This window comes from Chitinophaga sp. (assembly GCF_039596135.1).
GTDB lineage: Bacteria > Bacteroidota > Bacteroidia > Chitinophagales > Chitinophagaceae > Chitinophaga.
In genome coordinates this window covers 1-57,671 of sequence record NZ_JBCNKH010000034.1, presented here as the reverse complement: position 1 = coordinate 57,671, position 57,671 = coordinate 1, and the positions used below count along the sequence as shown (strand labels likewise).

The following is a 57,671-nucleotide window of genomic DNA, read 5'->3' as shown; positions in this document are numbered from 1 at the left end:
ATCAACTCCGGCCGCTACGGATTGATGGATGGCAGTGTACAATCCCAATGGTTCAACAATGTATTTTATATAGGCAACTCTGCCGAGAGCATTTTCGAATTCCAGTTTGATCAGCAGCAACTGAATCCTTTCTATTCCATGTTCATTGTGTCTACCAACCGTTTCATCGGCTCCTCAAGGGTAATGGACGAAGTGTATGGCATAGACCTCACAGATGCTACTAAAAAAGACATCCGTGGGGATGGTGGCAGCATCAGGGCTACAGACCAGATGATCTGGAAGTTTGCCGGTGCCACAGGTGGTACTACCCTCACTGCCAGAACATCCGCAGATTCCTGGGCTCACTGGTTTGTATATCGCTATTCCGACATCCTCCTGCTCAAAGCAGAGGCCCTGGCATGGGTACAAAGAGGGCAGGAGGCACTGGACCTGGTTACCACCATCCGTACCCGGGCAGGTGCGATAGAAGGTACTTCAGAATCACCTGATCCCGGTTCCGCAATAGATGTATCCAATTATATACTGAACGAAAGAGCCCGCGAATTTGCCTTCGAAGGCAAGCGCTGGTTCGATATACTGCGCCATGCAAAACGCAATAACTATGCACATCCCGAAATCATTTTGGATATGGTTGCCATGACAGCTCCCGGCAATATGCAACAGTCGATTATCAATAAATACAAAGATGTACGTAGCCATTATTTACCCATCAACCAGTATGAGTTACAAGCTGACAAAAAACTGGTACAAAATCCGTACTATCAATGAAAGCATTCTATCTTCTCTTAATACTGTTTTTGGCTGGTTGTAAGAAAGCGCCCATTGTATCACAAACCTCCGATGAAGTAACCATCGTCGGTTACCTGGAAGAATTTCCTGACCAGTATTCGGAGTTCCTGAAGATCCTCCACATCACCGGTGATGCAGGGTTCCTGAACGTGTATGGGGCTTACACCATTTTTGTTCCTGACAACGAAGCCGTAGCACTGTTCCTGAAGAGTTCCGGGCATGCTACCTTGGAATCAATGGATGTGCAAAAGCTAAAAGACATTGTGAAGTTTTGTATCATACAGGATACCATCAACACTACCAGCTTTTCTGACGGCAAGTTGTCAAAGCTGACCATGTATGGGCAATACCTGATCACAGGCGCAGCCAATACTGACGGAGAAACTAAAATCACCGTCAACAGGCAGGCGAATATTCTAAAAGCCAATATCCGCGTAAGCAATGGAATCATTCATGCGGTAGACAATGTGTTGACTCCGGCCACAGAAACACTGGCAGGCATGCTGGCCAATAATCCGAAGTACAGCATCTTCACCCAGGCACTCAGGGAAACAGGTTTATATGATACCCTGAATATTCCAGCCGGTAGCAATACAGATAGCGCCCGAACCTGGCTGACGGTGCTCGCAGAATCTGACTCTGCCATCAATGCTGCGGGCTTTAGTACCTATGCAGCTCTCAAAGCCCGTTATTCACATACCGGCGATCCTACCCAGCTGGAAGACAGCCTGCACTTATATGTTGACTACCACATTCTGTACGGCGTAAAATACCTTGCAGACATTGTTACTGCTACCTCGCATACCACGCTGGCTCCCCTGGAGGTAGTCACCTCTAAACTCTCCGGACAGCATGTACTGATCAATGACGACGATTTCAATGGGGTGCACGAAACCGGTGTAGAACTGGAAAGAAGCACATCTGACAACTCTGCGACCAATGGTGTATTGCACAATGCATTGGGCCACTTTGCTGTCAAGATCAGGAACCCGGTACCCGTTTACTGGGATGTAGCCGACTTCCCTGAAATACGTAACCTGCCAGCTTATTTCCGCAAGCAGAACTATGTGTATTCCCTCACGAATATGCCGGCAGATTTCATTGTTCCCGGTCCTTCAGCCATGACTTACACAGTGGGCAGCACCTATGTAAATGGTGATTACCTGATGATACCATTAGGGGGACCCGGTCGTAGTGCTTATATAGATATGAAGACACCATTGTTAGTAAAAGGAAAATATAAGGTATGGATCTGTTATCGCGTGCAAAAACAATCCAATAGCTCCAATAACCTGAACCAGGTTTCCATAGACGGCGAAGTGATGCAGCGTACTATGAACTTCACCACTGCCATGCCGGCTTCTACTGAAGGCGAAATGGAAGCACAGGGCTGGAAGTGGTATACAGATCCTGTATCGAACAACTGGGGCTCACGGCTGGTAGGCACCATCGAAATCAAAACTACAGAACGCCATACCCTCCGGTTCACGACCCTGCAGGGAACACAGAATAACAACAACCTGGACATGATCCACTTTATCCCGCAGGATATGGATCAGCTCTATCCACGTTTCAAAGCTGATGGTACACAGGTACCAAGGCCATGACTTTCAAATTTTGAATGATGATACGATACCTGATCATAATAGGTTTATTGCTGGGCATATCCTGCCGGAAGGAGAAGTGGAATGACCGGAATAAACTCACTACATCACAAAATCTGTTGCAGACAATACAGGCCAGTAATGACCTGAGCCAGTTCTATACCTACCTGGTCAGAACGGGCTATGATAAAGTACTGGCATCTTCCAAAACCTTTACGGTATGGGCGCCTGTCAATAGTGCATGGGCAGCAGTAGATCCTGCTTTACTAAATGATACGGCACAATTACGCTTACTCATCGCAAATCATATCAGTACCCTGTCTTATACAGGTACTGCCGATGAGCAGCGGATAGCTACCCTGAATGGAAAAAAGATCGCATTTACAGCTTCCGCAGTAGAAGGTATCAAAGTAAATGACGGGGGGCAATTTACATCCAATGGTGTACTGCAGGTAATTGATGGGGCCATCATTCCTAAGCAGAATGCCTGGGAATACCTGAATAGTACCAGCTATCAGCAAAAGACCTTTTTGCAGTCACTCGCATACATTGGTATCGACACGGCTACTGCGGAACAGATTGGTGTAAACCCTACTACAGGTGCACCTATCTATAAGCCCGGCACCGGCGAAGTAGAGTTGAATCACTTCCTGGAAAGAGTGAATATCAACAGCGAAGATTCCCTGCTAACATATGTGATCTTAGCAGACGATGTCTACGCCGGCGAGCAGCAAAGGTTAACCAAATACTTTACTGATAGTACAGCAGAGCTCACGGATACCACTACCCAATGGAATGTGGTCAAAGATCTTGTATTCAACGGTGTATACGACAAAGATCATTTGCCCGATACGCTTTACAGCATTCGCGACAGCGTACACTTCCACATCAATGCCAGTGACATTATCAGCTCACAAAAAGTGAGCAATGGCATTGTGTATATAGTCAATCATATCGACTATGATCTGTCTACCAAAATCAAACCTGTTATCATACAAGGAGAATACTACAGTGGGGTAAAAGATGCCACGAAGACCATTGCCATCCGTACCCGTGTCAATTCCGTTACCGGCCTTATATTCAGAGACGTGTACATGTACAATTACGGATTGGCTTCCTACTGGTTGAATTACAAGGCACGGCTCAATTCAGTAGCATACCACGTGTATTGGGTTGCTGTCAACGATGTGCAAACCGGTACATTTCCTATGCGGGTTGCTTTTGACGATCCTGCTGTCACTACCATTCCATATACGACAGTGCCGCTCCTCAATTACAATGAGCAATACGTGGGGGATTATACCAATATCCGCTATGGTGTGCATAATGTATACCTCGTGGGCAATTCGGTCACATCCAATGGTAACAATACGATTCTGCTGGATTATATCAAACTGGTACCTATTCTGAACTGATCATCTCAATCTATTATGAAGGCATTTATTTACATAGCGCTGGCGGTTCTATTGGGGGTGCATGCAAGAGCGCAGGATACTGTAATGGTAACGGGGCTGATCAGAGAAGCGGCTACCGGTGCGGCATTATCTGGTATCAATATCAGCGTGCCCCGATTCTCTGCCGCCATCACCAACGAGAAAGGAGAGTTCCGCATCAAAGCGCCTGACTATCGCACTTCCATCACGGTATCCGGCCCCGGTTATCAAACAAAGATCATTACCCTGAATGGAAGACATACAGTCATCGCAAGTCTGCACGAAGAAACATTCAATTCTATTTGCGACCGCAAGCAAACTACCGATCCCATTACCACTTTAAATACCACCGATAGCTGGCAGCAGATCACCACTTCTCCTGAAAACTATTTACAGGGCAAAGTGCCCGGCTTACAGGTTCTCAGGCGTAGTGGTACACCCGGTATGGGCGCTGATTTGTTCATGCGGGGATATACTTCTCTATATGCCACCAACAGGCCGCTGGTAGTTGTAGATGGCATGATCTACGATACCAACGAATATGGTGGATCATTGATTAACGGGTATGTGAATAACCCACTGGCAGATATCGATATTAAAGATATAGACAACATCACTGTTATGAGAGATGGTACCAGTACTTACGGTACCAAGGGTGCCAATGGGGTTGTCCTTATCACCACCTCACATGCAAAGGAAGTAGCTACCCGTATCGATTTTGGCGTGATGGGAGGATTTAATACACCACCTGCACAGCTGCCTGTAATGGAGGCTGACGATTACCGTTTATACCTCTCTGACCTGTTACAAAGTAGTGGTAAAACCCCTGCTGAAATAGCCGCATTACCCTACATGAATGATAATCCTAACGCTGACTATTATCGCTATCACAACAATACCAACTGGCAGAAAGAAGTTTCCAACCAAAGCTTCAATCAGCAGTATTTTCTGAAGGTAGCCGGTGGTGATGATATTGCAACTTATGGCTTGTCTCTGGGATATCTTAAACAAAGTGGTACCATTCGCCGTACAGATCTTAGCCGCTATCAAACCCGTTTTAATGCAGACCTGAACCTGTCTGCAAGACTGAAGGCAGCTATCAATCTCGCTTTCACCAGCAATACCCAGAAAGATAAAGATCAGGGTATTTCGCCTAAGACAAACCCATTATACCTGGGTCTCATCAAAGCGCCCTTTCTGGCCCGCCAGGCCATCAGTGATGAAGGCATAGCTTCGCCCAGCCTGGCTGATTATGATATTTTTGGTGTCTCCAATCCTGTAGCCATCATCGACAAGATGCAGGATATTAACAAAAGCTACCGCTTCTTTGGTAGTATCCGTTTTAATTACCTTGTTACAAAAAATATCAGCATCAATACCCTCACAGGTGTCACTTTTGATAAAGTGAGAGAAAATTTCTTCATCCCCGAAGCGGGTGTAAAACCTGATACCCTATCCAATGCGGTTGCTTACAACCGCTCAGGGAGCAATGTAGAAAGGTATTACAGCCTGTACAATGATACCCGTATCACTTACGATAAACAATTCACCAGAGACCATCATCTCAATACAAGTATAGGTCTGCGCTATAGTAGTAATAACAGTGAATCTGATTACGGTTTAGGCTACAATTCCGCCACAGATGAATTTGTCAGCGTAGGCATGGGGCAAAACCAACTGAGAAAGGTAAGTGGTACCATTGGTAAATGGAACTGGCTGAATACCTGGTTCAATGCAGATTACAGCTTCAGAGATAAATATTTCCTGACCTTCAACCTGGCTGTAGACGGTTCTTCCCGGTACACCTATACCCGCAATCAATATGCAGTGATGCCCGGGCTATCAGCTGCCTGGCTCATTGTCTCAGACCAGCATAATATCGATGCGCTTAAACTCAGGGCAGGTATCAGCAGAACAGGCAATGATGATATCGGCAATTATACTTCCCGGCAATATTACATTTCTCAAAACCTCTTAGGCTTACAGGGAATAGTGCGTGCAAACATTGCCAACCCTTACCTGAAATGGGAAACGGTGACAAAGTACAATGCTGGCCTGGATGGTGCTTTTTACAATGAAAGACTGAGCTTTAGCCTGGATGTGTTCCGGCACCGTACTACAGATATGCTGACCATAGAACCTGTAGCTGCCGCTACTGGATTTGATCACGTAATTACCAACAATAGCGCAATGGAAACACATGGAGTGGAATTATCATTGTTTGGCCGTGTGGTAGATCATATGCTCAAATGGGATGTAGGGCTGACTTTGTCCACCTATAAAAATAAAATTACCAAAATACCCGGCAATCAATTGCTCACTACCTATGCAGATGCGACCATACTTACAGCCGTAGGGCATGCCGCCAATCTCTTTTACGGCTATAAAACCAACGGCATCTACAAAACCAATGAAGAAGCGAATAAAGCAGGCATGGGTGCACAGGGGGGAGATATCCGCTTTGTAGATACCAACGGCGATCACAAGATCGATGAGAATGACAGGCAGATTATCGGTGACCCTAATCCCGACTTCACCGGTGCCTTCACAAACCATATTAACTGGCGGCGATGGACATTGGATGCCATCTTCACATTCAGCCATGGCAACGATATTTACAACTACACCCGTGCAAACCTGGAATCTATGAGTAATTACAACAACCAGACCTTAGCAGTGCGCAACCGCTGGAAACAGGATGGACAGGAAACTAACATTCCCCGTGCTGCATGGGGTGATCCAAATGGCAATGCACGATTCTCTGATCGCTGGATTGAAAAAGGAGATTACCTCCGCCTGCAACAACTGAGCCTCTGTTATGAACTGACATTCAGGCGTTGCGCCATGAAATATGTACGCATCTCTGCTACCGCCAATAACCTGTTTACCCTGACGAACTACCTGGGCTTTGATCCTGAGTTCAGCAATGGCAATAGTGTCTTTACCCGGGGAATTGACGAAGGTCTCTTTCCTCAATACAGAACTGTACAATTAGGTATCAGGATGGGCTTATAAAACTAACAAGAACATGAAACGATTACTATATACCGGACTGCTTTGCTGTAGCATACTATGCGGGTGCAAAAAGCTGTTTGACATCAAACCTGAAGAAGCATTGGACCATTCACAGGTATACCAGAATGTGAATGATGCAGATGCTGCCGTGATCGGTATTTATGGAAAAGTGATGGGGCTTGCGGGCAGGTACATGATCCTCAATGAACTGAGAGGCGATCTTGTAGATGTTACCACCTCCACAACAGATAAGTACCTGCAGGAGCTCAATATCCATGAAGTCAGTGCAGATAATACCTACGCCGATCCCCGTCCATTCTACGAAGTGATCATGAACTGCAACGATGCGCTGAAAAACTTCGATGCCATGCTGCGGGACAAGCGGATGAACAATGACGATTATATACTGCGCTACTCTGCTGTAGGTGCAATACGTACCTGGTTGTATTTGCAATTGGGTATTCACTATGGCGAAATTCCATACATCACTGATCCGTTGGAAACCATCGATGCTATTAAAGACGTTTCCAAATTTCCCCGTGTCACATTCAATGAATTGCTGGGTAAACTCATCACCTTTACCGAAGGCTTGCCTTACAAGTATCCCTTTCCGGCCGGTACCTCATTGCTCATCACCACAGATGGTTATTCCACAGAAAAGTTCTTTATCAACATCAAATGTCTGCTGGGTGAGTTGTATCTCTGGAATGGTAATTATACACAGGCAGCCACTAACTACCGGGTCATGATGAACTATGCAGATATTTTGTATCCGGCTATGAACAGTGAACAATGGTATGAGGTGTATAGAGTAGGTTACACAGCTAACCTGAGTGGTGCCTTATGGAGCAACATTTTCGGCCAACCCTACGGCGAGCGTTATTCCAATTATGAAATCATCTGGAACCTGCCATTCGATAAGAACTTCGCACCTGCCAATCCTTTTATAGAACTCTGTGACAATATCAGTGGTAGTTACCAGGTACGTCCTTCCGACCTGGCTATCGCCAACTGGAATAAGCAATTCAGGAGTGACAATACACCTATAGACCTGCGCGGTCCGAACATCTCTTATAAGTATTCGGGTACACAACCGGTCATCAAAAAATACACTTATAACTATACTTCTTCGTTACCTTTCGAAACTTCCAGCAAATGGATACTGTTCCGTGCCGCAGCCCTGCACCTGCATTACGCAGAAGCCGCCAACCGCGACAATCGTGATAAGATTGCCTATGCACTGCTGAATACCGGTATCAAAAACACCTACGATCCTGTGTACATGGCTACAGGTGTATCAGGAGGAGAGGGTCGCAATGTGACCGATATAGAACAAACAAAAGATGTACCTCCTTACGACTTTGATGCCCGCGATGGTAACTACCCGCAGTTTCGCAATACCTGGTACCGGAATATAGGCGTACGGGGCAGGGTAGGATTGAAGTCGGTAAAAGTAGACTCCACCGGTGTATTTGACATGAGTGATCCGCTGCTCACTGATAAACCGGTGATAGACAGGCCGACATTGATGAACAGGATGGAAGATTTGTTAATAGACGAAGATGGATTGGAACTGGCCTTTGAAGGCTATCGCTGGCCAGACCTGTTGCGTGTAGCACTTCGCCGGCAAACCACTGATCCTGCCTGGCTGGCCAATAAAATCGCAGCTAAATTTGTAGCTGCCAACGATAGCCGGGCAGAGGCTGTGAGATCAAGATTAATGAACAAAGCAAACTGGTACTTACCTTTTAAATGGTAGATGATGATGCACCTTTTATTTCTTTTATTATTCCCACCTGCAGAAAAACTGGATCGTGGCCTCATTGCTATTCCGCAGTCACCTACCCAGACCTTCCTTAGCTGGCGCCTGTTGAATACAGATCCATCTGCAGTCACTTTCAATATCTACAGGCAAACTGATGGTAAGCTGCAAAAACTATCTTCCCAGTCTGTCACCAACTATGTGGATAACCACGCCGATATTCATCATGCCCAGACATACCAGGTCAGGTCTGTCATTGATGGAAAGGAAACCAGTACGGCTACTTACACCATTCCTGCAGATGCACCCATTCAACAATACCTGACTATTCCACTCAAAACACCACCCGGTTACACACCCAACGATGCCTCGGCTGCGGACCTGGATGGTGATGGTCAATACGAAATCATCCTCCATCAAACCGGCCGGGCCAAAGACAATTCCCAATCCGGCATTACCGATCCACCCATCTTTCAGGCGTATAAACTGGATGGTACCTTCCTCTGGCAAATCAACCTGGGCCGTAATATCCGCGAGGGCGCCCATTATACCCAGTTCATGGTCTATGACCTGGATGGCGATGGTATCGCGGAATTTGCCTGCAAAACCGCCGATGGCACCATCGATGGCAAAGGCAAAGTAATAGGCGACAGCACCAAAGACTACAGGGACCTGGACCCAACATCCAAATCCTTTGGTAGAATTCTGACTGGTCCTGAATACTTCACCATCTTCAGTGGCAAAACCGGCGAAGCGCTTGCCACAACTAATTATATTCCTCCTCGTGGCGATATCGGTGGCTGGGGTGGTTATGGTGGCAATGGGGGTACAGATCACTATGGCAACCGGGCAGACCGCTTCCTTGCCTGTGTAGCTTACCTCGATGGCAGGCACCCCAGCGTAGTTATGTGCAGGGGCTACTATGGCCGTATTGTACTCGCTGCCTGGGATTTCCAGAATGGCAAACTCACTTCCCGCTGGGTATTCGATACCAAAGATGGGCGTAGTCCTTACTCAGGCATGGGCAATCACAACCTGAGCGTAGCTGATGTGGATAACGATGGCAAAGACGAAATTATCTATGGTTCCATGTGCGTAGACGATGATGGCAAAGGGCTCTATACCACCGGTCTGCGTCATGGCGATGCCCTGCATGTGGGCGACCTGGATCCCGATCGTCCGGGTTTGGAGGTCTTCGGCATTCACGAACTGGAAAATGGCGCCAAAGGCACTGGGGCTGCTATGTACGATGCCCGCACCGGCGAAATCCTGTTCAGGGGTTCCATCGATCAGGATGTAGGGCGTGGTGTGGCTGAAAATATTGATAGCAGCCGCAAAGGCGCCCAGTTATGGTGGTCTGGCTCCAAAGGGCTTTATGATACTAAAGGAAACCGCATAGGCGATGCACCCCGCTCTGCAAACTTCCTCATCTGGTGGGATGGAGACCTGAGCCGTGAGCTCCTCGATGGCAACCATATCGATAAGTATGGCAGGGGCACCATTTTTACCGCAGAAGGTTGTGTAGCTAACAACGGAACAAAGGCAACACCTACCTTAACCGCCGATCTTTTTGGCGATTGGAGAGAGGAATTAGTCATGAGAACGTCAGATAATCAATCGCTGCGAATTTATACCACGACCATTCCTACCACCCACAGAATCATTACTTTAATGCAGGATCACCAGTACAGGATGAGCATCATCTGGCAGAATGTAGGCTATAACCAGCCACCTCATACAGGGTTTTATCTTGGAAAGTTTTAATTTTGCACTGCAATAGAATGTGCAATGAATTTTTATACTAGAAAATGGGTAAAACCGGAGGATTTAAATGCTCACGGTTCCTTGTTCGGCGGTAGTTTATTAGCCTGGATCGATGAAGAGGCCGCCATTTATGCCATCATCCAGTTAGGTACCAATCGTTGTGTGACTAAGTACATGTCCGAGATTAATTTCATCAGCTCCGCCAAGCAGGGGGATATCCTGGAATTAGGTATCAAGGCTACTCACTTTGGTCATACCTCTCTGACCCTTACCTGCGAAGCCCGCAATAAAATTACCAAGAAGAGCATCCTCACCATCGACAAGATGGTATTTGTAAGTGTGGATGAAAATGGTAAACCATGGCCACATGGTAAGACAGAGATTACCTATACCGACGAGCGCCTGCGCGAATAATTTACAATTGGTAGCATCATCCTACTCTAAAGCAGCGCATACTAAACGCTGAAAATACTTCTTCATAAGTATACTTAATCTCCTCATGCTTATCTGCCATTGCAATTGCATACAGCATGGGAATATAATGATCTGTGGTAGGTACTGCTTTCAGGGCAATCCTGCCCAGGTTATTGTAATAAAACAAACTACCGAAATCCCGCTCATCAATGCGCGCCTTCACCCATTCATCGAACTCAATCGCCCATGAATAGGGTTTCCCGTTAGAAAATGCACCTTTGAAAAATCCCTTTTCCAGGTTATGCACAATATTGCCACTGCCAATGATCAGCACCCCTTTTTCCCGTAGTGGTTTCAGGTACTGCGCCAGTTTCCAGTGGTAATCCAGTCGCTGTGCCATAGGGATACTCAGTTCCATGACCGGCACATCCATCTCCGGTGCCATGTGCCGTAACACTGCAAATGCACCGTGATCCATATCTGTACTTTCATCCACCGTCACCTGCGGCACTTTGTCTTTAAAGGCAGTAGCGCCATACACGTTGTAATAAGGGCAATTGAAATGTCCGGGTACTTTCAGGTAAGATTCTTCGGCGGTGAGGTAGTGGGCAGATATCACCATGATAGCTGTGGGCTTGCGGGGCAGATCCCTCCCCATTTTAGCGAGGGCCTGCGTAAAAGGGTTATCCCGGAAAGCATTTTCCGGGTCGCCATGTCCTACAAAAAACACAGGCATTTTCTCCGTTGGCTGGAAGATGCCTGGCAGGTTCAGCGCCTTTTCTATCTGTGAAGAGTAAGGCAAAAATGGCAGCAGTGCTGCCATTTTGATAAATGATTTCCGATGCACTGTTCTATTATACTTTCGTCTGTTTGAGTTTTACCGGATGCTCGCTCTTTGCACGCATTTTCAGATTTAATATTTCGATAAATACGGAGAACGCCATCGCAAAGTAAATATACCCCTTTGGAATGTGCTGATCAAATGCTTCTGCCAATAAAGACACCCCGATGAGTAACAGGAATGACAGCGCCAGCATTTTTACAGTAGGATGTTTGTTCACAAATTTGCTGATCCCTTCTGATGCCAGTAGCATAATGCCCACTGCAATGACTACGGCCGCAATCATGATTTCAATATGATCTGCCATGCCCACAGCGGTAATCACAGAATCCAGGGAAAAGACAATATCCAGCAGTAAAATCTGGATGAGCACCTGGGTAAAGCCGGCTAGTTTTGGCGTGGCGGTGGCATGCTCGCCGCCTTCCAGTTTCTCATGAATTTCGGAGGTGCTTTTGTAAATCAAAAAGAGACCACCAATCAGCAGAATCAGGTCCCTGCCGGAGATCTCTGCCATCTCCAGCCATTTGGGATTTTGAATGCCAATCCAGGTACCCGGGTTGAAGAGCGGGGCTGTCAGTGACATGATCCAGCTGATAGACATCAATAAGCCAATCCTGATAAACATGGCCAGGGTCATACCCAGCCTCCGGGCTTTTTTTTGCTGGGCTTCCGGTAGTTTGCCGGCAAGGATAGAAACAAATACAATGTTGTCTATACCCAAAACAATTTCGAGTACACTCAGGGTTAACAGGCTGATAAGAGAATCAACTGTAAATAGATTTTCCATGACAAAGGTTTAATTTAGTTCGCAGGGGCAAGATAGGCCAGATTTCTCAATTGGCCGTCCGCAGGATATCCCCCCTCACAAAAAATCACTTCACTGCACCCGGAGCTCCGGCAAAAAGAATTATTTTAGTATTGTAACCCGCTGTTAACATATGAGTATAAAAGTAATCGCGTTCGATGCAGATGATACGCTCTGGATCAATGAGCCCTATTTCCGTGAAACAGAGAACGAGTTCTGCCAACTAATGGAAGCCTACCTACCCCAGCATACCGTTGCAAGGGAACTGCTGCACACAGAAATTAAAAACCTCACCCTGTATGGCTATGGTATTAAAGGATTCATGCTTTCTATGATTGAGACAGCCCTCGCTGTCAGCAATAATACTATCGACATCACGGCTGTTGACAAGATTATTGCTTATGGCAAGGCGTTATTAGCCCGCCCTATTGTAGTACTGGCAGGGGTGGAAGAGGTATTGCAATCACTGAAGGGGGATTATAAACTGGTAGTAGCTACCAAGGGTGACCTGCTGGACCAGGAGCGGAAACTTAAAAATTCCGGCCTGGATCATTACTTCCATCATGTGGAAGTAATGTCCGAAAAGCAGCCGAAGGATTATAAGAAGTTATTGAAACACCTGGACATCCAGCCGGAACAATTCCTGATGATAGGCAATAGCCTGAAGTCGGATGTGCTGCCGGTGCTGGATTTGGGAGGTCATGCTATTCATATTCCTTTTCACACTACCTGGGCGCATGAACATGTAGATGTGCACATCGATAGTCCGAACTTCAGGCAGGTAGAGCAGATTCTGGATGTATTGCCGTTGTTTATTGCACCGCCGAGCGAGATTTCCTGATAGCAGCTACAGTGCCCCCACCCCCCTCCGAAAAAGTCACTTTCGCCGAAGGCGAAAGTGACTTTTTCGGTTATTTTTTCTACCTTACCCCCTCACGTTATTATTGTACTCAAGTCTCAACAAATGAAAATCAATTTGCTTGCAGGTTGTGGCCTTGCCGTATTATCATTGCTACCGGCAGCAGGTCACTCCGCTCCACCACAGGCTTCCTATCAGTCCCCCGTCTACACTACCTTACCATTAGGTAGCATCAAACCTGCCGGTTGGCTCCGGCACCAGCTCCTCATCATGCGGGACGGCTCCACAGGTCACCTGGACGAATACTATGCTAAACTAAAAAACGACAACGGCTGGCTCGGCGGCAAAGGCGACGGCTGGGAAGAAACACCTTACTGGCTGGACGGCGCACTGCCGCTCGCTTACCTGCTCGACGACAAAGCCCTGAAAGAAAAGGTACTCCGCTACGTGAACTGGACTTTAGACCACCAGCGCCCCAGCGGCTACTTCGGCCCCCTCACCGGTGCTGAAAGAGAAAAGCACACCAGTGTGGCGGTTGCCAACGCCACTGATGGCGATGACTGGTGGCCCAAAATGATCATGCTCAAAGTATTGCAGCAATACTACTCCGCCACCGGCGATCAGCGTGTCATCACCTTCATGACCAAATACTTTCAGTACCAGCTCAAAGCCCTCGACATTGCCCCCATTGGCAAATGGACAGACTGGGCAGCTTCCAGGGGGGCAGACAATGTAATGATGGCTCAATGGCTCTACAGCATCACCAAAGATCCCTCCCTCTTACAGCTGGCAGACAAAATCGAACAGCAGTCCTTTCCCTGGACCCGCTGGATGGGTGGCCATGAATGGGTGATCAGCACTACCACTTACGCACATATGGGCAACTGGATGAACCGCCATGGGGTGAACGTTGCCATGGCCCTGAAATCGCCCGCTGTCAACTACCAGCGTACCGGCGATCCAAAAGACTTGCAGGCATTACATACCGGCTGGCATGACCTCATGACCGTTCATGGTCTGCCCATGGGCATCTTCAGCGGCGATGAAGACCTGAATGGCAATGAACCCACCCAGGGCATTGAACTCTGCGCCATCGTGGAAGCGATGTACTCCCTGGAAAATATCATCTCCATCACCGGCGATGTGCATTACATGGATGCACTGGAAAAAATGGCCTTCAATGCCCTGCCCACACAAACAACCGATGACTATAACAATAGGCAATACTTCCAGGTAGCCAACCAGGTACAGATCAGCAAAGGCGTTTTCGATTTCTCCCTACCCTTCAGCAGGGAAATGTGTAACGTGCTGGGGGCCAGAAGCGGCTACCCCTGCTGCCTCGCGAATATGCACCAGGGCTGGACAAAATTCACCTCTCAACTCTGGTACAGCACACCCGGCAATGGCATAGCTGCCCTGTCTTATGCTCCCAATGACCTGACCACCAAAGTTGGCAAAGAGCAAACAGCAGTAACTATTCACGAAGCCACTACCTATCCTTTCAATGATGAAATCAGCTTCACAATATCATTGAAAAAAGCAGCCAGCTTCCCCTTACAGTTACGTATACCTGCCTGGTGCAAAGAGGCCACCATTCTCCTGAATGGACAGCCGCTGCGCAAAGACACCGGCAACCAGGTCATCACCATCAACCGTACCTGGCAAAACAACGACAAGCTGGTATTGCAACTGCCGATGGATATCACCACTACTGTATGGGGCAGGCATTCCCGTGCCATAGAAAGAGGGCCACTGGTATATGCGCTGAAGCTGAATGAAAGATGGGAGAAAGCTACTGACGAAGTAGAAGGTGAATATTTCAGCGTCTATCCTACAGATAAGTGGAACTATGCGCTGATCAGGGATAATGTGGAAAAGCCTTCCGCTCACTTTAAGGCCGCTGTGGTAAAACAGGTAGATGACCAGTTTGTATGGAACCTGGCACATGCCCCTGTCACCATCACGGTACCGGCTAAATCAATCCCCTCCTGGAAAGAACTGAATGGTGTGGCTTATCAGCCGCCTACGGACAGGGAAGGAATTTATAAAGGAAAAGTAGACAACACAATACAGGAAATCACCCTCGTGCCCTATGGTTGTACCAAAGTGCGCATCGTAGCTTTCCCTGTAGTACCATAAATCACCTAAAAGCCAGAAACTTTGCAACGTATTTTATTTTGCCTGCTCTGCTGCCTGCCCGGTTTCCTGTATGCACAGGTTAACTGGTCCGGTAGCTGGATCACCAATACCACAGATACCACGATCACAAAAGCACCTTTTTTCAGGAAGGTATTTCACACCGCTAAGCCATTGCAAAGTGCAGTGGCTTATGTATCCGGTGTAGGTTATCATGTACTGTATGTAAACGGGAAACCTGTCACCGATGCGGTGCTGGAACAGGGATATACCCGTTATGACAAAAGATTACTGTACAACACTTATGACATTACTTCGCTGCTTGCTAACGGGGATAACGTCGTGGCGGCAGAATTAGGAAATGGCTGGTATAATGTACAATCCCACGCAGTATGGGAATTTCACAAAGCGCCCTGGCGCAATACGCCCCGCATGCTGATCAACATCCTGCTTACTTACAAAGACGGCAGCAGGGAAACCATCGTCACTGATCGCAGCTGGAAGTGTACTACCGGACCTAGTCAATACAACAACCTGTACACCGGCGAAATCTACGATGCCAGGGCAGAACTACCCGGCTGGAACAAGCTGGCGTACAATGATGCCAGCTGGCAGACGGCGATTGAAACCAATTCTCCCGGTGGGGTACTGGTACCACAGGAAATGCCGTCTATTAAGATCATCAGGCACATCAAACCTGTGAGTGTAAAACAGGTGGATAAGGATGAATATCTCTTCGATATGGGCCAGAACTTTGCCGGCGTAGTGACCTTAAAAGTAAAAGGTGCAGCGGGTACAAAAGTGACCCTTTCCTACAGGGAAGTATTGAAAAATGGTAAAATCGACCTCGCGCATAATACAGAACACATGCGTAGCTGGCCGGGTGAACTGCCATTCCAGACGGATATTTATATCCTGAAAGGGAACGGTGTCGAGACCTTCACCCCACAGTTTACCTATCATGGTTTCCAGTATGTATCTGTGAAAACATCTGCCGAAGTAAAGCTGGATAAGAGCTCTCTGGAAGGTTTATTCTACAGCACAGACTTTGAAGAAGCCGGTCATTTTACCAGCTCAGATCCTATGATCAATAAGCTGTACGAAGCAGCCCGGCAATCTTACAGGAGCAATTTCCTGAGCATTCCAACTGACTGCCCGCAGCGTGAAAAAAACGGCTGGACAGCAGATGCACATATCTCCGCCGAAATCGGCCTGTGGAATTACAAATCAGCACCGGGTTACCGCAAGTGGCTGAATGACATCAGGGATGCGCAAACACCGGATGGTTCCATTCCGGGTATTGTTCCTTCCAATGGCTGGGGCTATGATCGCAAGGACTTTACCTTTGGGCCTGCATGGGGGAGTGCGCTCCCTATCATAACCTGGTATTTGTACCTCTATGAAGGCGATACGGCTGCGGTAAGAGAAAATTATGATGCCATCAAAAAGTACACAGACCTGCTCACCAGCGAAGCCCAAAACTATATCTTCAAAATGGGGTTGGGTGACTGGATGTCATTGGTAGAGACACCGGTGCCATTTACATCTACAGCCTGTTATTATACAGATGCAGTTTTAGTATCCAAAATGGCGCGTATCTTAGGCAAAGATGCAGATGCTGCTGCTTATGCTGCACTGGCCGAAAAGATCAGCGCTGCTTTCAACAGGGAGTATTATGATGCACAGGCAATGCAGTACAATGTCACAACGGCTACTGCACTTAGTACGACAGTATACCATCAGTTAGTACCTGCGCCTGCGCTGACGAAGACAGTAGATCAGTTGGCAAAGAAGATTACAGACAATCATTATCATGCTGATTTCGGTGTGTTAGGCACCAAATATGTACTGCCTTCATTGAGTGATAACGGGCATGTAGAGGTGGCCATGAAAATGCTGACAGATACAGGGTACGCAGGTTGGGCGCATTGGATAGCAAATGGTGCCACATCCTTGTTTGAAGACTGGCCGGGAGAATTATCTCACAATCATATCTTCTTTGGAGATTACTGTGCCTGGTTCTACAAAACACTGGCTGGTATTCGTCCGGATGAAGCGGCGCCGGGTTTTAAGCATTTCTTTATACAGCCTTCATTTGTGTCTCAGCTCACTTTTGCAAAGGCTGATTATCAATGCCGGTATGGTAAGATCGTCTCTTCGTGGAAGCGGAATGGGAAACAGGTGATACTGGAAGTGGAAGTTCCTGCGAATACGACTGCGACGTTGCGATTACAAGGCAGGGCGGATCAGGTTTTACAGCCCGGAAAGCATAAGTTAACAATATAATAGCCGTTGTTGATTACTGATGCCTGCGGCATCAGTAATCAACAATCGAAAATGAGTCAATGACTTCTATCTGAATAAATGCGGATAGTAAAACAAATCAGGTTTCTTCCCCTCACTGATAGTCAGGTACCCCTTATTATCCACACTAATCGTTAGCCCTTCTCCCTGTTTTTCCGGCACATATGGCAGTAAAGTCGCCGGTCTTGCCATCGTCTCTTCAATTGGCTCCTTCCCTTTACGACGCCAGTAGTAAATATGCGATTTGTCTTTAATCACAATATGTTCCCCGTTTTGTGAAATATCACCAGCCGTAATCCAGGTATAAGGAAGAGTGAGCACTTTTTCCAGCGTTGCCTGTTGCTGGTCTTTGAAGTTGAAATATTGCGCAGGCACCTTATACAGGCTTACCTGTTTTTCTCTCTTGCTTACGATATAGATGCATTTCCCAATAGGATCTATCATCAGCGACTCTGCATCCCTGAAGCCATCAGGGTACCTGATAAAGAGCACATCTGCATGCACAGTAGTTTTATCCCCAGGTAGGGTTGTTGGTGCCGGAAACCGGTAGATCTGCATATCTATTTTCAGCTGCAGGTTATTGCCAATATCGCCTACATACACATAGTGTTTGCCGCCGGGTCCGATATTTTCTGCAATATCCTCCCAATCCCTGTTTACGGAGCCTTTCAGTTTCACGATGCTGACCAGTTTACCCTCGCTATCCAGCAGGTATACTTCATTCTTTCCACCACTGTCATTGTGTGTCCAGTAGTACCCTGGTAGTGCTGCACTGGCAGCCAGACCTGAGGCTTCCGCTATTTTATCTGACTTTACCTTTCCTAACACCTCTGGTGTCTGCGCCATAAGTGGCAGATTGATAAGCAGTAGTATCGCTAGCATTCTCATGCTACGATACTACGATTATTTTCTGAGGATCAGGTCGGCCCGGCTATCCTCATTTAACGAGGGTGACCGGATTTTTTTTATATTTTTAGTCCTCTCAAAAAAAAAGTTATGAAACTAAACAGGCTGCTATTGGGCATGGCATTATTTGCCACCCCTTTTGCACGAGGGCAAAGTATGAATAGCAATGTCAACTATGTAGATCCCACTATCGGTGGTGTGGGCATCATACTGGAACCCACCCGCCCTACAGTACACCTGCCTAATAGTATGGTGCGGGTATTTCCCATCCGCAAAGATCAGCTGGATGACCGCATTCATGATTTCCCGCTCACCATTGCTTCGCACAGGCAGGAAAGCCTTTTTGGTATGATGCCAATATCAGGCGACGATTATTTTACACCCAGGGTATGGGACAGGGAGCGTACTACTCCTTACTATTACAGCACCTTCCTGGACGATGCGGACCAGGTAGAATTTACACCTGCAGCACGTAGCGGGTATTTTCGATTTCATTTTCAGGGCAGGGAGAAGCATTATCTCCGCTTTCAGCCTTTGAACGGTAAAGGCACTATTGAAGCAACCGGCAAACAGGTGATCACCGGTACAGAACAATTCCACGGCATGGCAGCTTACTTTTATGCAGAGCTGAGCGCACCCATCACAGGTGTACAAACTTTAGATAAAGAAGGTCAAAAGATATTGCTGGCAGAGGTGCCGGCAGAAACAGCCGTGAAATACGGTGTTTCTTTTGTGAGCGTTGAGCAGGCCAGAATAAACCTGCAAAAGGAGATCCCTGACTGGAACTTTGATGCAGTAAAAGACAAGGCATTCAAAGCATGGGATAAAGTATTGGGGCAGATCAATGTAAAAGGAGGTACACCCGCACAAAAGCGGGTATTCTATACCTCATTGTACCGTACATATGAGCGCATGATCAACATGAACGAGTATGGTAAGTATTACAGTGCATACGATCACCAGGTACACAACTCAGATAAGCCCTTTTACGCGGATAACTGGCTCTGGGATACCTATATCGCATTAGAGCCATTACAAACGCTTTTACACCCTTCTACAGAAGCAGATAAGATCAATTCTTATATCCAGATGTATGAGCAGGGGGGCTGGATGCCTTCCTTTGCGGTAGTCACCGGCGATATGCCTTGTATGACGGGCAATCATGCTGCCGCCTGGATGACAGATGCCTGGTTCAAAGGTGTGCGTAATTTTGATGTAGCCAAAGCCTATGAGGGGCTGAAAAAGAATGCCCTGCAGGCAACCCTGTTACCCTGGAGGAATGGTCCGGGTACAGAACTGGATGCTTTTTACAATGCACATGGGTATATGCCGGCCCTGCGACCCGGAGAAAAAGAGTGGGTGAGTGAGGTGCATGGTTTTGAGCGTAGACAGTCTGTGGCAGTGACATTGGAAAATAGCTTTGATGACTGGTGCATTGCACAACTGGCAGTACCTGCCGGTAAAAAGGAAGATGTGCCGCTGTTTTTAAAGCGTGCGGCCAACTATAAAAACGTGTTCCGGGCAGAGAAAGGCTTTATGTGGCCCAAAGATTCTGCTGGTAGCTGGATAGAGCCATTTGATCCTAAATTCTCAGGTGGTCAGGGTGGTCGTGATTATTTCACTGAAAACAATGCTTATACCTACAACTGGGATGTAAAGCATGACCTGGCAGGGTTGTTTAGCCTGATGGGTGGCCGTAAGGCAGCAGAGGCGAACCTGGATCAGCTGTTTCGTGAAGGGTTGGGCAGGAGCAAATATCAATTGTGGTATACCTTCCCGGATGCCACGGGGTTGGTAGGGCAATTTGTGATGGGAAATGAGCCCAGTTTCCACATTCCTTACCTGTACAACTACCTGGGAGCACCCTGGAAGACGCAAAAGCGTATCCGCATGCTGCTGGATACCTGGTATACTGACAACCTGTTTGGTATTCCGGGCGATGAAGATGGGGGCGGTATGACGGCCTTTGTGGTATTTTCCATGATGGGGTTCTGCCCGGTTACCCCGGGTATTCCCCAGTATAATATTGGTAGTCCGGTATTTACGCAGGTAACGATACAGCTGGAGAATGGAAAGGTATTTACGGTCAATGCACCTAAGAGCTCAGGAGAGAATAAGTATATCCAAAGTGCGAAACTGGATGGAAAAGCGCTGAATAAGCCCTGGTTTACACACCAGGAGGTGTTGAAAGGCGGGGTATTGGAGCTGGATATGGGCGCGGCGCCAAATAAGCAGTGGGGAAGTGGGGAACAGGCATTGCCTCCTTCTTCAATTGATTATAAATCAGGAGAATAGATTGCGGAAGGCCGTCCATTATGGATGGCCTTCTTTTTTATGGCTTTATAGATCTTCCAGGATCAGTTTCCCTAATTCTTTGATAGCATTTTCATTTCTTTTGTAATATGTCCACTGTCCCTGCCTGGTCACGATCAGCAGCCCTGTTCGCTGTAAAAGCGACAAATACTCAGAGGCAGTAGATTGGGTAACCCCCATTTTAAGCTGGATTTGTCCTACACATACGCCATTTTCACAGCAGCCCTCTGCCGGAAAATTTTTAGTCGGGTCTTTCAGCCATTGTAATATCTGAAGCCGTGCCTTGTTGGATAATGCTTTGAATACTTCCACGTGTTCCATACTGCAAAGGTATCGGAAATAACCGATTTTATCATACTGTCGTATCAATTCAGCAAATTAGGAGAACTTTACTATAGATCAGTTAAACCTTACCCCATGTACTTCAGAATAGCTGTAAACCCCGTAGAAAATTTCAGGATCAAAGACGTTTTATCGCTACCATATTTCAGGCATGTTAACCGGTTTGCCAAACCCTATTTACACAAGTCCAGTTATGTAAATATACTCTTGCAGGAGCGGAACATAGATGGATTCGGCATGGTGCACCTGGTGTTCTTTATTAAGCAGCCAGTATTGGTTGTAGTTTCGGAAGAATCGCCCCGGAGTGTGGTCCAGCAGGTGGTGAGTGGACAGATGGAGCTGCTTTTCAAAGGTCAGAAACCACTGGTGTTGCAACCTGGCGGTTATGATATATTACAATTAAATACTGACGAGTATGCTCTCTTGTTGCAGCCGGGCATTTGTGAAGTGCTACGCTTCGATTTTGAGGAATCGGTTATGAAAACGGTCAGTAAAACAGCCACTGTTAAGCAGTGGCTGGATAAACTGAAATCTGGTAAATCTGCTTTTTACAGTCACCGCCCTGTTGATGAAAAACTCCGGTCCCTGCAGGGTGAAATGCAGTATTGTCGTGCATTTACAGATGAAGAGCAGGAATGGTTCAACGATAAGTTGGACGAAGTATTCGAAATGGTGACCGAACAGGGAGTGCTGAGATAACCTTCTTAGAATTTTACATCTCTTCCTTTAATATCTGTAATTTTTCTGTGTGCGTAAGTATGACCTTTGTTTCATCAAACAAAAAACAAAGGAAATATGAAAACGCTCACAGGAAAAATTATTTTAGTAACAGGTGCATCCAGGGGTATTGGCGCGGCAATAGCGCTTAAACTGGCATCAGAAGGCGCGACAGTAATCATTAACTACGCTGGCAATAAAGAGGCAGCTGACCAGACAGTAGCGGCTATACAGGCGCAGGGGGGTACATCCATGGCTATACAGGCAGATGTAAGTAAGTCTGACGAAGTAAAAAGAATGTTCGACACCGTGATTGCACAATATGGTAGAATGGATGTGCTGGTGAACAATGCAGGGATACTGCTGTATAAGTTAATCAAAGACACGACAGACGAAGATTTTGACAGACAGTTTGCCATTAATGTAAAAGGCACTTTCAATACCATGCGCGAAGCTGCTACAAGGCTCGCAGATAATGGTACTATAATCAACTTCTCTTCATCTACTACACGTTTATTATTGCCTACTTATGGGCCTTATGTAGCTACCAAAGGAGCGGTAGAGCAGATGACCCGTGTATTTGCGAAAGAGGTAGGGCCAAGGGGGATCAATGTGAATGTGGTATCGCCTGGTCCTACCAATACAGAGTTGTTCCTGAATGGTAAGACGCCGGAAGCTTTGGCGAGATTAGCTGCATTGTCAGCGTTTAACAGGATAGGGGAGCCGGAGGATATTGCGAAGGTGGTGGCTTTCCTGGTGAGTGATGATGCGAAGTGGATCAGTGGGCAGAATATAGGTGCAAATGGTGGTATGGCATAATTAAAATCAATCATTATGAACATGTTGAAAAATAAAGTAGCCCTCATTACCGGATCGGCGAGGGGGCTGGGGAAGGCGATTGCTGAGCGGTATGCGGCGTTAGGGGCGGATATTGTGTTGAATTATTCAAGAGATCAGGTGGCGGTGGAGGAAACGGAGAGTAATATACGGGCGATGGGTGTGAGGGTGATTTCGGTGAAGGCGGATGTGAGTTCGGTTCGGGATATAGAACGGTTATTTAGTGAGGCATTGAAGGAGTTTGGGAAGATTGATATTGTGGTGGCGAATGCGGGGATTGAGATGGTGGAGACGCCGGTGGTAGGGTTTACAGAGGAGCAGTTTGACCGGGTGTTTAGTATTAATACCAAGGGGGCGTACTTTACCTTGCAGCAGGCGGCGAAGCATGTAGTGGATGGTGGAAGGATAATTTACATTGCTTCGTCTACGACGTCGTATCCTGTGCCTGGGATGGCGGTGTATGGGGGGAGTAAGATGACGCCGAGGTATATGGTGGAGATCTTAGCGAAGGAGATTGGGTATAGAGGGGTGACGGTGAATTCGATTATACCTTTTGCGGTGGATCATGCGGGGATATTTGTAGATCAGGATGCGTACCCGGGATTGAGGAAGCAGTTGTTGGATAGTTGTCCGATGGGGCGATTAGCGGAGGTGGAGGATGTGGCGAATGTGGCGGAGTTTTTTGCGAGTGGGTTGTCGTCGTTTGTGAATGGGCAGCATTTGTTGGTGAATGGTGGGGCGACGAATTAGTCAGGGGAATTAATTAGGGGTTAAATGTCACGCATAAGTGATTATTTATGCTGCTTTAGACCATTCGGGATCTTCATTTCTTGGGAGGAAGAAACCTTTGATACAGTTCGGGTTGCGAACGCAGACCTGGATGTGGGTTTGGTCGTAGAAGCCAGAGTCTTCGTAAATGGGATTGCCTTCTATGAAGACGCAACGGACTGTGTCGAAGGGGATGTCTCCCTTCTTTATCAAATTCAGATGTAATGCCTCAATGACGCTGCAATCTAATCCCCTTAATATTTTATCATTTGGATTGGGTGATCCAGGAACAGGCCTGTTTTTAGGCAAGGGAGTATTTGTCTCACTAAATGTTGCTTTTAAAGAGAAATAGGATTTTCTAACCCGATCAATATAGGATTTGTCAGTGAGATCAAGACAATTTCCAAGACTAAAAACGGCTCCTAATACTGAAGGAGATTCGATCTTACTTTTACCTGGAGGGTTTTTAGCAAAATCCATAGCTCTTGCATGGTTGTTTTGCCAAAAATACATTCCCGATCCAAGCCAGTCATAATTATTATGGCTGGCTTTCATCATAATCTGACCATTGATTATTTTGTCCCTGATAGACTGATCACATCCATGGAAGCCTAATAACAGTCCCTGGTCAGATGAATAAATAATACTTGAATTGTTCATATGTTTTTGAATTTTAAGTTTTAAGTTAATCTGCCTTATAACCATATTTAGCATCTGCTATTTTCCAGTGTTCTTCAGTCATTTGACTAAAAAGTTCTTCCAATCCTAAGTCTTCTATAAATTGTCTACGGTACTCCGGATCGTTCTTAACTCGTTCTATATGCTCGTCCAATATTTGCATATGCCTTTTGTATTCTGCGTAACCACCATACATAATTTTAAATTTTTAAACGTGAAAAAATAGAATGATTTGATACACTAAAGGTAAGTGATTTTAAAATCAAAAAACAAATAAAACTAGCCACAGTATTGAGTTTTATCGTTTCGATAACCCTATTTTCAAAATAAAAAAAGCCCATCCAAAGACGAGCTTTTAGCAAGCAAAGAGTAAAAAGAATAAGGGTGTTTTTTCAATTTCTAAAGTAAAGAAGTAACCCATTATAACGACACCTTCACTTCACTATTTTTTGAGGTCTGATTATAAATGAATACAAGACTGGAAATTCAAAGCCTTGATATGCGCTACTGCATCCTGTCCCTTCTCTATAGCCGCCAATATCTCAAACACCTTATCACTCCACCCGCTTATCAGGTACACATCATTCCCCTCTACACTCACCGGTGTCTTACCATATCCAGCCAGATCAAACAAATACAGCTTTGCATGTGGCACCATTTCTCTATACAGCTTCCACTGCGCTGCCAGCGTATTCTTATCACTCTGATTACCTGTAGTACTATCCCACATCTGACAATCTGTAAACATCATCACCTTATCAGCTACATGTCGATTCTTGATCAGATCAGCCAGTACTTTATAACCATTCGTGCTATAACCCACTTCACCTTCTCTCGCATAAAATGCATCTACATTTGCCAGTATATTCTTCTTAGGAAAATCAACGACCTTCCACTTATCACCGAACATCCCCGTCATTACGTTTTCGCACTTATACTGCAGCAACATACCCAGCAGCAAACCTATATCATAGTATTTCACAACACTACGTGCAGACACTGCTTTCTGCATAGAACCAGATACATCACAGGCAATTACCACCCGTGTATCATTATCAAATCCCTGCAGGTGCTGTACAGAAGTCTGTATCGCTGTTTCCAGCGCTTCCAGCACCTCTTTTGTTCTTCCGTGCTTTACCTGTTTTAATTCACGGTAGGCAGACAGAAACCGGAAAGGCAATTGTTTTGAATGCAGCACTGCTTTTTCATCAGTCAGCTGTGCGCAAACCTTGTTGATCATCCAGTTACTCACATCGGCCTGCAATATATTACGCAGATTACGCATCAGCGCCATATATCCCAGTGCATTGGATTCGATCAGTTGTTCCCACGCATAGCGAAAGGCCTTTTGCCTTTCGCCGGCGTCGGAATACTTTACCTGACCGGTAGCAGTCAGGGTTGTTTCCCAGGTATAGGGTACCTGCAGTTCATCCTGCGCAATTTTATCGAACAGTATCTGCTGATCGTCATCCTTTGGTTTTGGGTGAACAATAAACAGGGCATCTTTTAATGTCACTGCCGCTGCGCGGTTATATTTTGCAAACTGGTATTCATCGAATTTATTAAATGCCAATGACAGTCCTTTTTGTATCTGCTTGCTCAGGCGATGCAACTTTTTAGTGTCCTGTCGGTTGTTTGACAGGGCATAGAATGCCAGCAACTCAGTAATTTCATCTGCGCGCTGTACCACCCTGTTTACCATATTGCTCACCAGACTATTGCCTGTATGCACTTTCGCCAGCTCTACGGTCAGCGCCAGTGGAATACTCCGCAGGTACATTTTTTCACGGGCATACACTGCCAGGCGAGCCACAAATTGTGGATCATTTTTCCTGATCAGCGCACGTATACGCTCCAGCCGTTCCGCACTTCCTTCATAAAACTGGTCATGAAAAGAGGCTGTAACAACAGCACTATACAGTTCCAGCTCCGGTGTCAGAACATATGCTTTTGCACCTTCGTAGTTTACAGTGGCGGATACGTCCTTCTTTGATGTATTGAATCTCATAACCGTTTTGTTTTCGTTTTGTGATAACAATACAAAGGTTGGACGCAAGTGCGCAGCTTTTTTGCGCATTTAAATCTTTCTAAAAAAAGTTTATTTCAGTCTATAGGCAACAATGGTATTTTTAAAAAAGGTAGGTACATACAATGTTTGTGCAACCGCATTATACCCTATATCAGCAGTATTGCTTTTTTGATCACGGGTATCCAGCAATACCTGTTTGGTGCCATCAGCTTTCACATAATAGATAATACCCTGCCAGCCACTTACTATGAATTCATTTTCCCTTACCTGTACAAGACCATCCGTTCTGCCTTCCAGTCCTTCTGCTATGATGGTAGGATTTTTCTGCGCATCGATCTTCAGCAATTTACCATTGGTCAATGCGTACAATGCCGGTCCGACTGCCAGTAAGCCATTCGCATTATCCATGTTTTCCAGGTAAAGGGATGGCCGGCCATTCTCAATTTTGTGAATTTTGTTAGCTTTTGAATCACTGACATACACAACACCTTTGGCATCTATTGTGATATCGTTCAGCATTTGAGCGCCCTCAATGGGAATTCTGCGTACGATGGTGCCGGTTTTAACATCAATCACCGCTACCGCTGTCAGCTCTGCTGCATATAAAAGCCCCTTATACAATCCCAGGCCTTTGGGGGCATTCAACCCGGTCACCCATTCCCTGGTAATGATTTTGCCACCCGGCGCAACCTTGCTGATATAGCCGCTTCGTTCTTTTTGGGCACTGCCTATGTTGGAAACGTATAAGAACTGTCCATTGGCTGCCAGCAGGGCAGATTCGGGAGTTGTAAGCACCGTATCTGTTTGCCATAACTTTTCTAATGAATGCTGGGCAAATAATGATACGTGGGTAAAAATAATGGCGATCGCGATAAAGATTGTTTTCATAATTGAGTTTTTTTATCAACGTGGCGTAATAAGAAGAATATTATGCATAAATCTATTACTTTGTATGGACAATATTTATGAAGAAAGGAATACTCATCTTTACCCTGTTAGGGTTGACCCTGCTTACTGGAGTGAATGCCAGAAAACGACTTGTAAATTTCCCTGTTATTCACAATGGAGACCTGATTTTCCAGACCTCGCAGTCTGCACAAAGTAAGGCTATTCAGTTAGCCACAAAATCCAGCTACTCTCATTGCGGTATCATCTACCAGGAAGGAGATAAATTTTATGTTTTCGAAGCGGTACAACCGGTAAAGCGAACCCCGCTGGATAAATGGATTGCGAGAGGAAAGGGCGGGCATTACGTGATTAAACGCCTCAAAGATGCAGATAAAGTGCTGACTGCCGATGCATTGAAGAAAATGAAACAGGTAGGGGAGACTTTTACCGGTAAGAATTACGACCTGACCTTTGAATGGAGTGACGATCAGATTTATTGCTCAGAGCTCATCTGGAAAGTGTACCAGCGGGCTACCGGGATTGAAATAGGCAAGCTGGAAAAATTAAGTGATTTTGACCTGACGGGCGATGTGGTAAAAGCTAAGTTGAAGGAAAGATATGGGAATCATATTCCAAAGGATGAAGTAGTGATTTCTCCTAAAGCAATATTTGAAAGTGAACTGTTAGAAACTATCATTGATAAATAATGTCTGGTAATTTTCAACCTGATCATGCGCAAAAGATCCTACTCAAAAGCAACAAGAGCTATTATAAATGAATTAAAAACCGATCAGCGGGCTTACCGCTATGAAGAAGACGGAATTAAATATGGGTTACTGATCCTCTATCGGGGAGAAACCCTGTTTTACCAGGAAAATAACCGGGCCTTGCTGTGTGAAATCGCCGCAAGGTTTTCTTTTATCAATCCTGAAACTATTACTCACTGGGACGATAATACCGTCATTATCAGAGAAGAACGCGCAGCCATCCTCGAAAAAATCATCACCCTCTACAAGAAAGCTTACAAAGACGATCTGAAAATTTTTTAAAGAAAATTTGCGTAGTTAAATAGCTACACATATATTTGTAGTCAAATAGCTACATAATGACAAGACGTAACAACATCATCTATTGGACAGCAACCATCATCCTCGCTTTATTCATGTTTGTAGGGGGATTGGCACAGATATTCAGGCAAAAAGATAATGTGGAGGGATTCATTCATTTGGGATACCCGCTATATTTTATGACCATCCTTGGCGTTTGGAAAATACTGGGTGTCATTGCTATTCTCGCGCAGCGATTTCCTTTAGTAAAAGAATGGGCTTATGCTGGTTTCTTCTTTGCCATGACAGGGGCCGTCATTTCTCATATCGCTTCAGGTGATCATTTTACACTATTCATTGCGCCACTGGTGTTTGCAATATTGACAGTGGTATCATGGTATTTCAGGCCTGCAGGCAGAAAGATATAAGCTCAGAACAGCTGGTCCCATACCTCCCTGAAATCCTCATCGCGCAATGCCTCTTCCAGGTCATACGCATCATACCCGTTCGAACGTATAGCATCTCTGCATTGCAGCAGTAGTTTCACACATTTTTCTTTATCACCCGATTTTATGGCGAGCCTTGCCATAGATAAGTAAGGATGTGAATAGTAATTTCTGCCCAGCACTGCAGAGAGCTGTAATTTTTCTTCTGCAAGGCGATTGATGGAAGGGGACTTGTAATCGTAAGCCAGCCCGGTGTAGGCTACAAGAAAATCGCCCCAGTAAAGATTCAGCTGAAAATCTTCTTCATGATTATATACCTGCGAGAAAAGCTGTAGCCCGTGTTCAAATGTATTGATCAGTTTTTCATAAGCACCCTGTGCATGATAGATCTGTGCGATGCCAAGCAGCGAATTAGTAGCATATACTGGAAAAGTCCAGGCAGCTGGTTGCTGCGCATGTCCCTTCGTGAAGAACTCAACTGAAATCCAGTAATACGCCAGTTGCAGATCGTTTTCCTTTAATCTTTTGGCCGTATCTGCAAATGCTTTGCCCAGCCGGTTCAGCAGCGCTGCATCTGCTGTGTAATAGCCTTCCAGCGGTTGTAGCAGTAGGGCCGTTTGTGTGACCATCGTCGTCTTGTACTCCGGATCAATTTCAGGTGAGTCGTGGAAGAGAATGTAATGGTAGGTCTCTGCCCAGTCGAGATAAACGAGCAGGTTTTTCTCTGCCCGTTCATGCATGGCACCTTCAAACTCACGTAGCAGGCGTTGGTGCCAGTAATGATTCTGTTCAAATGGCAGGAACCGTACCCTGAAACATTGATGAACCAATGCGCTTATAGCAGTGGCATCGTTGAGCACCGGTCTGAAAAAATATAACAATTCCGTGAACGCTTCGGTAGTAAACTGCTTTGTAATTTCCATTTTATCCGTCAGCGCTCTTACCATCGACATTTGTATGCCGGTGGTTTGCGGAGCGATATTGTAAATATGGATAGCCTCCTGTATGTAACGTACTTTATCCTCATAAGCAGCTGTACGGTCAGCCAGCTGCTGGTAACAATAGCCCCGTTCCTGGTAATATAGCTGATCAGGGAAAAAACGCTGAATGGAATCGATAATTCCGAGCAGGTAAAAGATAAAATCCTCAGGATTGCTAACCTTATCACAGTCAAGGTCATACACACCATAAGAGTAAACCATATCATAGGCACCAATTATTTCCTCCTTATATTCTTCCAGTTGGGTCGGTAAAAGACTTTCTACCAGGGCATCCATTTTTTCAATGTCGGATCTTTCTGCCAGTTCTTTCAGCTGAGGGATAATATTCATTCGCTAAAAATAGTCAAAGAGAACAATTTTTCAGAGGGGGAGTCATGCAATAGTTAATTCAGCTATAGCATAGTTATACTTCCATAAGTTCACCATAAGTACATCAAAACTACATTTCTATATCAATTCGATATTAAGATGCAGATTAAGTGACGTATTAGTACTCATTTAGTGTTAAAGCTTCACTATAGTTTCGCACAGTGTATTAATATTGATCTTATAACCCCAAAATTGATTTTATGGCTATTGTTAAAGACAATATACTCCTCCAACTCGTCCGGGGTTCGCTGGGCGATCAGATCACGATTTACGAAAGGAACGGGCAGATAATTATGGCGAAGAAACGCGGTCCGTCAAAGAAAAAGCCGACAAAGAAGCAGCTGGAAGCGCGGTATAAGATGCGGGTTGCGGCGGCTTATGCTGTGGTGATCCTGGAAGATCCGGAGCTGAAGGCTTATTATAAGTCACTGGCTGGGCCGGGGCAGAATGCTTATAATATGGCGGTGAAGGATGCTTATCGGTCTCCTGAAGTGCAGAATATTCAATTCGAAGAAGAAACTGTGGTAGTGACTGCGAAAGACGAATTCAGGGTGGCAGAAGTGCAGGTACGGGTAGTGGATGCAGCTGGTGTTATCCTCGAAAAGGGTGCAGCGGTTTTAGGCCGGAATGGTGTGGATTGGTATTATAAGGCTATTACTCTGCCGCAAGGCGGCAAAGTAATAGTGGTGGTGGTAGACCTGCCGGGAAATGAGACGGTCAGAGAGGTAAGATTAGAATGATCTATTGCAAGCTTTTTACCGGGTTGATCATAGCCGCTTTAATAGATTGCAAACTCACTGTCAAGAGTGCGATCAAACATGCCAATATCCCTGCACCAGCAAATATTCCCCAGTTGATCTCAATCCTGTATTCAAAATGCGTAAGCCATTGGCGCATCAGGAAATAAGCAAATGGCGACGCAATTACACCTGCTAAAATCACCAGCCAGACAAAGTCTTTGGACAATAACAACCAAAGGTGAGGAATGCCTGCGCCCAGTACTTTCCTGATACTGATTTCTTTGGTTCTCCGCTCTGCCATGAACATAGCAAGACCAAAGAGCCCCATAGACGAAATGAGTATAGCCAGCAGGGAGAAGGCCGCCGCCAGGCTACCCACCTGGTTTTCCATTTCGAATTTATGGGCAAATTCCTGGTCGGTGAAGGTATAAATGAATGGAAGGTCGGTATTGTATTTTCCAAATATAGGTTGAATGGTAGCGAGTGTTTTAGAAAGATCAGCTCCTTTCTTCAGGCGCAGCAGAATATTATTCGCGTCTTCTCTTTCAAAGAGAATTGCCAGCGGATAGGCGGTCTGGTAAGGATTGTACAATACAAGATCTTTTACGATACCAATAATGGTGAGTGTGCGGGAACCAGATTGCATGGTCTTGCCAATAGGGTTTGTGTACCCGATGGTCTTCAGCGCTGTTTCATTTAAGATCACCGCATTGGAATCTGCGGGTCTGCCAGCTTCAAAGGCACGTCCCTGCAGCAGCTGCATGCCTGTTACCTTATCATAATCCCAATCGCCCATGATCACATCCATGCCTATTTCTGCCTTTGGGTCTTTGCCACTCCAGGAGAAATCACTCCACTTGTTATAATTGGCGGTCATGGGTTGTGATGCGCGGGTGATCGCCTCAAATTTCCCGGTGTTCAACAGCTCCTGTTTCAGCGCAGCATAATTCTTATTGAGGGCGGCACTGGTGGTTACTGATAAAAGATTATCCGGGTTATATCCTAATGACCTGGTTTGTGCATGCCTGATCTGCTGGAACACAATCGTGGTACAGATCACCAGGGCAATGCTAATGGTAAACTGAAACACCACGAGTACCCTGCGCAGGGTCACCGGGTTCCGGCTTGTTTTCGCAGGGCCTTTCAATACCTTCACCGGGATGAATGAAGACAGGTACCATGCAGGATAACTTCCTGCCAGGATGCCCGTTACGATACAGACCAGTAAAGCCGCACCTATGTGCTGGAAAGAAAATTGTACATGTGATACGCCTACCTGTCCAAGATAGGGTTGTACCACCAAAATCAGTACCAGGGCAAGTACAAATGCAATAGCAGCCGTCATCACAGACTCCGTCAGGAACTGTCCGACCAGTTGCGTACGTCCGGAACCGATAGCCTTGCGAATGCCTACTTCTTTGGCTCTCTTTTCAGACCGGGCAGTGCTCAGGTTCATGAAATTGATACACGCAATCAGCAAAATAAAGAGGCCAATAATGGTAAAGAGATGCACATACGTCATTCGCCCACCAGCTTCTTTCCAGTCTTTGAATTCATTGTGCAGGTGCATACGGGTCCAGGGTTGTATGTCGAGGAACTGGTTGTTATGTTCCGGGTCATGCTGGTGAACTAACCCACTTATCTTTTTGGCGAAATCTGCCATATTTACGCCCGGGTTCAGCTCCACAACATTCCATGCAAAGTTGATTCCCCAGTTGGTTCGTGCATTTCTTACAAAATCAGATTCCCTTTCTCCCAATGAAAAGGGCAGGAGAAAGTCAAACTGCAGGGTGGAATTCGCAGGCACATCTTTCATCACACCTGTAACCTGCAGTTCCATATTGTCTACTTTCACTATCCGGCCCAGTGCAGGTGCAGGGCCAAAGAGTGCACGGGCTTGCGAAGCCGTTAGTACAATACTGTTCACATCGTTCAAAGCTGTATTGAGATTACCTTCAATCAGCGGGAAAGAAAACATATGGAGAAAGGCCGGATCTGCAAAGAGGCCTGATTTGTAATACTTATTGGGGCCGTGTACCAGGCTCATTTGGGTATTTTGGGTAATCCTGGTAGCCTGTTTTACCTCCGGGTAGTCATGTAGCATGATGTCGTAGAGGGGGATGGGGGTGGCGTATTGGGAGCCCTTTACGTTATTAAATTCGGTGTGTTTCACGAATACCCCTATACGCGCTCCGTTCGCATGAAACTGATCAAAACTCTTTTCATACTGCACCCACATACCGATGAGGAGGGCGAATGCCATACCGAGGGCGAGCCCGGTAATATTAATAGCAGAAAGTGTCTTGTGTTGTTTAAGGTTGCGCCAGGCAACACGGCAATAATTGCGGATCATGTGAAAAATGTTGCTACAATGATACCAGATTGTAAGTGATTGTAAATGAATAGTTTTGTTCTTTGCAGACTGTTCGTTTTCAGCGATTTGTGTCCGGTTCTGAACGTTTGGACTGGCATGATTTCTGGACGATAATTTTAAAGATTATTCACCTGAAAATTGTGAATTATGGAAATAAGAGACAGATCAATAGGCAGTACTGGTTTAGAACAGGGAGGGCCAAATCTTGGTAATGATTATAGCCGTGATATTACAAGAGAGGTGACTTCAGATGATACTGAAAAGATTATACTGCCTAAGAAAAATAAGAATAAGAAAGAGCAAAACAAAGGCGATAAAAAACAAAAGCAGCGGTAAGATGATGGCTGCTTAAGCGGATGAGGCGGATAAAAGGTGAGGCTTTTTATCCGCCTTTTTTTTGAGAATAGTTTTGTTTTCGGTAGTAAATCCTCTCTTTCACGAATATTTTATCTAAAACAAAGACTGTTGCCTTGGCTGAAATACCGGTTTCGCCACACTGATACCACACACCTCCTTTAACTTATCAATAAAATAAACAGTCGCATCAATATAACTCAGCTCATCCTGCATATGCATAAAAAAATACAATTCCTGCAATCCATTCTTCACCCATTGATCAATCCTATTCACCCAATCATCCATCCTTTTATAATCCGTTGCATGCAAACTATTCCCCACAAAGCGAACCATAGACCCGGGTGTAGGTAAGTGCATATGCACACAATCCCTTCTGCCTGCAGTATCAGTAATCACCGCCCCGATTTTTAACTGCCGCAGAGTATCAAACAGTTCTTTGGTAACAGCCGGGTTCGTGAACCAATCCGGCTGCCTGAGCTCTACATACCACTGCAGGTCTGTAGGCAGACTTTGCAGGTATTTGTAAAAGTTCTCCCTGCGGTTGGGGCTGTAATTCTCTCCCAGTTGTAAAAAGATAGGCCCCAGGTTTTCTTCAAGGGCAAGGATCCCTTCGAGGAATGCCGTGGTCTGGTCCTGTGCATTGACAAGACTGCTGTAGTGACTGATAGACTGAGGTACTTTAGGACAGAATTTAAAATCCTTCCGGTTTACCCGTTCTTTCCACTTCCTGATGGTGGCAGGGTCATAAATCTTATAATGGGTTGCATTGAACTCAATGCAATTGAAATGATGTGGATATTCTTCGAGGTAATTGGCTTCTTTAGTGCCTTTGGGATAAAGGGTACCTACCCATTCTTTCATTCCCCATCGGGGGCAGCCTATATAAACATTCACGTGAGCCGCAGGCTGACCGGGCAATACCAGTTGGTTGTCAGCAGGGTCTGGCAGGGTAAAGTCTATACTGTCTAATAATGCATCATCAACGCGACCGAATTTCATAAAACTAATTGGAAATTAAGAGCCTTCGAAGATAAGATTTTTAACTATAATCAGTTTTTCAGCATTCCGTGGTTACATTGCCACATTTCGTGGCAGGTGAAATGGCCTTATGATGAAAAATTATTATGAATTGAAAAGCCCGCCACAGGCTGAATGGCAGTGAATTTAAGCGCAGCAGGCTGTACCAGTGGCGGCTATACAAATTATACAAAGAAAGTTTGGATATTCCTTTGCAATATCCTTTTTCCAAGCTAATTTGATAACATACAAGAGCTTTATTTATTAACTGACAAGCATGGAAATTTTACACGTTAGCGCGGAATGTTATCCGGTAGCGAAAGTAGGAGGATTAGCCGATGTAGTGGGTGCACTGCCTAAGTATCAACACCAGTTAGGTTGTGTAGCCAAGGTAGTGATGCCCGCCTATAAGTCCCGCTTTTTTGAGAACAACGAATTTGAACTCGTGCACCAGGGTGGCACCTGGGTAGGGTTCAACTGGTACCACGTCAATGTATTCCGGGAAAAAAACAATGTACTGGGTTTTGACCTGTACCTGTTGGATATACCGGGATTGCTGGACCAGGAGGGCGTGTATGGGCACTGGAATGATATGGAGCGGTTCCTGGCATTCCAGATCGCGGTGCTGGACTGGCTGAATGAGTGGCAGCATCATCCGGATGTCGTGCATTGTCACGATCATCATACAGGGTTTATTCCTTTTATGATGACGCATGCTTATAAGTACGAAAGGCTGCGCAACATTGCCTCCGTATTGACTATTCACAACGCACAGTACCAGGGGCAGTTTGGCTGGGACCAGCTGTACCGGTTACCGGGTTTCGACCTCTGGAAGGCCGGCCTGGTAGGATGGGATGGCGCTGTGAACCCGCTGGCGGCAGGAATCAAATGTGCATGGCGGGTCACGACCGTTTCACCCGGGTACCTCGAAGAAATGTATAATGGCGCTAACGGGCTCGAAAGTTTGCTGCGGAGCGAGCGGCGCAAGTGTAAAGGAATCCTGAACGGTATTGACAACAAGGTTTGGGATCCTGCTACAGACCCTATGTTACCCTACCACTATGATGAAACTTCTTTCGTAAGCGGGAAAAAAGAAATAAAGCGCCAGTTGTGCGAGGAGTTTGGATTTGACCCCGAATTACCTTTATTCTCCTTCATTGGCCGCCTGGTGGGCGAAAAAGGCGCCGACCTGTTACCAGACATTATTGGTCGTTCATTGTATGAGCAGCAGCACCAGCTCAATTTCCTTGTATTGGGTAGTGGTGATCCGCATACAGAGTGGCGGTTGCACCAGACAAAGAATACGACCGGGTCAAACTTTAATGTACAATATGGTTATAACGAGGGCTTATCTCACAGGATCTATGCCGGTAGTGATTTTCTGTTAATGCCCAGCAGGGTAGAGCCTTGTGGCCTGAACCAGTTGTACGCGCTGCGTTATGGCACGGTACCCATTGTACGTAGTGTAGGTGGCCTCAAAGATACGGTGAAAGACTTTGGAGACCCCGGCGGTTTCGGCATTCGCTTTATACAGGCAGAACCCTGGGATGCTTGTCAGGCCGTGGCCCGCGCTGTGGAGCTGTACAGTGATGTACAGGCATTGCAGGAGATCCAGGAATATATTATGCAGATCGATCACTCCTGGGACAGTGCCGCCGCAGAATATGTGGAATTATATGAATCAATAATAATCAGACCTTAGTTGGCACGGAACTTTCCACGTAGTTTGTAAACGGGACTTTCTATATAGTAATCATTATTTCAACGAAACAAAAGAACAGAATATGTCTAACGCAGTTATCTCCCTTATCTTAGGAGGCGGTTCCGGCACCCGTCTTTATCCGCTTACCCGCAGGCGCTCGAAACCCGCTGTACCGGTAGCAGGTAAATACAGATTGGTGGATATTCCCATCTCCAATTGTTTGAATGCGGATATGAACCGCATCTTTGTACTCACCCAGTTTAATTCCGCGTCGCTGAATAAGCATATTAAGAACACCTACCACTTTAGTCACTTCAGTAAAGCGTTTGTAGATATACTGGCTGCGGAACAAACTCCGGACAATCCCACCTGGTACCAGGGTACAGCCGATGCGGTGCGACAGTGCCTCCATCATATTGAGAACTATGAGTATGACTATGTACTAATTCTATCTGGCGACCAGCTGTACCAGATGGATTTCAGGGAGATGCTGCAACATCATATTGAATCACAGGCAGAGGTGACGATTGGTACTATACCGGTCACGGCGAAAGATGCTTCTGACTTTGGGATTTTAAAGACGGATGATAAGGGGTTGATTACTTCTTTTACAGAAAAGCCGAAGCAGGATGTGCTGGCGCCATGGGCTTCGCCTGTGAGTGACGAGATGCATGCTGAAGGGCGGGAATACCTGGCGAGTATGGGTATTTATATCTTTAGCAGGGAGACGCTGAATGAATTGCTGAAAGGGCAGGAGGCTGCGACGGATTTTGGGAAAGAGATTATTCCGTATGCGATCAATGCGGATCTGAAAGTGATGAGTTATCAATATACCGGTTACTGGACGGATATTGGAAATATCAGCTCGTTCTGGGAAGCGAACCTGTCGCTGACAGATGATATTCCCCAGTTCAATTTATTTGATGAAGGGAAAACGATCTATTCACGTGCGCGTATGCTGCCGCCGGCGAAGATGAGTGGTGTATTTAAAAAGACCATTATTGCAGATGGTACTATTATTTCGGATAGTACGCTGGAGCGATGCGTGGTGGGGATTCGGGCGCGTATTGGCCATGGGTCGGTGATTACGAATAGTTATATTATGGGGAGTGATTTTTACCAGACCCTGGAGGATTTGGCAAGAGCGAAGGCGAAGGGGCATCCGCCGATGGGGATTGGAGATAATTGTGTGATTAATAATGCGATTATAGATAAGAATGTAAGTATTGGAAATAATGTAAAGGTAAATGTGGGAGATAGGTTGCCAGATGGGGATCATGAGAAATATGCGGTGAAAGATGGGATTGTGGTGATTAAGAATGGAGTGGTGCTGCCTGATGGGTTTATAATTTAGGTGGCAGGCCCTGCATATTAGCGATAGGGGAAAGGTCTCATTTCCAAATGCGGTAGCAAAAATGGCCTCATTTCTCAATGCGCCAGCGAAGCCGCCGGCAGGCCCTCTTTCAAAAAGTCGCTTTTACCAGCGATAGCAAAAATGGCCTCATTTCCCAATGCGCTAGCAAAAATGGCCTCATTTCTCAATGCGCTGGCGAAGCCGCCGGCAGGCCCTTTCAAAAAATCGCTTTTACCAGCGCTAGCAAAAATGGCCTCATTTCCCAATGCGCCAGCGAAGCCGCCGGCAGGCCCCCCCTCTCTCTCAAAAAAAAATCGATTTTACCGAAGGTAAAATCGATTTTTTTTTGCCATTTGCTAAAATTCATTTTATTGATGCCAAACGGTCAAAAAAACTGTTAAAATTCCAAATTAACCTGACAAGTGGTTTTAAAATCCCTATCTTTGAAAAACCTTACCCACACTGCCTTTCAGCCCGGCGGAATGTAAAAAAATAATTCCTCAAAACAGCGTTAAATACTGTTAAAATCTCTCCCTCTTTTATCGCCCCCAACCGCCCATTCATCTCACCATTCCCCCTACTCACCGACACATATCCCCCATTCGCCGACATATCATAATCCTCCATCCCCCGAAATCTACATTTGTTTTTTAGGTTCTCAACAAAAAATCAATTTTGATGGTATTGCTGGATCAAAGGGCAATGCATATAACAGGTCTATGTTGTATGCTCTTATTATCAACTGCCTGTCATGACAAAAAGAAAAAGGAAGATGCAAAATCACAAGGCAACCAACCTACCATCGTGGATGTGATCATCGCCGACACCCGTAGTGTGAGCAACAACATCGAGGCAAACGGTACCATCGTACCCAACGAATACGCCGAACTCCATCCCGAAATCAGTGGCAGGATCACCTACCTCAATGTACCCGAAGGTACCATCGTCGAAAAAGGCACCCTCATCGCCCACATCAACGATGCCGACCTACAGGCACAACTGGAAAAATCCAAAGTTCAGCTGGACCTCTACGAAAAAACTGAACAACGCGACCGCAAACTCCTGGACATCAACGGTATCAACCAGGCCGACTACGACCTGGCGCTGAACAATGTAAACAGCACCAAAGCCGATATCGCCTACACCCAGGCCCAGATAGAAAAAGCAGCCATCCGTGCCCCCTTTAGGGGAACCATCGGCCTTCGCCAGGTCAGCATCGGGGCATATGCCACACCCACTACTATCATCGCCACTATACAATCGCCCGATAAAATGCGGGTCGACTTCACCCTACCTGAAAACTACGCCCACAACCTCAAAAAAGGTGGCGTAGTCACCGTAGTCAGCGATGCAAACGATGGTACCCGCAAACAGGCCACCATCATCGCTACCGAACCACAGGTAAGTCAGACGAGCCGCAACGTAAAAGTGCGCGCCCTGCTCTCCGACGGCAAAGGTCGCCCGGGGGCCTTCGTAAAAGTATATTTCAATGCCGGTGCAGCTGCCAAAGCCATCATGGTACCTACCAATGCACTCATTCCAAATGATAAAAACAACCAGGTAATACTCATCAAAGACGGCAAGGCCCACCTCTCCACCGTGCAGACCGGCGTGCGGGAAGCCAATAACGTGGAAATCACAGGCGGCATTAACGTAGGTGATACCATCGTAGTGACAGGCGTGCTCTTTGCCCGCCCTAACGCCCCTGTGAAAGTCAGACAAGTGAAGACACTGGAAAAACTCGTGGCTGCACAGCAATAATCACCCAACGGAAATCAAATGAATATTTCAGAACTATCATTGAAGCGGCCTGTCCTTGCGACAGTGATGAACCTCCTGATTATACTGTTTGGGGTGATTGGCTACTATTTTCTGGCAGTGAGAGATTACCCTGCCATCGATCCTCCTATTATTACAGTGTCTACTTCTTATACAGGTGCCAACCCGGATATCATGGAAAGCCAGATCTCCGAGCCCCTGGAAAAGCAGATCAACGGCATTCCCGGCATCCGTACCATTTCTTCCAATAGCTCCCTGGGTAGCAGCGTCATCACGGTCGAGTTCAACCTCGGTATCGACCTCGAAGCCGCTGCCAGTGATGTGCGTGACAAGGTGAGCCAGGCTACGAAAAGCCTTCCGCTCGACATCGATGCACCACCGGTTGTTACCAAGGCCGATGCAAACAGCGATCCGATCCTGATCCTTGCCGTACAGAGCCGTTCCAAGTCCCTCATGGAACTGAGTGACTATGTAGACAATGTACTGCAACAACAATTACAGACCATCGACCAGGTAAGCTCTGTGAACATCTTTGGCGATAAAAGCTATGCCATGCGCCTCTGGCTGAACGAAGCTAAGATGGACGCTTACAATGTGGCCTACAATGATATCAGTACGGCACTCAGCAATGAAAACGTACAGTTGCCGGCAGGTAAAGTGTATGGTAACAATACCGAACTGACCATCAACGCCCTCGGTCGCCTCACCACAGAAAAAGATTTCCGTGACCTTATCCTCCGCGAAGACAGCACAGGCATTGTACGGCTCAGTGATGTAGCCCGCGTAGAACTTGGTCCGCAAATAGAAGAACAGAGTTGGAAATATAATGGTGTAAACGCGGTAGGGGTGGCGATCGTGCCGCAACCGGGCGCGAATAACATCGCCATTGCCGATGAGTTCAGGAAGCGTATGGAGGCCATCAAAGAGTCTAACAAAGACGATATTGAATTCAGTGTGCTGGTAGATAATACCCGCAATATCCGGCAGTCATTGGCAGAAGTAAAAGAAACACTGATCATTGCATTTGCACTGGTGGTGTTGGTAATTTTCTTCTTCTTTAGAAACTGGCTGATTGCCATCCGTCCTTTGATAGATATTCCCATCTCGCTGATCGCTACTTTCTTCGTGGTGTACCTGGCCGGATTTACAATTAATATCTTGACCTTGCTGGGTATCGTATTGGCTACGGGCCTTGTGGTGGATGATGGTATTGTGGTCACGGAAAACATTTTCCGTAAGCTCGAGCAGGGCATGAACATCCGTACAGCTGCACTGGAAGGCAGTAAAGAGATCTTCTTTGCGGTGATCTCTACTTCCCTGACACTGGCGGTGGTATTTATGCCGGTGATCTTCCTGCAGGGATTTGTGGGCAGATTATTCCGCGAGTTCGGGGTAGTACTCGCCACAGCGGTATTGATCTCTGCTTTTGTATCTCTCACTATTACGCCTGTATTAAATGTGTACCTGAATAAGAAAGATGCCAGTCATGGTAAGTTCTACGAAAAAACAGAACCTTTTTTCCAGGGTATGGAAAGCGGCTACAAGCGCCTGCTCGAAGCATTTATGAAAGTGCGCGGAATGGCAGTGGCGATCATTTTGCTGTGTGCTGGTTTGATATGGTTAATCTTAACACACATACAAAGTGAGATTGCGCCGCTGGAAGATAGAAGCAGTGTTCGTATGACGGTGAGCCTGCCCGAAGGTACGAGCTATAGCTATACACAGGCGGTGAGTGACCAGATTGCGAATTACCTGTATGACTCAGTGCCGGAAAGAGCATTTGTGTTTGCCAGAACACCAGCGGGATCTGTGATCAATAGCTCACAGCCCCGTATTGGGCTGGTACCGCCGGAAGAGCGGGCGCGGAGTCAGTCAGAGATTGCCGATGACCTGAATAAGAAGTTGAAGCGCTTTAATGATGCACGTATCTTCACGATACAGGAGCAGACGATAGCAGTGGGCTCAGGGTCAAAAACCAGTTTGCCGATACAGTTTATCCTGCAGAACCAGGATTTAAATAAACTCAAAAATACCATTCCGTTATTCCTGGAAGAGGCGCGGAAAGATAAGACCTTCTCTAACGTAGACGTAGATCTGAAATTTACGAAGCCTACCCTGGAAGTGACTTTCGATCGTATGAAGATCAAGGACCTGGGCCTGTCTACGAATGATGTAATTTCCGCCATGCAGGCGGCTTTCAGTGGTGGCAGGCTGGCGTATTTTATTATGAACGGGTACCAGTATTATGTGATTGCACAGCTGGAAAGAACGGAGAGAAATGAGCCGGCAGATATCAGTCATATATATGTACGCAATGCGAGTGGAGATAAAATTCCTTTGGATGCGGTGGTGAAAGTGGTGACCAGTACGAGTCCTGCTACATTGTATCACTTCAATCGTTTCAAGAGTTCCACTATTTCTGCATCACTGGCACCGGGGTATACGATTGGCGACGGTATCAAGGCCATGCAGGCGATTGCAGACCGGTTACTGGATCCGACTTTCCATACGGCATTGTCTGGTTCCAGCCGTGACTATGCGGAGAGTTCATCCAATATTGTCTTCGCCTTCTTGCTGGCGCTGGTGCTGATTTACCTGGTACTGGCAGCGCAGTTTGAAAGTTTCATTGATCCGATTACCATTATGCTGACGGTGCCGCTGGCACTGGCAGGGGCGTTGTTGAGTTTGTGGATCTTTGGGCAGACGTTAAACATCTTCTCGGAAATCGGTATGATCATGTTGATTGGACTGGTGACGAAGAATGGTATCCTGATCGTAGAATTTACGAACCAGAAGCGGGAAATGGGTATGAGCAAACATGAGGCGGTGGTGGAGGCGGCTTCGCAACGTTTGCGTCCGATCCTCATGACATCGCTGGCTACGGCACTGGGGGCATTGCCACTGGCAATGAGCCTGGGGGCGGCTTGTACGAGTCGAGTACCTATGGGGAATGTGGTAGTGGGGGGTATTATGTTTTCACTGATCCTGACACTGTTCGTTATTCCGGCTGTATATACATTTGTGAGTGGTAAGCATAAGGCACACATACCTGATGTGGCAGAATAAAATAAAGTTGCATGAAAAGATTCATTATAAATTTGATTTTCTTTATTCTTCCGGGGTTGCTGCATGCACAGCAGCTCACGCTGAAGGAGGCAGTGAATATTGCATTAAGTAAGAACTTAGGCATTCAGATCGCGGAGAATAATGTGAAGATTGCGGAGGAAAATAACAACTATGGTATAGCAGGTGGTATGCCTGTGGTGAGTGCCTCTGGTACTGATGTAGAGCAGCTTACAAGCTTGGAGCAGAAGTATGCGAATGCGGCGAACAATAAGTCGAGCAGTAATGCCCGCTCTAACCAGCTTTCTGCGAGTCTTGGTGCGACTGTACCTATTTACAATGGGAGTAAGGTGGCCAATGCCAGCAAGCGACTGGGAGTGGCGGAGTCTATGAGCAATGATTTTCTGAAGTCCCGCATTGCGTTCATCACTTATAATGTGATGATAAAATACTATGACATCATCCGGCAGGAGAGTTATGCGGCTACGCTGGAAAGGTCGATAGAGGTATCCCGGCAGAAACTGGATATTGTAAAAGCACAGCAGGGGGTAGGGGTGGCGAATAATGCCGACCTTTTTCAGGCGCAGGTAGATCTGAATACACAGGTACAAAATCTGCAGGCGCAGCAGCTGGTGATAGATCAGGCAAAGACAGATTTATTGACGGTGTTGACATTGAAACAGGATTCGCTGATTACGATCAAAGATACCATTATAGTAGCTACTGATCTTCAGCTGGCGCCTATTCTTCAGTCTATGGAGCAACATCCTGATTTGGTGGCCGCCGGCAAGCAGGTGCAGATAGATCAGTATCTGGAAAGGGAAACGGCGGCGTATCGGTATCCTTCTCTGACTGGTAATGCGGGGTACAATTATAATTATACGAAAAACAGTGATGGGTTTTCCTTGTTGAACCAGAACTATGGGCCATATGTAGGGGTGGGGTTAAGCATTCCTATTTTCAATGGTTCTGTTTACAAAAGGAGGCAGGAGATAGCGGGGATCAATACCTCTAATGATCGGTTGATTCGGGATACATTAGGTATGAACTATACGGGCAATATTGTTAAGAGCTGGCAGGCATATAACAATAACCTGCAGCAGTTGCAGACAGCCAAAGACAATTATGACCTGTCAGGGAAATTGCTGGATCTTGTTTTGCAGCGTTTTCAACTGAAGCAGGCTACGATAATAGATGTGAAAACTGCGCAGCAGAGTTTTGAGAATGCCGGGTATTTATTGATCAATGTGAGTTTTGCGGCGAAATCGGCGGAGATAAGGTTGAAGTATTATGGGAATCAGCTTAGTCAGTTGTAAGGTAGGAGTACCTGACGGCTTGCCGGGGGAAGGGCATTTTCCGCCATGATAAGTGTGTTATTCTTTATGGCGCAGCAGTGAGAATGCAGGTATAAGAGGTGTATACCTTTGAAGGAGTGAAATTTACCATGAATTTGCGCTAAATTTATATCATGCTAAAAGAAAAAAAACCTCATATAATTTTAAAATTCTTCAACAAAAATGGTGGCGAAAGTGAGTTTACCAAAATAATCACTGAAGAAAATGAAGCCAATTATGCAGCTCAGCTCAAAGGTCTTCCGGAAGATGAGAAAGGGCTGCTTATGTACCACAAGGATAAAGATAACTGGTTCTTAATTACCAAAAGGAGAGTCAGGTCTGCCCGGGATGGTGAAGGATATGAACTCCTGCTTGAAGATATGAAAACGGTGCGTTTTTGCATGGAAAGCCCTGAAGCTTACCTAAGAAAATTTATCCTGACAGACAAGGATGATAATGATCATACAGTCTATTTTGATGAGAGAAAAGCTTTTGACAGTATGACGCAGGTGCTGTTTTTTTTGGCAACGCCTTAGGAACTTCCATCAGCATTGAATAAAATTTCAAAAAGAAAGAAGGCCCCGCTATTTAAATTTCAAATTCAACGCTACTTCTTTCTTTGCCTCCGCCAGGACAAACAAACTCCTGATCTTATAAATATTATCCAGCTTAGAGAGCTTATTTAAATTAAAAGCTTCATAAGCATCCATATCAGTTACGACTACTTTAATCAGGTAGTCAAACTGTCCATTCATCTTGTAACATTCCATCACTTCGGGGAAGGTATTAATCTTTTCTTCAAAAGCTACCAGCCAGTCGTGCGACTGTTCTTTCAAAGTAACACTGGTATAAGCCACCAGGTGTTTGCCCAGCTTATTCCTGTTTAACACGGCAATATATCGTTCAATATATCCTTCTGCTTCCAGCCGTTTAATACGCTCAAAGATTGTTGTAACAGACTTATTAAGCCTGGCGGCAATTTCTTTGTTCGTTAACCGTGCATCTTCCTGCAGTATATCTAAAATGCTAATATCAGTGCTATCTGGGGTGAAACTCATACTGAATTTTTAAGTGGAATCGATCAATAACCACGGCCATTTCGGAAAAAAAATTGTCCGTTTGGCTAATTTAAGGTTTTGTTTTCGTCTAATAATCAACCTCGTACTTATAAATCCGCTTACACCCTATTATTGCATCAAATCGTATATGCCACATTTCTTATAATCTTCCCAAAACAATCTTTTATGGTTTTGCCAATTGTACTTCCTCTTTCTGACGTTGGCCTGAAAGACATTGCCACTGTAGGTGGCAAATGTGCCTCGCTGGGCGAAATGATCGGTAACCTGGCAAAGCTGGGAGTGAATATTCCCGATGGCTTTGCAATCACCACTGAGGCTTATTATCGTTTCCTGCAGCAGAGTGACCTGGAAACATTCATCCGCCAACAGATCGCTTCAATCGATTTCAATGACCTTGTCACCCTGCGCCGTGCCGGTCAGAAAATACGACAGGCCATTAGCAACACACGCTTTCCCCATGAGCTGAGTGCAGAAATCCTAAAAGCATACACTGCGCTCTCTCAGCAATATGACCAGACAGAAACAGACGTTGCTGTACGTTCTTCTGCCACCGCAGAAGACCTTCCGGATGCTTCTTTTGCCGGCCAACAGGAAACTTTTCTGAATGTACGCGGTCCGGCAGCACTGATTGACGCTGTGCGCAACTGTTTCGCTTCTTTATTTACAGACAGGGCCATCAGCTACCGGGAAAACTTCGGCTATGATCATTTCCAGGTAGGCCTGTCTGTATGTGTACAAAAAATGGTGCGCTCTGACCTGGGGGCCTCCGGTGTGGCTTTTTCGCTGGATACTGACTCCGGGTTTAAAAATGTAGTAGTGATCAACGGCTCGTACGGACTGGGTGAAATGATTGTACAAGGGGCGGTATCCCCCGATGAATTTATTGTATTCAAGCCATCGCTGGCCATTATCGAAAAGAAACATGGAAACAAGAATAAGATGATGGTATATGGGGAAGGCAGTAATGATCGTACCAAAATAATACCTGTAGAAAGAAACAGGCAACAACAGTTTTGCCTGCAGGAGGCACAGGTAACCCAGCTGGCAGAAGCAGTAGTAAAAATAGAAACCTATTATACCAACCTTAAAGGAAAATGGTGCCCTATGGATGTAGAATGGGCGCTGGATGGCCTTTCTAACCAGCTATTCATTGTGCAGGCCAGACCGGAAACTGTGCATTCCAATAAAGATCATCATCGCATTGTATCCTACAAAATGGAGTCAGTACCTGAAGATAAGCGCATCCTTAAAGGTATAGCGGTAGGTGATAAAATTGCTGCCGGAAAGGTGAACATTCTTTTTTCGCTGGACAAGCGCATCACCGAAGGTGTAGAATTCAGGAAGGGAGATGTGCTCGTAACTGACATGACAGACCCCGATTGGGAGCCAATTATGAAAATAGCTTCTGCCATCGTTACTAATAAAGGTGGGCGTACCTGCCATGCGGCCATTATAGCCCGTGAAATGGGTATACCTGCTATTGTGGGATGTGGTGATGCTACAGAAAAACTGGACACTGGTCAGCTAATTACGGTGAGCTGTGCTGAGGGCGAAGAAGGCGTGGTATACGATGGTAAATTGAGCTTTCACGAAGAAGCCCTTGACCTGCGCAGTCTGCCCACTATCAAAACGCCATTGATGCTCAATGTAGCATCTCCATCTATGGCCTTCCAGTTTTCCTACTTACCCAATAGTGGGGTGGGCCTTGCCCGGGAGGAGTTTATCATCAATAATTATATTCAGGCGCATCCGCTTGCATTGCTTCATCATAAAGAACTGGCAGACCCAGTGCTCAGTGCAAAGATACAGGAGCTGATTACAGGCTATACCAATGAGGAACAATATTTTATTAATAAGCTGGCCTATGGTGTCGCTAAGATTGCGGCTGCTTTCTATCCTTCAAAGACCATTGTACGGTTTTCTGATTTTAAGAGCAATGAATATTACAACCTCCTGGGGGGGAAATATTTTGAGCCGCACGAAGAGAATCCAATGATTGGCTGGAGAGGGGCCTCCCGTTACTACTCCGAAAAATATAAGTCAGCTTTTGCCCTCGAATGCAAGGCTATTAAAAAAGTGCGCGCAGAAATGGGGCTGGGAAATGTGGTTGTTATGATCCCCTTCTGCCGCACTGTAGAAGAGCTGCAGCAGGTGCTGCTCACTATGAAAGAGGCAGGATTGGAAAGAGGGGATAATGGGCTGGAGGTATATCTCATGGCAGAGATTCCCTCTAATATCCTCATGGCCGATGAATTTGCTGCATACATTGATGGATTTTCCATTGGCTCCAATGACCTTACCCAGTTAACGCTGGGATTGGACAGGGACTCTGCACTGATAGCGAATATTTATAACGAAACAAATCCGGCTGTGACAAGGTTAATTGCTCACCTGATCAGGGTGGCCAAAAAGCATCAGGTAAAAGTAGGTATCTGCGGGCAAGGGCCTTCTGACAATCCTGCATTTGCAAAGTTCCTTGTAGAGCAGGGTATTGATAGTATTTCTGTAACACCGGATGCAGTGGTAAAGACGGTACTGGCTATTGCAGAAGTAGAGGAAGAGCTGAAAAAGAAAGCAGTTGTAAAAGAAGAAGTGGGCCTATAGGAAGGTGGCCCAGAACGATTAGCAAAAAAATCATATAGGGGCAACTATAATTCCCAAAAAGAGAAGGCGACGCATTTTATTTATGCGCCGCCTTCTTTGTTTCGCTCTACCATTCATGAAATATCCCCTGATCTTTCCACCTTTTCCCCTAAATTCGTGCATTCAAAAGATCATTTGAGTGTAGTATGGAGCAACCTGTAAGCAATATTCCGTATAGCCAGACTGGGTATTTCAACCAATTGGTGATAGACTTTCTGGCAGATCATCCGCATCTCCGCCCTTTTTACAAACATTCATCCTTATCCCCTGATTTTGAAGCTGCTATCAAAGCCAAAAAATCCCACCCACAAAACCGTGGGGTATTAGTTTCCGCCTTGCAGGAACAATACCAGGGCCTCAATATCACAGATCACGTCAGGAACAACATCACCAGCTTAGGCTCGGCGAACACCTTTACTGTGACCACCGCCCACCAGCCTAACATCTTCACCGGCTACCTTTACTTTGTATACAAGATACTGCAGGCTATCAAACTTGCCGGTCAGTTACAGGAAAAGTATCCGCAATATAAATTCGTTCCGGTCTATTACATGGGCAGTGAAGATGCTGACCTGGAAGAACTTGGCCACGTATACATAGCCGGCAAAAATATCAACTGGGCTACCTCTCAGCAAGGGGCCGTAGGCCGTATGCAGCCGGAAGGTTTTGCCGAACTCTTCGCCACCATCGAGTCTGCCCTTGGCTATGGCCCTCATGCCGCCGAACTCATGGACCTGATGAAGAAGGCTTACCTGGAGCATGAAAACATCCAGGAGGCTACCTTATACCTTGTAAATGAACTCTTTGGCCGTTTTGGACTGGTCGTACTGGTCCCTGACAGTCCGGCACTGAAGCGGCTCTACATCCCTGTGATGCGGGATGAGCTACTGCACCAGCATTCACATCGTATTGTAAATGAGACGCTGACAAGGCTTTCTCAATACTATAAAGTACAGGCTAATCCCCGCGAGATCAACCTGTTTTACCTTACACCTACTGCCCGTGAACGCATTGTACAGATAGGAGATACCTGGAAGGTGCTGCACATGCCGGTAGAGTTTACCCGCGATACGCTGGAAAAGGAATTGCAGGAGCACCCGGAGCGGTTTAGCCCGAATGTGATATTGAGAGGTCTCTTCCAGGAAACCATTTTACCGAATATCGCTTTTATTGGTGGGGGCGGGGAAATTGCCTACTGGATTGAATTACAGGATTTATTTGCCCATTACCAGGTACCATTCCCGGCGCTTTTACTGCGCAACTCTTTCCTGCTGGCAGATATGCCTTCCTTATCCCGGTTGCACAAACTGGGTCTCGACATTACAGGCCTGTTCAGGGATGCGGAATCGCTGGTCAATGATTATGTACAGAAACATACCAATGCGGCGCTGGTATTGAAAGATGAATATACGGCGATTGAAAAGCTCTTTGATGAATTGTCGCTGAAGGCGGAGGATATTGATATCACACTGGTGAAATCAGTAGAATCAGAGCGGTCTAAGGCGATTAAATCTATTGGTAAGCTGGAACATAAGTTCCTGCGGGCAGAGAAGAAGAAGTTTGCATGGCAAACGGACCAGATCAGGGTGTTGAAACAAAGGTTGTTTCCGGCGAATAGTTTGCAGGAGCGGAAGGAAAACTTTATGCCATGGTATATTCAGCAGGGGCCGGCGTTTTTTGATTTGATATTGGAGCATTTGGATCCGGTGACAGATCAGTTTGGAATTGTTTATACGGATTAAGGTCTTTCGGGCACATCATTATAACGAGGCGTCTCATAAACAAAATGAGGCGCCTTTTTTATTTTTTGGGAGGGGAGGTTGAGAAAATTTTTAAAACCGGAGGAAGTGTTGTATTTTTGTGGAGAAATCTCGAAAAAATCCATGTTGATAGAGTTTAAAGTAGCCAATTATCGTTCAATAGGGGAGGAACAAGTATTAACCTTGATTCCAAATACGGCGTATGATGATTATCCGGATAATATTATTACGGAAGGCGCATACAATGCATTAAACGCATGCGCAATTTATGGGAACAACGGAAGTGGCAAGAGCAATTTATTGTCAGCAATTGCAATGCTGGACAAATTGATACATTTATCGGCCCGAACTGCATCAACAACCAATTTGCCGTATGATCCATTTCTTTTACGAAAAGGTTATGAGGAAAACCCAACGAAATTTGAGATCACTTTTATAGTGGAGGGTATCAGGTATAAATATGGGATAGAATTTTTTCAGAAACACATATCCAGGGAGTGGTTGTATAGAAAAGGGAAGGGGCGCGAGGTGTTACTCTTTGGCCGTGAAGATGATATTATTGAACCAACATCCAGTTTAAAAGCTAACAAAACAGTGCTGGATGCAGCTATTGAGGCTACCCGATCCAATGGCCTTTTCTTATCCACATGCGATATGTTGAATGTAGCTGAGGCCCGGATAATTATGAAATGGTTCAGAGATCTGAATAGCTTAAATGGAATATATACAGAAGCCCAGGAGATTCGCACTGTCAAAATGTGGGATAAAGACGATATGAAGGAGGTGATAAGTGATTATATGTTAAGTCTCAATTTAGGTATAACTGCTCTTGATATTTCAACAAAAGACTTTGATGAAAGCGACCTGCCCCAGGACCTTAGCGATAGTGTTCGTCGGGAATTAATGAATACATTAAAAGACAAACAAAGCTATTCTGTTGCAACCACGCACAAAATTTATGACAAGGATGGCAACGAGACGCCGGATAGGCTTTCCTGGAATCTTGATGAGCGGGAATCGGAAGGAACGATTAAAGCATTTCATCTTAGCGGTCCTATTATATCGGCACTTACAACGGGTGGTGTGCTTATAATTGACGAAATTGAGGCAAAGATGCACCCCATAATTACGCTAAATACAATCGAGCTATTTCTGGACAAGAAGACAAACCCAAGAGGAGCGCAGCTTATTTTTGCCACCCATGACACTAATTTATTGACTTTTTCCAGATTGAGGCGGGATCAGATATTTTTTACAGAAAAGAATGTTTGGGAGTCAACAGAGCTTTACTCTCTTTCAGGAATAGTTCATCCTGAAAATAATCAAAAGGAACGGCTGGATACTAATAAGGAAAAGAGATATCTGGAAGGGAGGTATGGTGCCATCCCGTATTTAAGTACGCCAGATACTTTGATTAATACTATTCGTAATGGCAAAGAGGGGTAAAACAAGTTTTAATAAAGAACAGGAATCCGGTGAAGTGCGGGTAGAAAAGTGGCGAAAATATCTTCGGTTCCTGTTAGTTGTTTGCGAAGATCAAAATACTGAACCGACCTATATAAAAACCTTTAAACGGCATTTTCCAGCACACTCATTATATTTAGAGGTGGCTGGAGTAGGTCTGGATCCTCTTGGAGTTGTAAATAAAACAATTGAAAAAATAGAGGAATTGAAAGGACTTACGAAACGGGAAATAGACGAGGTCTGGACCGTTTTTGACAAAGATGATGCTGATTTAAATCAGGCCAGAGCTGCCAGATTTGATGAAGCCTTTGCTACAGCAAAATTGCATAGGATTAATATAGCGTGGAGTAATGAAGTTTTTGAATTATGGTTTTTGTTGCACTTTGAAGAAGTTAGTCCGGATATACCTATTCCGAGAGCTGCTATTTATGAACGTCTCAAAAATGCCGTAAATAATAGCGTAGGCCAAAATGTGATATCGGATGGTCATAGTAACGTCGACATCATTCCGTATTTACGTTCGCATGGAAGCGAGCTTGATGCAATAAACAGGGCTAAAGCGCTGGCGCGGCATTTCTCCAACACTGCTATCATTGGCTCCAATCCCGCATCGAAAATGTATCAACTTGTAGAATCACTCAACTCATGGATAGCCTACTATAATTTTCGATGCTAACTATTTTTTGTTTAACCCGTCAAATTATTTTTTAAACTTCTTTATACACTCTGCTCCAGCATCTTCTTCATATCTTTCAATAAACTCATCACCGCATGTAATTGATCCCGCACCTGCTTCACCTCCAATATCTCCTGCCTCAAATCCGTATCCCCCTGCCCATTATTCACCTCTTCCTGCCTCTTCTGGTACATCGCCTCCAACTTCATATCCAGCGTTTCAAATGCTTCCATATTCGCTGGCGGCGCCACCGGTTTTTCTCCGGGATTCTCCAACATCTCTAATATGCAATTAAAATAAGCCAGTAAATTATTACTCAATAATTTATATTCAGGTTGCTGAAACCTCACCCCATTATGCGTTGTACCATAATTTGCCAGCGCCGCTATATGCGAAATAACCGAATTATTGACTACCACAAAATAATATATCTGCGACCCATTCTTTTGTTTGCTTTTCGGCTCTGACAGCATCCGCTGAAAGGCCGACATCAGGTTTGCCGCACTCACATTCGAATCCTTCCTCGCTAATTTATAATCATTCATCACAAATGGCTCCTGCGTATATAAATGCATCACCTGCTCAAAATACCGCGCATTACTCTTCACCATCTTAATCATATGACTCGGCAATGTATTTTTCTCCCAACTAGGCCATAACAACAAATTTGCAAAGAACGCAATGGTGCCCCCAATAGTTGTATCCATCACACGCCAACCTACGTTGTAAAAATGTGCCGGGTGCAAAAAGTGCAGTAAGAATATCACAAACGGTGTTACAAAGAACACACTCAATGTATACTGGTGCGTCATAAAACTATACGCCCCCAGAATACACAACAGCATCGCGATGAAGATCACCGTATTGTTCGCCGTAAAGAACAGGATCCCTGCTGCAAACAAAGCTCCTGCCACTGTACCGATTATGCGTTGGTAACTTCGTGCTTTCGTAATACTAAAACCTGGTTTTAATATTACCACGATCGTCAACAATATCCAGTAAATCCTATCCAGGTGCAGGAGCTGCCCGATCACATACCCCGTCACCGCCGCCAGGCTCACACGCAGTGCGTGCCTGAAGATATGCGACTGAAACGTGAGGTTATTAAAAAACGTTTCTGCATCGTAATGCCCATGCGTGGTAAAACTGGATAACTGCAATCTTGGGTCAATGATCTCGTCTTTTACTCTTTCCAACCTTGTCAGGCGGTGCAGGTTATAAATCCGCTGCGCCATATCAGTGAGGTTATGCAGGATATTAGACAACACTAATAATCGTGTTCTTTCTTTTACTGTTGGCAACGTTTTCCGGATCGCATCCACTGCCTGCTGTACCTTTACAATCTCATATCGCAGGTTGGCCTTTGGCAAAGATCGTTGTCCGGCGGCTACCGCTTCGCCTATGATTTTCAACTCGCCCGCAAATTCAAGTATCAGGGCATGGAATTTATCGAGGATCCCTGACTCATCAAATGACTCATGCAAGGCGTGGTAATCCGTTTGTGCTGCCATGATCTGTTCCTGCAGGTCGACCATGTCGAGGAAGATCAATACCAGCGCCTTGTTAATACTGGTAGTACCTTCCTGGTGAGAACGTCTTTTTAATAATAACTCCCGTACCGCCTCCTGCTTTTCGCTCACCACCACTTGCTGTGCAAGTACATCTTTATAAATTTCTTCAATTTTATCGCCTGCCCCCGGGTCATAAAAATGTGCCCTTGCCAGCAGGTAATCTGCTGTTTCCACAATACATTCAGACAACATTTGTTGTACGCTCAGGTAGGGGCGGATCTGCCAGAGCAACAATGCCAGGAGCCCGTACCACACCGAACCTAATAATATATAGAGGCTGTGAATGAGCGCTTCGTACGGAGGCACGGCCTTTTCACCCAGGATGGATACCATTACGAGCATACAGGCGATACCAATATTGCCGCCCCGGTTGCCATAAATGAGCAGCATGGCATTCATAAAGCAACAGGCCAGTATATAGAAGGTCATCAATACCGGGTAAGGCATGATGAGGGAGGTGGTGATAGCTGTAAACCAGATGAAACCGATGGCAATGAGGGTGCCGTTTCGCTTATGAATGGCGGTTCCCGGTACATCGGAGAGGGCAGTGGCGAGGGCGCCGAGGGAGATGACGATCCCGAGGGGGAGGTTCCCCAGCATTGAACAGACTACAGAAGGCACGACCACACTGATGGTAGTACGTAAACCTGTACTAAAATGATAGCTGTAGATGAAATTCCTGACTTCCTGGATCCAGTGCCGCATGTAGAAAATTAATATTTGCAAAGATAGGGTTTCAGAGATTATACCTGTTGGGTGGGGATAAGGCGCAGGCTATTATTAAATTTTCCTTAAAATAGAAAAAATCCCTAATTTGTGTCCCCTGTTAGTCCATACCATATCGGCTAACCCAGCATTATAGTCAACTAAAGCAATGATCTTCAACAACCTGTCTGAAATTTATACACACCTGTGTATAATTAAATTTCCCCCGACATGTCTATCTATAATAAATTACTGCTTTCTTTGAAAAAATAATGACTGGAAACATGATTGTGCTGTGAATGGTTAAATCTGATGACATAAATCAGAGAAATCATAGTTATCTTTGACGGCTTAAAAAAACAAAGAGGAGCAATTGTGCGTTTAAAAACATTAGAAATCAAAGGCTTCAAAAGTTTTGCGGACAAGACTGTCTTACACTTCGACGAAGGTGTAACCGGGGTTATAGGCCCCAACGGCTGTGGCAAAAGTAATATTATCGACTCCATCCGATGGGTTATCGGCGAGCATAAGATCTCCAATCTCCGCTCTGAAAACCAATCCGGCCTGGTGTTCAACGGCTCCAAAACCCGCTCTGCCAGCGGTATGGCTGAAGTAAGCCTCACGTTTGAGAATACCCGCAATGTACTCCCTACTGAGTTTACCACCGTCACTATCACCCGCAAATTCTACAAAAACGGCGATTCTGAATACCGCCTCAATGACGTAGCCTGCCGACTTAAGGACATCCATAACCTGTTTATGGATACGGGTGTCAGCACCGACTCCTACGCCATTATCGAACTCGGAATGGTAGATGATATCATCAAAGATAAAGAGAACTCCCGCCGCCGCATGCTGGAACAAGCTGCCGGTATCTCCATCTACAAAACCCGTAAAAAAGAAGCAAAGAGTAAACTCGACGCCACCGAAGGTGACCTGAATCGTATTGAGGACCTGCTGTTCGAAATCAACAACAACCTCAAAACCCTCGAAGCCCAGGCCCGAAAAGCAGAACGCTTCTACGAAATTAAAAAAGAATACCGCGAAGTTTCTATAGAACTGGCCAAAGCTGCCCTTGAAGGCTTTAATGTTGAATTTAAAGACCTCACCGACCAGCAACAGGCCGAATCAGACAAAAAACTGGCCCTGGAAGCCGACATCACCAAAGATGAAGCCTCCGTGGAAGAAGATAAACTCCACTTCGTGGCCAAAGAACGCGAGCTCTCCGTCATGCAGAAATCCTTCAACGAACTGGTAGCCACCATCCGTACCAAGGAAAATGACAAGAACCTCGCTACCCAGCAACTGACTTACTTAAAGGAAAGAGAACGCAATATCAGCCAGTTCCTCACCAACGCCGAAGGGCAGCTGCAGGGACTCACCGACTCCATCGCCTTTACCGAAACCCAGGTCACAGACGAACAGGAAGTGTTCGACTCCCTCCAGGACCAGCTGGAAGGCCTGCAGGACATGGTCGATGAAAAGAAGGAATCCTTTAACCAAAAGAAACTGGCCCTCGAAACCCTCCGCCGCGATCAGCAACAATGGCAACGCCAGCAGTTCGAAGCAGAGAAAAAAGTGGCCGTAGCCGATACCTCGGTTCAAAACCTCCAGCGCAGCATTCAACAGCTCCAGGAAGAAAAAGCCAACCGCCAGCTGCAAATCACACAGCTGGAAGAAGAAAAGGCCGCCCTGCAGGATACCCTGCTGGATAGCAAAGCTGACCTGGAAGAAATGATCGCTTTCCAGGAAGAAACAAAAGGCAAAATCCTCACCACCCAGGGCGAAATAGAAGGGCTCCGTGACAAACTGGTGGATGAAAACCGTACCCTGGATCAGAAAAAGAACGAGTACGACCTGCTCAAATCGCTGGTAGACAGCCTGGAAGGTTACCCCGACAGTATCAAATTCCTCAAGAAAAATACCGACTGGAACAATAATGCCCCCATCCTGAGCGATATCTTCTTTTGCCGTGAAGACTACCGCACCTGCGTGGAGAACCTGCTCGAACCTTACCTGAACTACTATGTAGTTAACAATGCCGCCGAAGCCATTCAGGCTATCAACCTCCTCGATGATAACAAGAAGGGTAAAGCTAATTTCTTTATCCTCGACCAGTTTGACCATCATGGAGGCCAACTCTTTACCCCACCCAACACCGTTCCGGCACTGGATGTGGTAGAGATCGACGAACGGTATAAGGGGCTGGGCAATTACCTGCTGGGCAAAGTATTCATCGCTGACAATGTAACCGGTATAGAATGGGACCAGCTGGCTGACCAGGATGTACTTGTGATCGAAAAGAGCGGCCGCATTGTACGTGGTAAATATAACATGAGCGGTGGTAGCGTGGGCGCTTTTGAAGGGAAGAAACTCGGCCGGGCCAAGAACCTCGAAAAACTGGATGAGGAAATTCGTGCATTGGAAACCATCGTGGCTACCCTGCGGGAACAAATCCAGGAAAAACACAACCAGGTGCTTGGTTTCAACACCCAGCTGAATGAAAACAAGATCAACCAGCAGCGGGAAAAGATCAACCAGCTGAACAACCAGGTGTTTGGTTTGCAGAACCGGATTGAGAACTTCCGCCACCTGATCGATTCCGGCGAGAAACGACTGGCCGAAATGCAGCAATCACTGGAACAAAACCAGGAAAGCATAGCCGGTGTGCGGGAAGAACTGGAGGATCTGAACGAAAAGGTGCATGCCCTGCATGACAGTATTGCCAATGCAGAACGTGCTGCAGCCGATGCAGAAGCCCAGTTCAACCAGGCGAACGTACAGTTCAACAACCAGAACTTACAGCAAACCCGCCAGCAATCTAAAGTAGCGGCCCTGCGCCAGGAACTGGATTTTAAACGTAAACAACTGACGGATCTGCACAACCAGATCACCAGCAATAAATCTCAGCTGGAAGATGCGGTGGCCAATATCGCCGCTGCTGAAGACAAACTGGGGGCTGCCGAAGATGGGCTTATAGACCTCTTCCGCCGCAAAGAAGAAGAAGAGAAGGAACTGAACGCGAAAGACCAGGAGTATTATAACTTCAGGAACCAGCTGCAGGAAAAAGAAACCAGTCTCCGGGCCCGTACCCGTGCACGAGAGGAGCTGGACCGCCAGCTGACTGTGATCAAAGACAAGGTGAACGAACTGAAGTTGCAACTGGCCTCTATGAAGGAGCGGTTAAGTGTGGAATTCAAGGTGAATCTTGACGAAATTATTGATGAGCAGCGCAGTTCTGCATTGCCGACCGAGGAATTGCAGGGTAGTGCAGAGCGACTGAAGAAGCGCCTGGAAAATATGGGCGAGATCAACCCTACGGCGATAGAAGCTTACCAGGAGATGAAAAAGCGTTATGAGTTCATACTGGAACAGAAGAATGACCTCGTGAGCGCGAAGGAATCCCTGATGGCGACTATACAGGAAGTAGAGGCGACTGCTAACCAGAAATTCCTGGAAACATTTAACCAGGTGAAGGAAAACTTTGTTAGAGTATTTAAGGCGTTATTTACGGAGGAGGATCAGTGCGATATGATACTGAGTGATCCTGAGAACCTGGCAGACACAGGAATTGAAATTATTGCGAAGCCGAAAGGGAAGCGCCCGGCAGCTATTACGCAGCTGAGTGGGGGAGAGAAGACATTGACGGCGACAGCGCTGCTGTTTGCGATTTACCTGATCAAGCCGGCGCCGTTTTGTATTTTGGATGAGGTGGATGCGCCGCTGGATGATGCGAATGTGGGGAAGTTTACGAATATGATTCGTAAATTTTCGGATAATTCACAGTTTATTATTGTGACGCATAATAAGCAGACGATGGCAGCGGTAGATGTGATTTATGGGGTGACGATGCAGGAGCCGGGGGTGAGTAAATTGGTTCCGGTGGATTTTAGGAGTTTGAATTAGGAGGGAGTTGGGATTAGAGGGGGTGAATTAGGAGGAAGGATATTTGGATGAGAGGAGTTGGGATTAGGAGGAAGGCCATTT

44 protein-coding genes (1 of these 44 running past the window's edge) are annotated in these 57,671 nt (G+C 45.9%); 31 read left to right on the top strand and 13 right to left on the bottom strand.

Features of this window, described 5'->3' with window-relative positions:
- The 7 genes in view from ABDW16_RS19280 to ABDW16_RS19250 are tightly spaced (at most 24 nt apart) and all read left to right on the top strand, a layout consistent with a single transcriptional unit that may run on beyond the window.
- Positions 1 to 768: the 3' portion of a RagB/SusD family nutrient uptake outer membrane protein gene (locus ABDW16_RS19280; RefSeq protein WP_343671993.1), read on the top strand. 711 nt of this gene lie to the left of the window's left edge; 768 of the gene's 1,479 nt are visible here — the last part of the coding sequence; its start codon lies off the left edge, out of view; its stop codon occupies positions 766 to 768.
- A complete protein-coding gene (locus ABDW16_RS19275; protein ID WP_343671992.1) occupies positions 765 to 2,396 on the top strand; it encodes a fasciclin domain-containing protein in 1,632 nt (543 codons plus the stop codon). The genes ABDW16_RS19280 and ABDW16_RS19275 overlap by 4 nt, the downstream gene beginning before the upstream one ends.
- A gap of 14 nt (positions 2,397 to 2,410) precedes the next feature.
- Positions 2,411 to 3,808, top strand: a complete 1,398-nt coding sequence (locus ABDW16_RS19270) for a fasciclin domain-containing protein (RefSeq protein WP_343671991.1) — start codon at positions 2,411 to 2,413, stop codon at positions 3,806 to 3,808.
- A 15-nt stretch (positions 3,809 to 3,823) separates the two neighbouring features.
- Positions 3,824 to 6,841 carry a SusC/RagA family TonB-linked outer membrane protein gene (locus tag ABDW16_RS19265; RefSeq protein ID WP_343671989.1) on the top strand — a complete coding sequence of 1,006 codons (3,018 nt, stop codon included), beginning with the start codon at positions 3,824 to 3,826 and terminating at the stop codon, positions 6,839 to 6,841.
- 13 nt (positions 6,842 to 6,854) lie between these two features.
- Entirely contained in the window at positions 6,855 to 8,600 is a 1,746-nt protein-coding gene (locus ABDW16_RS19260; protein ID WP_343671988.1) for a RagB/SusD family nutrient uptake outer membrane protein, read from the top strand.
- A complete protein-coding gene (locus ABDW16_RS19255; RefSeq protein ID WP_343671986.1) occupies positions 8,601 to 10,367 on the top strand; it encodes a rhamnogalacturonan lyase in 1,767 nt (588 codons plus the stop codon).
- 24 nt (positions 10,368 to 10,391) lie between these two features.
- Positions 10,392 to 10,781 carry an acyl-CoA thioesterase gene (locus ABDW16_RS19250; protein WP_343671985.1) on the top strand — a complete coding sequence of 130 codons (390 nt, stop codon included), beginning with the start codon at positions 10,392 to 10,394 and terminating at the stop codon, positions 10,779 to 10,781.
- Positions 10,782 to 10,797: 16 nt separating this feature from the next.
- Here ABDW16_RS19250 and ABDW16_RS19245 read toward each other — a convergent pair whose 3' ends face one another.
- Together ABDW16_RS19245 and ABDW16_RS19240 are read right to left on the bottom strand one after the other, a co-directional pair.
- Positions 10,798 to 11,604, bottom strand: coding sequence for a class III extradiol ring-cleavage dioxygenase (locus ABDW16_RS19245; RefSeq protein WP_343671983.1), 807 nt, complete (start codon positions 11,602 to 11,604; stop codon positions 10,798 to 10,800).
- Between the two features lie 31 nt (positions 11,605 to 11,635).
- Positions 11,636 to 12,409, bottom strand: a complete 774-nt coding sequence (locus ABDW16_RS19240) for a TerC family protein (RefSeq protein ID WP_343671981.1) — start codon at positions 12,407 to 12,409, stop codon at positions 11,636 to 11,638.
- Between the two features lie 151 nt (positions 12,410 to 12,560).
- Here ABDW16_RS19240 and ABDW16_RS19235 point away from each other — a divergent pair, with 151 nt between their 5' ends.
- The 3 genes from ABDW16_RS19235 (at position 12,561) to ABDW16_RS19225 (ending at position 17,708) form a co-directional block, all read left to right on the top strand.
- Positions 12,561 to 13,268: an HAD family hydrolase gene (locus tag ABDW16_RS19235; RefSeq protein ID WP_343671979.1), complete on the top strand. Its 708-nt coding sequence runs from the start codon at positions 12,561 to 12,563 to the stop codon at positions 13,266 to 13,268.
- 123 nt (positions 13,269 to 13,391) lie between these two features.
- On the top strand, positions 13,392 to 15,425 hold the full coding sequence (locus ABDW16_RS19230) for a beta-L-arabinofuranosidase domain-containing protein (protein ID WP_343671978.1): 2,034 nt from the start codon (positions 13,392 to 13,394) through the stop codon (positions 15,423 to 15,425).
- 21 nt (positions 15,426 to 15,446) lie between these two features.
- A complete protein-coding gene (locus ABDW16_RS19225; RefSeq protein ID WP_343671977.1) occupies positions 15,447 to 17,708 on the top strand; it encodes a family 78 glycoside hydrolase catalytic domain in 2,262 nt (753 codons plus the stop codon).
- 66 nt (positions 17,709 to 17,774) lie between these two features.
- On the opposite strand, the gene ABDW16_RS19220 is transcribed toward ABDW16_RS19225, so the two are convergent.
- Positions 17,775 to 18,572, bottom strand: coding sequence for a hypothetical protein (locus ABDW16_RS19220; protein ID WP_343671976.1), 798 nt, complete (start codon positions 18,570 to 18,572; stop codon positions 17,775 to 17,777).
- A gap of 150 nt (positions 18,573 to 18,722) precedes the next feature.
- On the opposite strand from ABDW16_RS19220, the gene ABDW16_RS19215 reads away from it, so the two are divergent.
- Positions 18,723 to 20,927 (top strand): GH92 family glycosyl hydrolase, encoded by a 2,205-nt coding sequence (locus ABDW16_RS19215; RefSeq protein ID WP_343671975.1) that lies wholly within the window; start codon positions 18,723 to 18,725, stop codon positions 20,925 to 20,927.
- Between the two features lie 45 nt (positions 20,928 to 20,972).
- Here ABDW16_RS19215 and ABDW16_RS19210 read toward each other — a convergent pair whose 3' ends face one another.
- Positions 20,973 to 21,266, bottom strand: coding sequence for a helix-turn-helix transcriptional regulator (locus ABDW16_RS19210; protein ID WP_343671974.1), 294 nt, complete (start codon positions 21,264 to 21,266; stop codon positions 20,973 to 20,975).
- Positions 21,267 to 21,362: 96 nt separating this feature from the next.
- Here ABDW16_RS19210 and ABDW16_RS19205 point away from each other — a divergent pair, with 96 nt between their 5' ends.
- From ABDW16_RS19205 to ABDW16_RS19195, 3 genes are all read left to right on the top strand, one after another.
- Positions 21,363 to 21,986 carry a hypothetical protein gene (locus tag ABDW16_RS19205; RefSeq protein ID WP_343671973.1) on the top strand — a complete coding sequence of 208 codons (624 nt, stop codon included), beginning with the start codon at positions 21,363 to 21,365 and terminating at the stop codon, positions 21,984 to 21,986.
- 96 nt (positions 21,987 to 22,082) lie between these two features.
- Complete coding sequence (locus ABDW16_RS19200; protein WP_343671972.1) at positions 22,083 to 22,823, top strand: SDR family oxidoreductase; 741 nt, start codon at positions 22,083 to 22,085, stop codon at positions 22,821 to 22,823.
- Between the two features lie 15 nt (positions 22,824 to 22,838).
- On the top strand, positions 22,839 to 23,591 hold the full coding sequence (locus ABDW16_RS19195) for an SDR family oxidoreductase (protein ID WP_343671971.1): 753 nt from the start codon (positions 22,839 to 22,841) through the stop codon (positions 23,589 to 23,591).
- 45 nt (positions 23,592 to 23,636) lie between these two features.
- Here the strand turns inward: ABDW16_RS19195 and ABDW16_RS19190 are convergent, their stop codons facing one another.
- The 4 genes from ABDW16_RS19190 to ABDW16_RS19175 all read right to left on the bottom strand — a co-directional run bounded on the left by ABDW16_RS19190 (position 23,637) and on the right by ABDW16_RS19175 (position 27,204).
- Positions 23,637 to 24,269, bottom strand: coding sequence for a hypothetical protein (locus ABDW16_RS19190; protein ID WP_343671970.1), 633 nt, complete (start codon positions 24,267 to 24,269; stop codon positions 23,637 to 23,639).
- Positions 24,270 to 24,294: 25 nt separating this feature from the next.
- On the bottom strand, positions 24,295 to 24,483 hold the full coding sequence (locus ABDW16_RS19185) for a hypothetical protein (RefSeq protein WP_343671969.1): 189 nt from the start codon (positions 24,481 to 24,483) through the stop codon (positions 24,295 to 24,297).
- A gap of 264 nt (positions 24,484 to 24,747) precedes the next feature.
- Positions 24,748 to 26,295, bottom strand: a complete 1,548-nt coding sequence (locus tag ABDW16_RS19180) for a TROVE domain-containing protein (RefSeq protein ID WP_343671968.1) — start codon at positions 26,293 to 26,295, stop codon at positions 24,748 to 24,750.
- 90 nt (positions 26,296 to 26,385) lie between these two features.
- Entirely contained in the window at positions 26,386 to 27,204 is an 819-nt protein-coding gene (locus tag ABDW16_RS19175; RefSeq protein WP_343671967.1) for an ATP/GTP-binding protein, read from the bottom strand.
- Positions 27,205 to 27,281: 77 nt separating this feature from the next.
- Between ABDW16_RS19175 and ABDW16_RS19170 the strand changes: the two genes are divergently transcribed.
- From ABDW16_RS19170 to ABDW16_RS19160, 3 genes are read left to right on the top strand one after another with little or no spacing between them, the layout of a single operon-like run.
- Positions 27,282 to 27,911: a YiiX family permuted papain-like enzyme gene (locus ABDW16_RS19170; RefSeq protein ID WP_343671966.1), complete on the top strand. Its 630-nt coding sequence runs from the start codon at positions 27,282 to 27,284 to the stop codon at positions 27,909 to 27,911.
- Positions 27,912 to 27,935: 24 nt separating this feature from the next.
- Complete coding sequence (locus ABDW16_RS19165) at positions 27,936 to 28,253, top strand: hypothetical protein (RefSeq protein ID WP_343671965.1); 318 nt, start codon at positions 27,936 to 27,938, stop codon at positions 28,251 to 28,253.
- Positions 28,254 to 28,309: 56 nt separating this feature from the next.
- A complete protein-coding gene (locus ABDW16_RS19160; protein ID WP_343671964.1) occupies positions 28,310 to 28,678 on the top strand; it encodes a DoxX family protein in 369 nt (122 codons plus the stop codon).
- 2 nt (positions 28,679 to 28,680) lie between these two features.
- On the opposite strand, the gene ABDW16_RS19155 is transcribed toward ABDW16_RS19160, so the two are convergent.
- Positions 28,681 to 30,027 carry a hypothetical protein gene (locus tag ABDW16_RS19155; protein WP_343671963.1) on the bottom strand — a complete coding sequence of 449 codons (1,347 nt, stop codon included), beginning with the start codon at positions 30,025 to 30,027 and terminating at the stop codon, positions 28,681 to 28,683.
- A 239-nt stretch (positions 30,028 to 30,266) separates the two neighbouring features.
- Here ABDW16_RS19155 and ABDW16_RS19150 point away from each other — a divergent pair, with 239 nt between their 5' ends.
- Positions 30,267 to 30,806, top strand: a complete 540-nt coding sequence (locus ABDW16_RS19150) for a hypothetical protein (protein WP_343671962.1) — start codon at positions 30,267 to 30,269, stop codon at positions 30,804 to 30,806.
- 1 nt (position 30,807) lies between these two features.
- On the opposite strand, the gene ABDW16_RS19145 is transcribed toward ABDW16_RS19150, so the two are convergent.
- Positions 30,808 to 33,159, bottom strand: a complete 2,352-nt coding sequence (locus ABDW16_RS19145) for an ABC transporter permease (RefSeq protein WP_343671961.1) — start codon at positions 33,157 to 33,159, stop codon at positions 30,808 to 30,810.
- A gap of 168 nt (positions 33,160 to 33,327) precedes the next feature.
- Here ABDW16_RS19145 and ABDW16_RS19140 point away from each other — a divergent pair, with 168 nt between their 5' ends.
- Complete coding sequence (locus tag ABDW16_RS19140) at positions 33,328 to 33,516, top strand: hypothetical protein (RefSeq protein WP_343671960.1); 189 nt, start codon at positions 33,328 to 33,330, stop codon at positions 33,514 to 33,516.
- 114 nt (positions 33,517 to 33,630) lie between these two features.
- Here ABDW16_RS19140 and ABDW16_RS19135 read toward each other — a convergent pair whose 3' ends face one another.
- Positions 33,631 to 34,536 (bottom strand): DUF72 domain-containing protein, encoded by a 906-nt coding sequence (locus ABDW16_RS19135; RefSeq protein WP_343671959.1) that lies wholly within the window; start codon positions 34,534 to 34,536, stop codon positions 33,631 to 33,633.
- Between the two features lie 295 nt (positions 34,537 to 34,831).
- Here ABDW16_RS19135 and ABDW16_RS19130 point away from each other — a divergent pair, with 295 nt between their 5' ends.
- The 7 genes from ABDW16_RS19130 (at position 34,832) to ABDW16_RS19100 (ending at position 44,322) form a co-directional block, all read left to right on the top strand.
- A complete protein-coding gene (locus ABDW16_RS19130; RefSeq protein ID WP_343671958.1) occupies positions 34,832 to 36,256 on the top strand; it encodes a glycogen synthase in 1,425 nt (474 codons plus the stop codon).
- A gap of 82 nt (positions 36,257 to 36,338) precedes the next feature.
- On the top strand, positions 36,339 to 37,610 hold the full coding sequence (locus ABDW16_RS19125) for a glucose-1-phosphate adenylyltransferase (RefSeq protein ID WP_343671957.1): 1,272 nt from the start codon (positions 36,339 to 36,341) through the stop codon (positions 37,608 to 37,610).
- Between the two features lie 77 nt (positions 37,611 to 37,687).
- Positions 37,688 to 38,011, top strand: a complete 324-nt coding sequence (locus ABDW16_RS19120) for a hypothetical protein (protein ID WP_343671956.1) — start codon at positions 37,688 to 37,690, stop codon at positions 38,009 to 38,011.
- A gap of 325 nt (positions 38,012 to 38,336) precedes the next feature.
- Complete coding sequence (locus ABDW16_RS19115) at positions 38,337 to 39,371, top strand: efflux RND transporter periplasmic adaptor subunit (RefSeq protein WP_343671955.1); 1,035 nt, start codon at positions 38,337 to 38,339, stop codon at positions 39,369 to 39,371.
- An 18-nt stretch (positions 39,372 to 39,389) separates the two neighbouring features.
- Complete coding sequence (locus ABDW16_RS19110) at positions 39,390 to 42,455, top strand: efflux RND transporter permease subunit (protein WP_343671954.1); 3,066 nt, start codon at positions 39,390 to 39,392, stop codon at positions 42,453 to 42,455.
- An 11-nt stretch (positions 42,456 to 42,466) separates the two neighbouring features.
- Positions 42,467 to 43,768, top strand: coding sequence for a TolC family protein (locus ABDW16_RS19105; RefSeq protein ID WP_343671953.1), 1,302 nt, complete (start codon positions 42,467 to 42,469; stop codon positions 43,766 to 43,768).
- Positions 43,769 to 43,920: 152 nt separating this feature from the next.
- Positions 43,921 to 44,322, top strand: a complete 402-nt coding sequence (locus ABDW16_RS19100) for a hypothetical protein (RefSeq protein ID WP_343671951.1) — start codon at positions 43,921 to 43,923, stop codon at positions 44,320 to 44,322.
- 48 nt (positions 44,323 to 44,370) lie between these two features.
- Here ABDW16_RS19100 and ABDW16_RS19095 read toward each other — a convergent pair whose 3' ends face one another.
- Positions 44,371 to 44,844, bottom strand: a complete 474-nt coding sequence (locus ABDW16_RS19095) for an Lrp/AsnC family transcriptional regulator (RefSeq protein ID WP_343671949.1) — start codon at positions 44,842 to 44,844, stop codon at positions 44,371 to 44,373.
- Positions 44,845 to 45,030: 186 nt separating this feature from the next.
- Here ABDW16_RS19095 and ppsA point away from each other — a divergent pair, with 186 nt between their 5' ends.
- From ppsA to ABDW16_RS19075, 4 genes are all read left to right on the top strand, one after another.
- Positions 45,031 to 47,469, top strand: a complete 2,439-nt coding sequence (ppsA, locus tag ABDW16_RS19090; protein WP_343671947.1) for a phosphoenolpyruvate synthase — start codon at positions 45,031 to 45,033, stop codon at positions 47,467 to 47,469.
- Between the two features lie 185 nt (positions 47,470 to 47,654).
- Entirely contained in the window at positions 47,655 to 49,250 is a 1,596-nt protein-coding gene (gene bshC / locus ABDW16_RS19085; RefSeq protein WP_343671946.1) for a bacillithiol biosynthesis cysteine-adding enzyme BshC, read from the top strand.
- Between the two features lie 78 nt (positions 49,251 to 49,328).
- Positions 49,329 to 50,714 (top strand): ATP-binding protein, encoded by a 1,386-nt coding sequence (locus ABDW16_RS19080; protein ID WP_343671944.1) that lies wholly within the window; start codon positions 49,329 to 49,331, stop codon positions 50,712 to 50,714.
- Positions 50,698 to 51,408, top strand: coding sequence for an RloB family protein (locus ABDW16_RS19075; RefSeq protein WP_343671942.1), 711 nt, complete (start codon positions 50,698 to 50,700; stop codon positions 51,406 to 51,408). The genes ABDW16_RS19080 and ABDW16_RS19075 overlap by 17 nt, the downstream gene beginning before the upstream one ends.
- Positions 51,409 to 51,449: 41 nt before the next feature.
- Here the strand turns inward: ABDW16_RS19075 and ABDW16_RS19070 are convergent, their stop codons facing one another.
- Positions 51,450 to 53,684: an FUSC family membrane protein gene (locus ABDW16_RS19070; protein ID WP_343671941.1), complete on the bottom strand. Its 2,235-nt coding sequence runs from the start codon at positions 53,682 to 53,684 to the stop codon at positions 51,450 to 51,452.
- Positions 53,685 to 54,059: 375 nt separating this feature from the next.
- On the opposite strand from ABDW16_RS19070, the gene smc reads away from it, so the two are divergent.
- Entirely contained in the window at positions 54,060 to 57,590 is a 3,531-nt protein-coding gene (gene smc / locus ABDW16_RS19065; protein ID WP_343671940.1) for a chromosome segregation protein SMC, read from the top strand.
- Positions 57,591 to 57,671: the final 81 nt, after the last annotated feature.

Bases quoted from the DNA above. Each gene is read 5' to 3' on its own strand.
- ABDW16_RS19275 (WP_343671992.1), top strand. From the start codon at position 765: ATGAAAGCATTCTATCTTCTCTTAATACTGTTTTTGGCTGGTTGTAAG.
- ABDW16_RS19270 (WP_343671991.1), top strand. From the start codon at position 2,411: ATGATGATACGATACCTGATCATAATAGGTTTATTGCTGGGCATATCC.
- ABDW16_RS19265 (WP_343671989.1), top strand. From the start codon at position 3,824: ATGAAGGCATTTATTTACATAGCGCTGGCGGTTCTATTGGGGGTGCAT.
- ABDW16_RS19260 (WP_343671988.1), top strand. From the start codon at position 6,855: ATGAAACGATTACTATATACCGGACTGCTTTGCTGTAGCATACTATGC.
- ABDW16_RS19255 (WP_343671986.1), top strand. From the start codon at position 8,601: ATGATGATGCACCTTTTATTTCTTTTATTATTCCCACCTGCAGAAAAA.
- ABDW16_RS19250 (WP_343671985.1), top strand. From the start codon at position 10,392: ATGAATTTTTATACTAGAAAATGGGTAAAACCGGAGGATTTAAATGCT.
- ABDW16_RS19245 (WP_343671983.1), bottom strand. From the start codon at position 11,604: ATGGCAGCACTGCTGCCATTTTTGCCTTACTCTTCACAGATAGAAAAG.
- ABDW16_RS19240 (WP_343671981.1), bottom strand. From the start codon at position 12,409: ATGGAAAATCTATTTACAGTTGATTCTCTTATCAGCCTGTTAACCCTG.
- ABDW16_RS19235 (WP_343671979.1), top strand. From the start codon at position 12,561: ATGAGTATAAAAGTAATCGCGTTCGATGCAGATGATACGCTCTGGATC.
- ABDW16_RS19230 (WP_343671978.1), top strand. From the start codon at position 13,392: ATGAAAATCAATTTGCTTGCAGGTTGTGGCCTTGCCGTATTATCATTG.
- ABDW16_RS19220 (WP_343671976.1), bottom strand. From the start codon at position 18,572: ATGGCGCAGACACCAGAGGTGTTAGGAAAGGTAAAGTCAGATAAAATA.
- ABDW16_RS19215 (WP_343671975.1), top strand. From the start codon at position 18,723: ATGAAACTAAACAGGCTGCTATTGGGCATGGCATTATTTGCCACCCCT.
- ABDW16_RS19210 (WP_343671974.1), bottom strand. From the start codon at position 21,266: ATGGAACACGTGGAAGTATTCAAAGCATTATCCAACAAGGCACGGCTT.
- ABDW16_RS19205 (WP_343671973.1), top strand. From the start codon at position 21,363: ATGTACTTCAGAATAGCTGTAAACCCCGTAGAAAATTTCAGGATCAAA.
- ABDW16_RS19200 (WP_343671972.1), top strand. From the start codon at position 22,083: ATGAAAACGCTCACAGGAAAAATTATTTTAGTAACAGGTGCATCCAGG.
- ABDW16_RS19195 (WP_343671971.1), top strand. From the start codon at position 22,839: ATGAACATGTTGAAAAATAAAGTAGCCCTCATTACCGGATCGGCGAGG.
- ABDW16_RS19190 (WP_343671970.1), bottom strand. From the start codon at position 24,269: ATGAACAATTCAAGTATTATTTATTCATCTGACCAGGGACTGTTATTA.
- ABDW16_RS19185 (WP_343671969.1), bottom strand. From the start codon at position 24,483: ATGTATGGTGGTTACGCAGAATACAAAAGGCATATGCAAATATTGGAC.
- ABDW16_RS19180 (WP_343671968.1), bottom strand. From the start codon at position 26,295: ATGAGATTCAATACATCAAAGAAGGACGTATCCGCCACTGTAAACTAC.
- ABDW16_RS19175 (WP_343671967.1), bottom strand. From the start codon at position 27,204: ATGAAAACAATCTTTATCGCGATCGCCATTATTTTTACCCACGTATCA.
- ABDW16_RS19170 (WP_343671966.1), top strand. From the start codon at position 27,282: ATGAAGAAAGGAATACTCATCTTTACCCTGTTAGGGTTGACCCTGCTT.
- ABDW16_RS19165 (WP_343671965.1), top strand. From the start codon at position 27,936: ATGCGCAAAAGATCCTACTCAAAAGCAACAAGAGCTATTATAAATGAA.
- ABDW16_RS19160 (WP_343671964.1), top strand. From the start codon at position 28,310: ATGACAAGACGTAACAACATCATCTATTGGACAGCAACCATCATCCTC.
- ABDW16_RS19155 (WP_343671963.1), bottom strand. From the start codon at position 30,027: ATGAATATTATCCCTCAGCTGAAAGAACTGGCAGAAAGATCCGACATT.
- ABDW16_RS19150 (WP_343671962.1), top strand. From the start codon at position 30,267: ATGGCTATTGTTAAAGACAATATACTCCTCCAACTCGTCCGGGGTTCG.
- ABDW16_RS19145 (WP_343671961.1), bottom strand. From the start codon at position 33,159: ATGATCCGCAATTATTGCCGTGTTGCCTGGCGCAACCTTAAACAACAC.
- ABDW16_RS19140 (WP_343671960.1), top strand. From the start codon at position 33,328: ATGGAAATAAGAGACAGATCAATAGGCAGTACTGGTTTAGAACAGGGA.
- ABDW16_RS19135 (WP_343671959.1), bottom strand. From the start codon at position 34,536: ATGAAATTCGGTCGCGTTGATGATGCATTATTAGACAGTATAGACTTT.
- ABDW16_RS19130 (WP_343671958.1), top strand. From the start codon at position 34,832: ATGGAAATTTTACACGTTAGCGCGGAATGTTATCCGGTAGCGAAAGTA.
- ABDW16_RS19125 (WP_343671957.1), top strand. From the start codon at position 36,339: ATGTCTAACGCAGTTATCTCCCTTATCTTAGGAGGCGGTTCCGGCACC.
- ABDW16_RS19120 (WP_343671956.1), top strand. From the start codon at position 37,688: ATGCGCCAGCGAAGCCGCCGGCAGGCCCTCTTTCAAAAAGTCGCTTTT.
- ABDW16_RS19115 (WP_343671955.1), top strand. From the start codon at position 38,337: ATGCTCTTATTATCAACTGCCTGTCATGACAAAAAGAAAAAGGAAGAT.
- ABDW16_RS19110 (WP_343671954.1), top strand. From the start codon at position 39,390: ATGAATATTTCAGAACTATCATTGAAGCGGCCTGTCCTTGCGACAGTG.
- ABDW16_RS19105 (WP_343671953.1), top strand. From the start codon at position 42,467: ATGAAAAGATTCATTATAAATTTGATTTTCTTTATTCTTCCGGGGTTG.
- ABDW16_RS19100 (WP_343671951.1), top strand. From the start codon at position 43,921: ATGCTAAAAGAAAAAAAACCTCATATAATTTTAAAATTCTTCAACAAA.
- ABDW16_RS19095 (WP_343671949.1), bottom strand. From the start codon at position 44,844: ATGAGTTTCACCCCAGATAGCACTGATATTAGCATTTTAGATATACTG.
- ppsA (WP_343671947.1), top strand. From the start codon at position 45,031: ATGGTTTTGCCAATTGTACTTCCTCTTTCTGACGTTGGCCTGAAAGAC.
- bshC (WP_343671946.1), top strand. From the start codon at position 47,655: ATGGAGCAACCTGTAAGCAATATTCCGTATAGCCAGACTGGGTATTTC.
- ABDW16_RS19075 (WP_343671942.1), top strand. From the start codon at position 50,698: ATGGCAAAGAGGGGTAAAACAAGTTTTAATAAAGAACAGGAATCCGGT.
- ABDW16_RS19070 (WP_343671941.1), bottom strand. From the start codon at position 53,684: ATGCGGCACTGGATCCAGGAAGTCAGGAATTTCATCTACAGCTATCAT.